Below are 55,966 nucleotides of genomic sequence, written 5' to 3' on the forward strand. Positions count from 1 at the left end.
TGCCGCCCGCCGGCTGACCGATCGCGAAAGTCGGACGATCGATATCAGTTCCGCTCTGCCGGTACCGATCCTGCAGGCACAGGCAGAGACGATCCGCTCCTTGATGCTGAAGGCGCTGTTGCCGCTACAGGACCACGCGATCGTCCCCTTTCCGGCTTTCGCCAGATCGCTGCACGACTATCGGGACTATGAAGCCACCTTCCCGGATCGCGATCTGGCGGAGGAAGAGATCGACGGCCTTGGCCTCGCCGGGCCGTCGAAATGGATAAAGTCGCTGACCGGCAGCCTCAAACTGTTGAGGTAGAAGCAAGTTCAGCCGAGGGTCAGGGATGCTGCAGCTGAACGATCCCTTCATCGCGACTGAACGTACCCTGCCATGATCTGACGCGAATATGCTCAAGGGCGGGAACTAGCAATTCGACAGGCGCTTCGGGCGGGTGCAACGACCCGGCACGGAGCTCACCGTCGATCCAGCCGGATGAAGCCACGATTCTGTCCGCTAGAATTGCGGCGATAAGCGCCTGGGCATCCCACCAGATCGGATCGACTGCCTCCCAGTAGACTGGCGGCCATTGCATGTGGAGATGCGCATAATCGAAGCTGATCGTCACTTCGTTGCCGACTTCTTCAATATCAAGGCCAAAGTCGATATCCGAGCCTTCGGGCGGTTCGATCGTCAACGCGATCCCTTGCCAACCGTCACCAATTCGCTCGACGAGAGGAAACTTCTCCCATTCCGGATATGCGGCAAGAATTACCGCTAGGAATGGGCCGATATCATTCGAAGTCACGATGATTTCTCCACACCGCAGAGCAAAGTTTCGGATCGAATTTTGCCCTGCGGGCTGCACCATCGCAAAACCCGCTTTCTACCGCAATTGCGATTGGTCGATGTTCCTAGCGGGAGTCCGCTCGCACAAGTCCTGTATGAACGGCCTTGGCATGAAATCACTTGTGTTCGTGACCGCCCGGTCCCGCCGCCTCGACCGGCAGCGTGATATCCACTTTCCCAGCTTTCTCGAAGGACAGCGTCACCGGCACCTTGCCGCCCTGCTTGAAGGGTTCCTTGACCTTGATGAACATCAGGTGCAGCCCGCCTGGCGTCAGTTCGACAGTCTTGCCCGCCGGGATGGCTATGCCGGTATCGAGCTTGCGCATTTTCATTACCTCGCCCTGCATCGCCATCTCGTGCATCTCCACGGTGCCTGCGACCGGTGACGACACCGATACAAGCATGTCGTCGGATTTGCCGTTGTTCTTGATGGTGAAATAACCGCCACCGACCGGCTGGCCGGGCAGCATCGCCTTGGTGAAGGCGCCCGTCACTTCCAGGTCGGCGAGCTTGGTGGGCGCCTCCTGAGCGGCCGTAGCTCCCGCAATAATAATGCCAGTCGCTGCGAAAATGCCGAGGAAAGCGAGTTTGGTGAAAGTCTTCATGGAATATCCCCATACGGCGACGACATCTGTACCGGTCGACCGCGATTGATCTGAGAGCGTTAAAACATTAGATCGAAATCGGCGGGGCACGAGACTTAGGCCGGGCGACGGCGGTCGTACCAAGCAGTTCGGAAAACTGGCGCAAGGGATTGGCAAGCGACGCGCGCTCTGCCGCAAGTAAGGCTTCATCCTCCGGCGGCGGCAGGATGACAGATGCCGAAAGCAGGCAGACTTCGCAGAGCGGTTTTGCCGCTGGCATCCGATGGCCGCGGTCGCCTTCGGAACAGATATCGGCAAAGGTGCCGTCCGGCAGCCGATAGGCTTCGCTGTAGGAATCGAGCGGCGCGGAAGCCTGCACGGGCTGATGGGCAAACCCCAGCAAAAGCAGCAGCATCGCGCAGAAAATGCGCGTTGAGGTCGCCGCCATGTCCAGTCTTGCCGTCATCGTTTCGCCTGTTCGAGTGATGCGGGAATAATCCAAATCACGATAAAGCGCAAAAGCCCTTTTGTCGCGTGATACAGAACCCATTTCACCCCGCATTGCATTAGATCAAATCGCGTTTGCTGCGTTGCGACAAAAATAGTGTTCGGTGCGACATGCAGGGCTTGCCAAATGGCGATCCAGGCCGATAATACCACCCAGACTCGCTGGGAGAAGCCGCTTGAATGCGGTGCCGAAGGAGCAACCGCCCCGGAAACTCTCAGGCAAAAGGACCAGCAGTCGACCGACAGGAACTCTGGAGAGAGGCCCGAAGAGGGCCCGCCGAAGGGATAACAATCTCAGGCGACAAGGACAGAGGGGGCTCATAAACCGGTGCGTCATTGCGCCTGAATCTGAGCCGGCGCTTGAAATGCGCCAACCCTGGAGGCGTCCTTGGACGATCAGACCGTTCTCAAGACCACCCCGCTTCACGCCCTCCATCTGTCGCTCGGCGCCAGGATGGTGCCTTTTGCAGGCTACGACATGCCGGTGCAATATCCGGCCGGCGTGCTGAAGGAACATCTGCAAACGCGCACCGCCGCCGGCCTTTTCGACGTTTCCCACATGGGACAGGTCGTCATCCGTGCGAAATCCGGCGCTTACGAGGATGCGGCACTTGCGCTCGAAACCCTGGTGCCGGTCGATATCCTCGGCCTGAAGCCCGGCCGCCAGCGCTACGGCTTCTTCACCGACGACAACGGCGGCATCCTCGACGACCTGATGATCACCAATCGCGGCGACCACCTGTTCGTCGTCGTCAACGCCTCCTGCAAGGAGGCCGACCTCGCCCATCTGCGGGCGCATCTTTCCAGTTGCGACGTCGAACTCCTCGAAGACCGCGCGCTCCTTGCCCTCCAGGGACCACGCGCCGAAGCGGTTCTGGCTGCTCTCTGGCCGGATGTCACCTCCATGAAGTTCATGGACGTCCGCGACGCGTCTCTGCACGATGTCGACTGTATCGTCTCCCGCTCCGGTTATTCCGGCGAGGACGGGTTCGAGATCTCGGTTCCGGCAGATCAGGCCGAACAGATTGCAAAGGCGCTGCTCGAAGACCTGCACTGCCAGCCGATCGGCCTCGGCGCCCGCGATTCGCTGCGCCTCGAAGCCGGCCTCTGCCTCTATGGCAACGACATCGACACGACCACCACCCCGATCGAGGCTGCGCTCGAATGGGCGATCCAGAAACCCCGCCGGACCGGAGGCGTCCGCGCCGGCGGTTTTCCGGGCGCCGCCCGCATCCTCGACGAGCTGGCGAACGGCACCTCCCGCCGCCGCGTCGGCCTGAAGCCGGAGGGCAAGGCGCCCATCCGCGCACATGCAAAACTTTACGCCGATGCCGAGGGCCAGACCGAACTCGGCGAAGTCACCTCCGGCACATTCGGCCCCTCGGTCGAAGGCCCCGTCGCCATGGGCTACGTGCCGACCCGCTTTGCCGAACCTGGCTGCCAGATTTTTGCGGAGGTGCGCGGCAAATATCTGCCCGTCACGGTCGCCGCCCTTCCCTTCGTCACCCCCACCTACAAACGATAATCCTCCGGAGAGAACCATGCTGAAATTCACCGCTGAACACGAATGGCTGAAGCTCGAAGACGGTATCGCGACCGTCGGCATCACCTCTCACGCCGCCGAGCAGCTTGGCGACCTCGTTTTCGTGGAACTGCCGGAAGTCGGCGCCGAACTGACCAAGGACGGCAATGCCGCGACCGTGGAGAGCGTCAAGGCCGCCTCCGACGTCTATTGTCCGCTGGACGGCGAAGTTACCGAGGTCAACCAGGCGATCGTCGACGATCCTTCGATCGTCAATTCCGATCCTCAAGGAGCAGGCTGGTTCTTCAAGCTGAAGCTCAAGACCGCCTCCGACGCCGACGCGCTGCTCGACGAGGCCGCCTACCAGGAACTGATCGCATGACCACCGACAGCACCGATTTCCATTTCACCGACTACCAGCCCTACGACTTCGCCAACCGCCGCCATATCGGCCCCTCGCCGGCCGAAATGGCCGAGATGCTGAAGGTCGTCGGCTATAAAAGCCTCGACGCGCTGATCGACGCCACCGTGCCGGCCTCGATCCGCCAGACGACCCCGCTCGCCTGGGGTCCGGCGCTGACCGAACGCGAGGCGCTCGACAAGCTGCGCGACACCGCGAACCGTAACAAGGCGCTCGTCTCGCTGATCGGCCAGGGTTATTACGGCAYGATCACCCCGCCGGTCATCCAGCGCAACATCCTCGAAAACCCCGCCTGGTACACCGCCTACACGCCCTACCAGCCGGAAATCAGCCAGGGCCGCCTCGAAGCCCTCCTCAATTTCCAGACGATGATCTGCGACCTGACCGGCCTCGACGTCGCCAACGCCTCGCTGCTCGACGAGGCGACCGCTGCTGCCGAGGCCATGGCGCTCTGCCAGCGCCAGGCCAAATCGAAGGCGACGGCCTTCTTCGTCGATGCGGCCTGCCACCCGCAGACGATCGCGCTGATCGAAACCCGCGCCGCCCCGCTCGGCTGGAGCGTTATCATCGGCGACCCGATGACCGATCTCGATCCGGTCGACGTGTTCGGCGCGATCTTCCAGTATCCAGGCACCAACGGCCATGTCCGCGATTTCACCGGCCTGATCTCTCGCCTGCACCAGACCGGCGCCGTCGCCGCCGTCGCCGCCGATCCCTTGGCGCTGACGCTTCTCAAATCCCCCGGCGAAATGGGCGCCGACATCGCCATCGGCTCCTCCCAGCGTTTCGGCGTGCCGGTCGGTTACGGCGGCCCGCACGCGGCCTATATGGCGGTCAAGGATGCCCACAAGCGCGCCATGCCCGGCCGGCTGGTCGGCGTCTCTGTCGATAGCCGCGGCAACCGCGCCTACCGCCTGTCGCTCCAGACCCGCGAGCAGCATATCCGCCGCGAAAAGGCGACCTCGAACATCTGCACCGCCCAGGTCCTGCTCGCCGTCATGGCCTCCATGTACGGGGTCTTCCACGGCCCGGACGGGCTCAAAGCGATCGCCCAGCAGGTCCACCGCAAGGCCGTGCTGATGGCCAAGGGCCTGGAAAAGCTCGGCTACACGATCGACCCCGACACCTTCTTCGACACCATCACCGTCGAGGTCGGCCACATGCAGGGCCTGATCATGCGCGCCGCGGTCGCGGAAGGCGTCAACCTGCGCAAGGTCGGCGAAACCCGCATCGGCATGTCGCTCGACGAGCGCACTCGTCCCGCAACGCTCGAAGCCGTCTGGCGGGCCTTCGGCGGCAATTTCAAGGTTTCGGATTTCGAGCCCACCTGGCGCCTGCCGACCGCGCTCTTGCGCAAATCCGATTACATGACTCACCCGATCTTCCACATGAACCGCGCCGAAAGCGAGATGACCCGCTATATCCGCCGGCTCTCGGACCGGGACCTGGCGCTCGACCGGGCGATGATCCCGCTCGGCTCCTGCACCATGAAACTGAATGCGACGGCCGAAATGCTGCCGATCACCTGGCCGGAATTTGCCGACATCCACCCCTTCGTGCCGGCGGACCAGGCGCTCGGCTACAGGGAGATGATCGACGATCTGTCGCAAAAGCTCTGCCAGATCACGGGATACGACGCCTTTTCCCTGCAGCCGAATTCCGGTGCGCAAGGCGAATATGCGGGCCTGCTCACCATCCGCAACTACCACATCGCCAATGGCGATACCCACCGCGACGTCTGCCTCATCCCGACGTCCGCGCACGGCACCAACCCGGCGTCGGCCCAGATGGTCGGCATGAAGGTGGTCGTCATCAAGGTTCGCGACAACGGCGATATCGACCTTGAAGACTTTCGCGCCAAGGCCGAACAGTATGCCGAGAACCTCTCGGCCTGCATGATCACCTACCCCTCGACCCACGGCGTCTTCGAGGAAACCGTGCGCGAGATCTGCGAGATCACGCATAAGCATGGCGGCCAGGTCTATCTCGACGGCGCCAACATGAACGCCATGGTCGGCTTGTCCCGGCCCGGTGACATCGGCTCCGACGTCTCCCACCTCAACCTTCATAAGACCTTCTGCATCCCCCATGGCGGCGGTGGCCCCGGCATGGGCCCGATCGGCGTCAAGTCGCACCTCGCCCCGCATCTCCCCGGCCACCCGGCGACGGATGGACGCGAAGGTGCCGTCTCGGCCGCCCCCTTCGGCTCGCCGTCGATCCTGCCGATCTCCTGGTCCTACTGCCTGATGATGGGCGGCGAGGGTCTCACCCAGGCGACTAAGGTGGCGATCCTCAACGCCAACTATATCGCCGCCCGCCTGAAGGGCGCCTATGACGTGCTCTACAAGTCTGAGGCAGGTCGCGTCGCCCATGAATGCATCATCGACACCCGCCCGCTCAACGTCTCGGCCGGCGTCAGCGTCGACGATGTCGCAAAACGCCTGATCGACTGCGGTTTCCACGCCCCGACCATGAGCTGGCCGGTCGCCGGCACGCTGATGATCGAGCCGACCGAGTCGGAGACGAAGGCCGAGATCGACCGGTTCTGCGAAGCGATGCTGGCAATCCGCGAAGAGGCCCGCGCCATCGAGGACGGCCGCATGGACCGGCAAAACAACCCGCTGAAGAACGCCCCGCACACGGTCGAAGACCTGGTCGGCGAATGGGACCGCCCCTACAGCCGCGAACAGGCCTGCTACCCGCCCGGCGCCTTCCGCGTCGACAAATACTGGTCCCCGGTCAACCGCGTCGACAACGTTTATGGCGACCGCAACCTTGTCTGCACCTGCCCGCCGCTGGAGACTTACCCGGAGGCGGCCGAGTAGCGCGGTTTCCCGTGCAGGGAGGGCTTTTTGCCCGGCAAAAAACCTCCCGCCTGCCGGCCGCCCTCCCCACAAGGGGAGGGTTAAGACTGCCGCACCCGCTCGCGTCCCGACGCCCTCTGGCGGCCGCAAATCGGCATACGACCGGAGCGAGGGTCAATTCGATATCAAGGCCCAAGCAGTTGGAAGTCCCCGAAGATTGACGATGCGGGTCCGTGCCCGCCCCTCACGGCTTGCCGCCGGCCGCAACCCGCATCAGACAATTCACATAGGCGCTGCGGGCAAACGACATCCTTTGGCTGGCGCAGGCAAGGCGATCCGCCTCCGTGGCTTGCTTGCGCACCTGGTCGTCGCGAAAGGCAAAAAACACCTTGCCGACCACGAGAAACACCAGCGCGGCAATCCACAGCCCCTGGCGGATCTGTTTCCAGGAAATCCGGAAAGACCGCCCCTCGTCGCCGGCCTGCGCGGAACGCTCCGAAACGCGGGCGGAAACCGGCGCTGCCGGCCCGGATGGCTGGCTGCCGGCCGCTGCGATCCCTCGTCGGCCAAATCGACGCCGCGACGCCATCACCCGCATTCTCCGCCGGTTGGAAAGCGGCGATCCTGCCCGCTCTTCCTTTCGATCCGGTCAATGCCGCCGAAGACCTGGAACGCCCGGCCGCACCCCCAAAAACCTGCCTCGCACCGTTCCGGCACATCTGTGCCGCGCCGCAATACGTTTCCCTTACCCTGCCCGTTCAGTCTTCCTTGAAGCTCTTGCCCTAAAACATCCGTCATCGGCTTTTGGGGATGTGCGGAATGGGTCTGTCGGCGGTGATGAACATTGCGGTTTCGGGCATGCAAGCCCAGGCCAGACGCCTCGCGAMCGCGGCGAACAACATCGCCAATGCCGGCACGTCCGGCTACAACCGCCTCGACACCCAGGTCTCCTCCCTCCCCAATTCCGGCGGCGTCACCACCACCGTCACCCCCTCCACCTCGGTCACCTTCCCCGACAGCTCGAATGTCGACATGGCCAGCGAAATGCTCGACGCCTTCACCTCGGCACAGGGCTTTGCCGCCAACGCCGCGGCATTCGAGACGGGCGCGGATATGTGGGACGTGCTGATGAGCATGAAGCGGGATTGAGAGGGGCGGCCGCATGTTACCGCGCACCGTGCTACCGAACGCCTAACGCCAGTACGATGCGTTCACGCCGCTTCGCTTTTGACCAAGTGGTCGCCGATCTGATCAATTGTCGTCATCGGGCGGAAGCGAATTTCTTCCTGGTCAGCTTGCCTCTCAAGCTCACGAACGCTTTCCATAATTTTATCAACCTGCCGCTGTGTTAGCTGAGGGTCATTTTCCGGTGGATGTTGGACCAGCATTTCATGGGTCCGCCCCAAGAATCCGGTACGCTCGTCATCGCGAGCAATTTTTAGATCCCACATTCTACGCTTGATCCGGTCAATTGAAGTTGCATAGCCGCTAGTAGAGAGAATGCCAAAATTCGCCACGATCTTAGAGCCCGCAAAATCAATGAACACGCTATGGGCGCTACCCCTTCGGCGGCGTGCCTGAGCTCGTATTTCTTCGCTAAACGCGTCAATCAGCCTCGGCTGCTTTTCGCCAATATAGTCGAGTAAGAGTTGGCCCAGCCGATCAGAGGCACGGTCAAACACCTGCGGTTCCTCGATATCACGTCCTGCCATTGTCAGCTTCATAAGTCCATTATTGGACACCTCCGGCACATAGAGCGATGACATTCCCGCAAGCCAAGACGATGCGATAATTTCCAGAGACACGCCTTCCGCATCATAGGATGGGCCGATGGCTACACCTGACATGGCAGCGAGGTAGTCCCCGGATGCGAGAGAAGGGTCCGCCCCCAAATCCAACGCGAGTTCCTCAAGCGCCAGTTCGATTGCCAAGATGGCTCCGGTGGCGTGCTCATTGTAAAAGCAATGCAGTCGATCAAGCCGATTGGCCCTAGCGAGATGAGCACTTCGACTATCGTATGCGATGGCCCCGACGACCAACTGCTCAATCGACCCGATAATAGGACGAAATATAACTGGAGCACGCTTTGCTCTCACAAAGCCGCGTTGAGGTTGTGGAAAAATTGTTTTGTCCAAAGCGTTCACATCAGTCGTCCTAAAGCGTCCGCCGTCAGTCGTTTCACTTCTGGAAGTCGGTCGGTCAAAAATGCCAAGAGTGCCTCGAAATCATCATTTCCGATCAATTCGGGAACTAGTCCTCGTCTGCCGACATGCCTTAGATCGACCTCTTCTACTTTTGAACATATCGCTCCGATGTCAGACATCAACCGATCTACTTCTTTTTCGGATAGGTGCGGCGTCACCCAGTCCTTCAGCCGATTGGTGAATGCTGCGGATGCAATCAGATCGGAAGGGGTCCAATCAGGTCCTGAAAAACAGTAGCCTTGGTCAATCAACCAGAACGTTCCACTTCCTGACAACAGGATATTGCCGGGGTGGCGATCAACATTAGCGCTCCATGTATCGAATTCGTAAACTCCTGCAAGATTACCGCCGAGCAGGACTTCCACGATCTTTCGAATTGAGGCCGAGGAGAAAGCCGTCTTTCTAACAATGCTGGCAACTGACGGTGAGTCGACGTTACCGCTTGCGAACAGAATGTGCCCGCCCTCAATACGTGGTGCGTGTTTTATTTCAAGATCGCCTTCAGGGATGAAAGCGAGATACGCGGGTGGAACCGGTAATCCCAAAGCCGCCGCGGCTGCGGCGCCCATGATCTCATTGGCCAATTCTCTCGCCGGTATGTCTTTTATAATCGCGAATCGAGTTTCATGATCAGTCGTATAAATCTGGCCATGATATGTTGCGTTGACATTCGCGATCCCGCTGTCCCTAAATGACGTAGCGCCAGCAAGAACGCGCGCTAACCCAATACCCAAGCCGGCGCTAGGCTGCCCACCCTCGGAATCAGACAAAATTTCCCCCGCGTACCTTCTTTGGGCTTAGTAAAATCCCGATTTAGAGTTTAGGCGAGTCTTTTCTTGAAGCACCGTTAAAGTTGAAGCCGCCAACGCCCCTGACGATATTGTTTATCCGCCGCGGGGGACACGTCGAATTCCGGCGTGCGACGGTGATTTTCCGTCACACTGTAAGGCTCTGCCGCTCCATCAATGGGGAAGTTCTCCGACATTAACCGTAAAACTTTCAGGGGATTATCCCAAATCTCGCCCTCTCTCATCCCCGTCCTCCCAGCCCGTGCCTAAAATCCCCTCGTTCCGTTGCGGATACACCGGCAGGCGTGCTGGCGAGGCGGGACCGGCGCGGACGTCAAGGGCAAGACGCAAAACCTTGGCGTTCGGGTCCGCGGAAAATGGTCTCCCTCCGGCGACGCGGGACGGATGAGAAGCTGTCGGACCGACTTCTCGTTTCGTTTTCCGTCATGGTGCGCCGGGCGTACCTGTGAGGCACACAGGGTGATGGGGCAGCGTCGCGCGGCGTCCGAGGGTTTTTAAAGAGCCCGGATTGCGCGGCGCAGGTGGAAGACGATGCCGGGCTGCAGTCATGGCCTGCGGCATCCTGGTCTGCGAGCGTGCATGACGCCCTCTTCGGAGGGGCACGCAACCGTTCCCACAAACCCCGTCATCGCAGAGGGACCGAAGTCGCGGATATTAACCGCCGAACGGGGCGCTGAGAGGCGTCACTTATTACTTACCTTACGAGGCAGCTTTCAGCGCCCCGTCCGATCCTCGGGTCTCGCTTTGCTCGCCCGAGGATGACGAAAAGAAACCGAGGATCGCCAAGGGAGGAGTGTGTCCGGTGGGAACTCGAAAATCTCCGCCCTTACCCCGCCAGTTTCTTCTCCTCGGGTTGAACCCGAGACCCGCCGTCGATGTCCACCGCCGCAAAGGCGGCCGCGATGACCTCCGGTCCGGCACCCGGCCGGGTGGCGTCGGTGGAAAGGATCTGGCGAAACCGCCGTGCGCCGGCAAAACCCTGGAACAGCCCGACCATATGCCTTGTGACGTGGTGCAGCCGCCCGCCCCGGCCGATCAGCTCCGCCGCATAGGCCATCATCGTATCACGCAGCGCCGGCCAGTCGACATCCGGGGTTTGAGCCCCTTCGGGACCGCCACCTGCCAAAAACGCATCCACGCCGGCCAGCATTCCGGTATTGTGATAGGCGGCGCGGCCGAGCATCACCCCGTCCATATGGGCGAGATGGGTCGCCGCCTGTTCGAGGTCGGCGATGCCGCCGTTGATGCCCATGAACACGTCCGGGTTTTCCCGCTTCATGGCATAGACCAGATCATAGTCGAGCGGCGGCACTTCGCGGTTTTCCTTCGGCGAAAGCCCCTGCAGCCAGGCCTTGCGGGCATGGATCCAGACCGCATCGGCCCCGGCGCCGATCACTTGGGCGAGAAAGTCCGGCAGCACGTCCGTCGGCTCCTGGTCGTCGACGCCGATCCGGCACTTGACGGTGACCGGCACGCTCGACATCCGCTTCATCGCCGAAACGAGGTCGGCCACATGCGCCGGATCGCGCATCAGGCAGGCGCCAAAAGTGCCCGACTGCACCCGGTCCGACGGGCAGCCGACATTGAGGTTGATCTCGTCGTATCCGTAATCGGCCGCGATCCGCACCGCCTCGGCAAGCTTTGCCGGATCCGAACCGCCGAGCTGCAGCGCAACCGGATGTTCGGCCGGCGAAAAAGACAAGAGCCTGTCGCGCGGCCCATGAATGATCGCGTCGGCCACCACCATCTCGGTATAGAGCAGCGCATCCTTCGACAACTGCCGATGCAGGAAACGGCAATGCCTGTCCGTCCAATCGATCATCGGCGCGACGGCGAAAACTGGAGCCTTGAGATATCTGCTTTTTTCTTGTTTTACAGGCTCTTGGAACACTCTGTTCTCCGTCTTGTTCAAGCTCATCTTCTCCCAAATCCGCCCGTTTCGGACATGGGCTTGATACATTGTACCAACTGTTATCGCCATCTACCAAACGAGGATGCGGTCACGGGCGCTACCACCCCGCGCGCGCGAAAAGATGGCAGCGTCAGCTACATGGCACGCGTGCGAGTTATGCGGGATGGCGTGACTTATCACGAGACGGAGACTTTTAACAGACAGCCGGCGGCCGCTGCGTGGATGAAGAAGCGCGAGCGGGAACTCGCGAAGCCGGGAGCTATCGGCGGCTCGCAACCAACGATTCCTGCGATTGGCGATGCGCGAGATATCGAAGCTGGCAGCAAAAACAATTATTGGTGTTGGTCTTAAAGGGCTTTGAACTGCAGCGCAATTCGGTCATGCGCTTTGTGAGCTAGACATCGTGTATGCGGAGACTGGGGCGCTGATGCCAGTTGAGGCGGACCGGATCATCGGCCGCCCTATTCCATCACCGCATCTCTCAACCAGGTGCGAAAGAACCGGAAACTCTCGGACCGAAGCTTCGGATCGGCGAACATGAATAAATAGTGCTCATGCACCATTTCGTTCTCAAACAGAGTAACGAGCTGACCGTCCGCTAGCTCCTGCTTGACCAGCTTCTGGCGGACGATGGCAATGCCGAGTCCTTCGACGGCGGCCGTCAGTTCGAGGCCAGAGCTTTCGAGATCGATGAAGCGGGTATTTGAGAATATTCTTGGCGCACGCGGTCCGAGCCAGCGCTCCCAATTGCGGGTGAATTCCGCCGATCGCAACAAGGTATGATGTTCCAGATCGTCGGGCGTCTTGAGAGGGGGTGCGCGGCGCAAATAGGCCGGGCTGCAGACCGGAGTGAGATCCGCGTCGCCCAATATCTCGCATACGAATCCTTTTTTCCCGACCGTCTCGCCCACATGGATCATGCCGTCCAGTCCTTCCACATCATGCCCGCCGGTGACGAATTTCACGACGATGTCGGGACGGCGCGCGTAAAGCGTTCCGAGCACCGGCATGATGCATTTCTGCAGAAAGACGCGCGGACTTCCGATCACCAGCGGCCGGCGATCGACGCTGACCGAGAGATCGCTTGTCACGGCGCGGATATCGCCAAGAGACGCGTGGATTCTCGCCCAATAGACTTCTCCGGCGGGCGTCAAGGCTATTCTTCGGTGCGTTCGTTCGAAGAGGTCGCAGCCCAAAAATGCTTCCAGATTCTGGATCTGCCGGCTGACCGCGCCGGGCGTCAGGCAGAGCTCGTCCGCCGCCTTGGCGATGCTCATGTGCCGCCCCGCCGATTCGAAAACAGGTAGCGAGGTCATCGGCGGCAGGTCCCTGCGCCTTCTTTGCATGATGTTTTCCTCCCTTCGCTTCTCTAGCGATCAATTGAGAAAAACTCAATCGAATTCAAAAAATTTCGATTTTTCCGCCGGCGATCCGACGATACGGTCCCCGCGGAATGAATGGGAGGGAGGACCATGAAGAACTTATCACTGGCATCTTTCGGCTTGGCGATCGCGGCTGCGACGTCACTTGCCCCTGTCGCGGCTTCGGCCGAACAATTGCGCGTGGGTCTTGCCGCGCTCGCCACGTCGGTTGATCCGCATTTCCACCGTGCGGGCTACAATTTCGATCTCCGCGAAAACATCTCGGACGCGCTCGTCTACGCCAACGGCGTCAACGGCGGCGTCGAGCCGCGCCTTGCGAAATCATGGGAGATCCAGGGCGATACCAAATGGGTCATCACCCTCGAATCGAAGGCGAAGTTCGACGACGGCAGCCCGCTCGGCGCCGACGACGTGATCTACTCGATGTGCCGGGTGCGCAATGTGCCAAACAGCCCCGGCCTGTTCAGCAGCTTCATTTCCACCATCAGCGGCATCAAGGATGCCGGCGACGGCAAGATCGAGATCGACACCAAGAAGCCCGACCCGAACCTGCTGCGCAGCCTGAGCAATATCGGCATCGTCGAGAACCCGACCGGCCGCACGCTGACCTATGACGACAAGACCTGCGGCAACGACAACTGGCTGGAAACGGCCGGTTTCAACAACGGCAAGGTTCCCCCCGGCATCGGCCACTACCGCGTCAGGAAATTCACGCCCGACGTCCAGATCGAACTCGAGCGCAACGCACAGTATTACGGCACCCCGGCCGCCTACGATTCCGTGCTGGTCAAATCCCTGCCGGACAACAGCGCCCGCATCGCAGCCCTGCTTGGGGGCGCGGTGGATGTCATCAATGCCGTACCGATCAATGCCATCGACAGCATCCAGTCGTCGGGCAAGCACCACCTGTCGTCCATGCCCTCGACGTTGCTGATCTTCCTGCTGCCCGATCAGGGCCAGGAAAAGACACCGAAGGTTTCCGGTACCAACGGAAAGAACCCCTTCCTTGACGCGCGTGTCCGCAAGGCGCTCAATCTCGCCATCAACCGCGAGCAGATCGCCGAGACCGTGATGGGGGGCATGGCGGGGCCGGCAAGTCAGATCATCGTTGATGGCGTCTTCGGTCACAATCCCGACCTGCAGCCCTCTCCCTTCGATCCGCAGGAGGCCAAGCGCCTGCTGGCCGAGGCGGGGTATCCGAACGGTTTTTCCCTGACGCTGAACGCGCCGAGCGACCGCTATGTTAACGGCGCCCAGGTCGCTCAGGCGGTGACCGCCATGCTCTCGCAGATCGGGCTCAACGTGACGCTGGAGACTTTCCCGTTTAGCATCTACTTCACCAAGGCCAGCGCCTACGAGTTCAGCCTCTATCTCGCCGGTGCCGCAGCCGATACCGGCGAGGGCCTGAGCCAGATGATCAACCTCGCCGGCACCCGCAATCCCGACCGCGGCTGGGGCGGTGCAAACCGCGGACGCTATTCCAGCAAGGTCACCGACAAGGCGCTCGAAGACGCGCAATCGACGCTCGACGACGCCAAGCGGGAAGAGCTGATCCGCTCCGCCGTGGCCCAGGTCTACAAGGACGACGGCTACGTGCCGCTCTACCACGAGTTCGGCGTCTGGGGGGTACGCAACGGCGTTCACTACGACGCCAACGCCAACCTGACCAATATCTTCTACACCGCACGTCCCGAATGACGCACGGCCGGTGGAGCCGGCATTTCACGCCGGCCCTGCCCTATTTTTATGAAAGTGCAAAGCCAGATGGGTACAGAATTCAACGACGCCCTCACGTCACAATACGACTACCGGGGACTGAGGGAGGCATTCGCACCGCCGGCCATGTACCAGTCCTTCCTGGACGTCGAAAAGGCCGTGGCGCTGGCCCAGGGAGAGCTCGGCATGATCCCGGTCGCTTCAGCGGAGGCGATCGCAGGACATTGTCGTTACGAGCTCCTGGACATGGAACGCCTGGATGCCTCCTATCGGACAACCCGCCATCCGCTGATGCCGCTCATCAATGAACTCGTCCGGCTCTGCGGCTCCGAGCACGGCGGTTATGTCCACTGGGGCATCACCACTCAAAACATCATCCAGACGGGACTGCTGTTGCTCGCCAAGCGCGCCCAGGCGGTGCTGGACGGCTTTCTCGCCAACATCCTTCAACATCTCGGCCACCATGCCCGCACCCATGCCAACACCGTTATGGCCGGACGCACGCATTATCGCCACGCGGTGCCGATCACCTTCGGTTTCAAGGTGGCTGTGTGGATCGAGGAATTCCTCCAGGCCGCGGACCGGCTCAAGGAGGCCGAGAAGCGAGCCTTCGTGGTGATGAGCGGCGGCGCGGTCGGCTGCTTCTCGGCCCTCGGCAGGCAGGGGCCGGCCTTCCAGTCGCGCGTGGCGGCTCTTCTCGGCATGGGCGAGATGGCCATTCCCTCCCGGGCGATCCGCACCCACATGTGCGAATATGTCAATGCGCTGAGCCTGATAGCCTCCATCTGCCACAAGATCGCCGAGGAGATCTACCAGAGTTCCTCCGAGGAATACGGAGAGCTGCACGAAGGTCGCATCGAGGGCACCATCGGCTCCTCTACCATGCCGCAGAAGATCAACCCGATCCTCTGCTACGGCATCATCGCCAACAGCAACAAGCTCTATTCCTGCGCCGGAATGCTGATGGCAGCCGCATACCGCCCGTTCGAATCGGACGGCAGCGCCAACCAGATGTTCGAGGACGGGCTGGCCGAGGTCATCGCCGCCATTTCCGAAATCCTCGTGCGGACCGAACTACTGGTGCGCGACCTGCATGTGGATACGGAGCGGATGCGGGCCAATTTGGACCTGTCGCATGGAGCGATCTTCGGGGAGTTTGCCATGATGCGGCTCGGCCAGACGCTCGGCAAACACAGGGGCCATGAACTGGTCCACGACGCTGCCATGGCCGCGGCCGGCGGCAAGGCCCCCTTCCTGGAGGAGTTGGCGCTGCTGCCGGGCGGCGCGGCAATCAGGGTCGAGATCGAAAAGCGGCTTGAAACCAGCCGCACCAGCGGCATATGCGCCGAATATGCGTTGCATTTCGGTTCGCTGGTCCAGGATATTGTGGCGGGGTCTATGCCGACCGCCGAGCAACGCAATATCAATGCCTACCTAAAGGCCGACCGCTGATGTTCTCCTTCGTGCTGCAGCGCCTGTTGCAAAGCGTGGTCGTGGTGCTCGTGCTGTCGATCGTCCTGTTCGTCGGCGTCTGGCTGATCGGCAACCCGGCAGATATCCTGATCTCGTCTGAAGCATCGGAGGCCGACCGGCTGGCGGCCATCACCGCGCTCGGCCTCGACAAGCCGCTCTGGCAACAGTACTTGACCTTCCTCGGCAATGCCGCGCAGGGGGATTGGGGATATTCCTTCGTCTACAAGGAGCCGGTCGTCAGCATTCTGCTGCAGCGTTTGCCCGCCAGCCTGGAACTCGGCATCGTGGCCTTTTTTATCGCCATCGCCGTCTCCGTGCCCGCAGGCCTCTATTCGGGCCTCAGGCCGGGTTCGCCGCTCGGCCGGGGCCTGATGGCCTTCTCGCTGATCGGCGTCAGCATACCGACCTTCTGGCAGGGCATGCTGCTGATCGTCGCCTTCGGTATCGTCCTGCCGATCCTGCCGGTCGGCGACCGGGGCCAGGTGGCGACCCATCTCGGCATCACCTCCAGCCTCTGGACGCTCGACGGCTGGTCGCACATCGTCATGCCTGCCTTCAGCCTGGCATTGTTGAAGATGTCGCTGCTGATGCGCGTGACGCGCGCCGCGACGATGGAAATCGTGCGCCTCGACTTCGTCAAGTTCGCCTATGCCAAGGGCGTGCGCAGCCGCAAGGTCGTCGTCGGCCATATCCTGCGCAACGCGCTGGTTCCGCTCGTCACCGTCACCGGCATCGAACTCGGCAACCTGCTTGCCTACGGGGTGATCACCGAGACGGTCTTCTCCTGGCCAGGATTGGGCAAGCTCCTGATCAACTCGATCAAGGTCTTGGATCGGCCGCTGATCGTGGCGCAGCTCACCTATACCGCGCTGCTGTTCATCGGCATCAATTTCATCGTCGATATCCTTCACATGGCGATCGATCCCCGCATCAAATCCGTGATGGGACGGCGCACAGCATGAGCACGGCCGGATTCAAGGATTACGCGCAGCACTTTGCCGAAAGCCGCGCCGCCGTCGTCAGTCTTGCGGTCAGCCTGGCCTTCGTCGCCTGTGCCATCTTCGCACCGCTGCTGTCGCCGACGGACCCATACGACCTGACGCAGCTTCAGCTCTCCGATGCGTTGAAGCCGACTGGTTCCACGCGCATGCTGCCGGGAGAAGAAGTCAGGGCCAATATCCGCATCGACGGCAGCGCGACGTCTGTCCAGCCGGCCACACCAGCCAAGACCCACGTGACGCTCGTGGCCGAGCCCTGCGGGCTGAACTGTCTCGGCGTCGGCGTTCAGCCGGAGGGAACCAGGCTCGCAAACTTGCAGATCCGCAACCTTCCGGCCGGCGCAACCGTCGAGGGTGCCAGGAAGCATCCCGTCCAGTCTTGGTGGACCGTAGATAATCCGGAGGGCGGCAAGGTTAGAATCGCATCCAACGGCCCGCTGCCAGCGACCTTCACCTTTCTCGCCATCGCCAGATCCATGGATCAGGAAACGGATTTTGTCTTTCGCCTGGGCACCGACAGCTTTGGGCGCGACATGTTCTCGGCAATTCTCTACGGCGTCAGGATCAGCGTCTTCGTCGGGCTCGTGGCGGCCGGCGCCGCGATGGTGATCGGCACCGGGCTCGGGCTCCTTTCGGCCTGGCGCGGCGGCATCACGGACGCGATCATCATGCGCGCCGTCGACTTCATGCTCGGTCTTCCGGCCTTGCTCGTCGGGCTTGCAATCCTCGCCATTCTCGGCAACGGCGTCAGTAAGGTCGTGCTCGCTATCGTCATCGTGCAATGGTCCTATTATGCCCGCACGGCCCGCTCCTTTGCGATGAGCGAGCTCGGCAAGGAATATGTCGAGGCGGCACGGTGCCTGAGGCTTTCGCCCGCGCGCATCATGCTGCGGCATGTACTGCCCAACTGCATGCCGCAGATCATCGTGCTCTTCACACTCAACATCGCCTCGGCGATCTCGCTCGAATCGTCGCTGAGCTTCCTCGGAGTCGGCCTGCCGCTGACAAGGCCGTCGCTCGGCATGCTGATCGCCAGCGGCTACGAATTCATCTTCTCGCACAAATACTGGATTAGCATCTATCCCGGCATCGTGCTGCTGGTGATGATCGTCGCCATGAACCTGCTCGGCGATCGGCTGCGTGATCTTAACAATCCGCGGCTCGACCGCTAGAGGAACCGCCCATGATGGACCCCTTCTTCCGCGTCGATAACCTCAACACCTGGTTTTTCACGCGCCAGGGCGTGATCAAATCCGTGCGAGACATTTCCTTCGAACTTTCCCGCGGCGAGGTGCTGGGCATCGTCGGCGAATCCGGCTCGGGCAAATCGGTGACGGGCATGTCGATCATGGGCCAGATCGACGAACCCGGCCGCATCGTCTCCGGCTCGATAGCTCTCGATGGAGAAGAGTTGACGACGCTCGGCTTCGAGGAGATGCGCCACTATCGCGGCAAGCGGATCGCCATGGTGTTCCAGAACCCGCTGATGACGCTGAACCCGCTGATGCGCGTGCGCGATCAGATGTACGAGGCGATCGGCGAGCACGAGAACATTTCCCACAAGGACATGCACGACCGCTGCATCGAGGCGCTGAAGGCCGTGGGGATCCCTTCGCCCGACGAGCGGCTGAATGCCTATCCGCATGAAATGTCGGGCGGCATGCGCCAGCGTGTCGTCATTGCCATCGCGCTGCTGCTCGGACCGGACATGATCATCGCCGACGAACCGACGACGGCCCTCGACGTCACGATCCAGGCCCAGATCATCTATCATATCCGACGCCTGATCGACGAGCACGGGCTCGGCATGATCTGGATCACGCACGACCTCTCGACGCTCTCCGAACTCGCCGACCGGATCATGGTCATGTATGCAGGAGCGACGATGGAAATCGGCACGACCGAGGAAATCATTGGCGCCGCACGCCATCCTTATACCCGCAAGCTCCTCGATTCCGTCCCCTCGCGCAATGTGCCGGGACGGAAGCTGAAGCAGATTCCCGGTAACATGCCGTCGCTGCTTGCGCTTGGAAAGGGCTGTCCTTTCGCCAGCCGCTGCGACCGGGCAACGGATATCTGCAGCGAGCCGGTGCCAGCCATCCAGCTATCCGCCACGCACCACATCTGGTGCTACCATCCATTCGAGGACTGACGCGTGAACGAGACGATCTTCGAGGCAAAGGACCTGTCACGCAGCTTCAGCGTCGGAAGCAGCCCGCTTCGCGATTTTGCGGACCATTTTTTGCGTGACCGCCCGCCAAAAGTGCTGCGCGCCGTCGACAATGTTTCGCTCTCTCTGCGCGAGGGGGAAACGCTTGGCATCGTCGGCGAGTCCGGATGCGGGAAATCGACGCTGGCGCGGATGATCGCCGGCATCCTGCCGGCCTCTTCGGGCGAGCGGCGTTTCCGCGATGAGCCCTACGAAAGCTTCCTTGCGCGCAACCGCGACGCGCTGAAGGTCCAGATGGTCTTCCAGGATCCGCTCTCCTCCCTCAACCCGCGCCTGCGCGTCGGCGATATAATCGGCGAGGCTGCGGTGTTGCACGGGCTGGTGCGGCGTCCACAGATCAAGGACTATGTCGCCGACATCCTCTCCCAGGTCGGCCTGCCTGCCGACAGCATGGGTCGCTATCCTCACCAGTTTTCCGGCGGCCAGCGCCAGCGCATCGGCATCGCCAGAGCGCTGGCAGTCAAGCCCGACATGCTCATCTGCGACGAAGCCGTGGCCGCGCTCGATGTTTCTGTACAGGCGCAAATCATCAACCTTTTGATGGATATCAAGCAACATAGCGGCCTTGCGATGATCTTCATAAGCCACGATCTCGGCGTCATCCGGCACCTGTGCGACCGGGTGGCAGTGATGTATCTCGGCCGCGTCGTGGAACTTACCGAGACGGAACAGCTTTTCGCATCCCCCATGCATCCCTACACGCGCATGCTGCTTGAGGGCATGCCGAAGATCTCGCTCCAGCGACGCCGGTTCATGCCGATCCAGGGAGAAATCCCCTCTCCTCTCAGCCCGCCCTCCGGCTGCCACTTCCATCCGCGTTGTCCGATGGCGACCGAACATTGCGGCCGGATACGCCCCGAACTGCGCGAAGCCTCGTCGGGGCATGTTCATGCCTGCTTGAATATCGAGCCTTGTTGAGGTGCGTTCGGGAATTCCGTCACGCCGGATGGCCCGCACCAGCGCCCGCCGATGGCAATGCCCCGGCGATCAGGGCCAGCACAGAAGATGCCGTCGATCGGAAAACAGATTTGCATAGGCTATGGAAAGCCCCGGAAGCAGGAGGTGGTATCGAAAGTATCGCCTCCAATAACCTTAGTTGACGACGATCGTGATGACCGCGACGCAGTCACCGGCCTTGACCAATCCCGGGAAGTGCCGGGCGCACAGAACACCGCTCATCTTGACACGGAGTTCATGGGGTGTGACGCCGGTTCGTCCGCTAGGGTAGATGCGGCCACAATATTGTACCAACTGTTATCGCCATCTACCAAACGAGGATGCGGTCATGGGCGCGACCACCCGCGCGCGCGAAGATGGCAGCGTCAGCTACATGGCACGCGTGCGAGTTATGCGGGATGGCGTGATTTATCGCGAGACGGAGACTTTTGACAGACGCCACCCAAGTTGCCGGCAATGATCCGCTGAAGATGACGACGCAAAAGCCCCGACCGGAACGACGGTTATACGAACCCATTTTTACGACGTCGCAAAATGGGGCTTTTGCGATTTCCGAAATCTACCCATTCTGGGGAGAGCACGAGGCTCTCAGCCCATTTCCGAGGCGAAGTCGCGATATCGGCGGAGCGGGCGGCCAAGGAGTGCCGTCAGGCGCTCGACGTCGCCGGCCTCTGGCAGCATGCCGTCGGTCAGGAAACGCTCGCCCATCAGGCGCATGTCGTAGGCCATCCAGGCAGGCACGAGCTGCTTGAGGTTCTGCTCAAAGCCCTCGGTATCGTCGCCGCCGTAGCCGATCGGGCGGGCGAGCACGTCTGACCAGATGGCGGCGATGTCCGTTCCGGTGAGCGTCTCGGGACCGACGAGGTTGATCCGGTCGAGCGCCAGCGGCTCGGCAGCCTGTTCGCGGCGCAGCAGTTCAAGAGCGGCAATTTCAGCGATGTCACGGGTGTCGATCATGGCGAGACCCTTAGCACCGACCGGCATTGTGTAGGCGCCGTAGCCGGTGATGACGTCTTTGACCATCAGATCGTTCTGCATGAAATAGGCTGGTCGCAAGATCGTCGCCTTGAAACCCATCTGCTCGATCATTCGCTCGACACCGAACTTGCCCGCGAAATGCGGCACGTTCACATAAACGTCGGCGTGGATCACCGACAGATAGACGATGCGTTCGATGCCAGCCGATCGGGCGACGTTGAGCGCGATCAAAGCCTGGGTGAATTCGTCCGGTACCACTGCGTTGAGGAGGAACAGGGTAGACACGCCCGACATGGCGTTACGCAATGAGTCGATGTCGAGGAAGTCGCCCTGCACGACGCTGACGCCCGTCGGGAAAACCGCTTTCGATGGGTCGCGGACAAGAGCACGTACATCGGCGCCGCGCTCGACGAGGTGTTCGACGACTTTGCGGCCGATATTGCCTGTAGCGCCGGTAACAAGAATGGTCATGGGATTTATCTCCGGGTTGGTATTGCTTGACACCCCGAATATGTGTGGTTCATTGATGACCCGATAGACCGGCAATTTGGACACACCGTCTCACAGGTGGAACAGCAATGGATCTCGTCGCGCTTGCCGATTTTAATCTCGTTGCCCGCCATGGCGGCTTCGGCAAAGCGGCAAGGGCCACCGGCCGGCCGAAGGCGACCCTCTCGCGGCGTGTCGCCGAGCTGGAAAGCGGTCTCGATCTGCGGCTGTTTGAACGGGGTGCGCGTAACCTGAAGCTCACCGAAGAAGGACGGGCGCTTTTCGAGCGGACGGGGGCGTTGCTCGCAGAACTGGACGAGACGGCTTCGGCGATTGCCTCGGGCGCTCAGAGACCCAAAGGGAGATTGCGGATCAGCGCACCTTTACATTTTTCGCAGACCGCAATGGGCAGGATTGCTGCTGGGTTTGCCCTTAAGTATCCGGAGGTGAGGCTTGAGGTGACGAGTGAGGACCGGCCTGTGGACATGATCGAGGAAGGCTACGATCTGGTCATCCGGGTCAATCCAAATCCGGATGAAAGCCTGGTCGGACGAGCATTTCTCCGCGACCGGCTGGTTGTGGTGGCGAGCCCGGCTCTGCCCCGCCCGAACGGAGACCACCCTGCTCCCGTCGTTGCGCGCGGCCCAAGCGAACCGCAAACATGGCAGGTGAAGACACCCGGTGGCCGCTCGACGATTAGAATCGAGCCGGTACTCACTTTGTCTACGCTCATCACGATCCGGGACGCGGTGCGAGCCGGCGTCGGTGCAGCACGTCTTCCCATTTCGTTGGTGAGCCACGACCTGGCTGACGGCACACTGGTACATTGGGGGGATATCGACGGTCCCGAGATCGCTCTATGGACTCTCTACCCGTCTCGGCGCCTGCTCAGCGCACGAGTATCGGCGTTCTTGGACTTTCTAAAACAGGTCTTTCCAAATGGGACGCCGGACGAACTGGCGGCCTATATCGGCAGGTGACGACAAAACATGCTTTTGAGAGCCGGCAAAGGCGGGCGCAGAGGACCTGCGACTGCCGGTTTAATCCCGATGCACGACGCCCGTTTCTGCATTCTTTGTCAGTGCGCGTGAGCGCCGCCCGGACGGGAGACCTTCTTCAATCCAGCTCCCGCGGCGGCGGTGTCCGCCAGGGCGGCATCACCGAGCGAGATGACCCCCGTCAGGCGTTTGTCGCGGTTGACGACGGGAAGACGGCGGACCTGAACCTTGCCCATGTTGCGCGCCACGTCGTCGACATCATCGTCTTCGAAACAGTACTTTACGTCCCGCGTCATCACTTCCCGGATCTTGGCATCGCCTCCAAGCCCGTCGGCAAGCCCCCGGATGACCAGATCCCGGTCCGTGACCGTTCCGACGAGCTTGTCGTTGTCACCGACGGGCAAAAAGCCGATCTGCCTGTCGGCCATGCACCTGGCGATTTCGGCGACGGTCTGGTGGGGACTGGCGATTTCTACATCTCGCGACATGATCTCCGACACTTTCATGATCTTTCCTCCTGCGTTTTAGTGGACGTCGAATGTTCCGGTGAGCGTGGTCTCCGAGAGGGTGTGGTGGCGCGCCTCGTTCCACATCGCCTCCACCCCAGCGGTATCCGGCACCTTGAGGTTTGGGACATCGAGTGCGGCGAGACGGAACTGATAATGGTGCAGGCCGTGGCCTTTCGGCGGCTGTGGACCGTCGTAACGGGTATTGCCGAAGTCGTTCTCCGAGAAACGCGGGCCACCGCCGGGCGCCGTATCCTCGCTCTGGCCCAGCTGTTTCCAGTCCTTGGGAATATTGAAGACACCGCAATGGCGGAAGATCCCGTTCGGTGCGTCCGGGTCCTCGACGATCAGCGCGAAGCTTTTGGCTTCCTCGGGCGCACCGCCCCATTTCAAGGGCGGCATCAGGTTTCCCCCGAGGCGGGTATACTTGTCCGGCAAGCGTTCGCCATCGGCGAAAGCCGGGCTGGTGAGGGTCATGGTCATTGGTCGATCCTCCCGAGCGTGTGACAAGCCGCCCCCACCACATGCCAGGCGAGATGCCGGTCAGCCCTGATCGGCCATCAGATCGTCCAGCCATATATGGGTGGTTGGCAGCGTCTGGTCGAAGACGATGATTCCCGAAGCACTCATGGCTTCACCTCCATGATGATGGTTCGAATCTCCCGAACCACCCAGGAAGACGGATGTTCCGGAGGCTGTCGTTAAATTGCCCGGCGCGGGTCGTTGACCTCATCAGGCATCCGATGTGGCCTCTTCCTCGACGAATATTCCCCATGCGGCGATGAAGAGGGCGGCAATTAAAGGCCCGACGACAAACCCGTTGATGCCCATGAGCGAGATGCCGCCGATGGTGGAAATCAAGACCACATAGTCCGGAAGCTTGGTCTCTCTGCCGACCAGGGGCGGCCTCAAAAGATTGTCCACAAGGCCGATGACCAGGGCGCCGACAGCAACCAGCACGATGGCCCTCAGCCAAAAGCCGGCGAGCGCCAGGTAGATGGCCGCGGGCATCCAGATCAAAGCGGCGCCGACTGCCGGCAGCAGCGACAGGAAACTCATCAGAACGCCCCACAGCAGGGCCGGCTCCACGCCGAGGAACCAGAACGCAACGCCGCCGATCGAGCCCTGGATGATGGCAATGATGATATTGCCCCGCACCGTCGCATGAATGACCGCGGTGAATTTGGAGGCGAAGCGAAGGGTATGCGCGTCGCTGAGGGGGAGCGCTTTTCTGACGGCGCGGGCAAGCAGCTGGCCGTCCCGGAACACGAAGAACAGCAGATAGAGCATCACGCCGAAGGTGACGAAGAACTGCAAGGTGTTCTGGCCAAAGCTCAAGGCGCGTCCCGCAAAGAAACCTCCGCCCTGCATCAGCGCCGGGGAGATACGATCCTGCAATGCACCGAAGCCATCCAACTCGATCCGTTCGAGCCAACTGCGGACGAACAAGGGGAGCGTCTCCTGGATCTCCTGGAAAAACCTTCGCACATCGATCTCGCCGTTGTCGATACGTTGGTAGAGGAGGTTCCCCTGTTGGACGAGCGAGCTGAGGACGACCAGTCCGGGAATGATGACGACGCAAAGGCAGATCAGCACGGAGAGCGCTGCAGCGACATTCTTCCGGTGCCCCACCAACGCCTCCACACGCAGGTGAAGAGGAAAGAAGATGATGGCGAGGACGACCGCCCATAATATCGCCGAGTAGAACGGCAGGACGACGGCGACGAACGCGATGGTCACAAGGACCAGGAGCACATAGAAACTGACGCGCTGAAGGGGCATTCGACCTTTCCGGTTCGAGACTGCATCTATGGTACCACAGATGCGACCGCCGCGCTCGGCTCCCGGTTCTTATCCTCCTGTCGAATTTCACGACCGCCGCATGAGCGGCAGCCGTCGTCTGAAGCCGTGCAATAGCCGCTATTTGTTCAAGTCCTTGGCCATCTGCAGATGATGTTCGAGCGCAGGCGTGGTCTTTGCAACCCATGCCTTCAGGTCGGCATTCTCGCCTTCCTTGCCATATCGCTTGAACAGGTCGACGGCATCTTTGTGGGCGTCTTCCTGGTCCGAATGATATTGCTTGGTGAACTTTGCGCCTTGGAGGCCCTTGAGCTTGTTGAGTGATCTCCCTTGCGCCCTGGTCATCGCGGTTGGCAGTTTGGCTTTCACCTTGCCGCCGTCGACGAGCTGTTTCAGTTCCGTCGTCGTCTTCTGGTGGTCCTGGATCATCTGCTGCGCGAACGTCTTCGTGGGCGCATCGGCCCGTTCGGCGGCCAGCTTGCTGGACTCGATCTCGAACATGTCGCTCGTAGCAGCTTCCGTCACGAAATCCTGGGTCTTCGGAGCAACGCCCACGAGCGAATTGACGCCTGATTTTTCTGCCGCCGACTGAGCGAACGCCGATGTCGTTACCATTGCCATGGCAGCCATGAGTGCGATCTTCTTCATGAAACTCTCCTTTCCATCAACAAATTCCGATTTCGCATCAACGCGAACAACCCATTCCTCCTGTTGTTCCAACACCTGCGGAAAATCTCGTTTCGATCCCGGAAAGGCTGAATGCCATGGCACAAAACGGCCTCTTGAGTGTTTGAATGCTCATTGGAGGCTGAAATGAGCACTGAAAAGCAGACGACCGGCCTGGACGACAGGCCCAAGGACGCACCGATCGGCCAGACCGCCGAAGGTTTGCCCGACGACAGCGGGCGACCTGTCGAGGTGGACGACGAAACGATCGAAAGGACGCGCCGCAAACTCTCCGACAATCCTCGCGAAAAACTTCTGAAGGAAGTGAGGGAACAGGAGGACGCTTCGCGGCTGGGGTCCGAATGAGCTCATCCCCCGCCGTCCAAATAGGCCGACCCAGGCTTATCGCCATTACCCGATGGAACATGCGCGGCGGGACAGGCGATATACGGTGGGCCTCGTTAATAGCAGCGGCCGTCGGAGTGGTGATCTCCATATCTTTCGGACTTTGGTGGGTGACGGCCGCAGTACCCCGTTTCAACGCCCATGATCCGGCGTTGAAGAGCGGGGATGCGACGCGCGGGCGGCAGGTATTCGCCGCAGGCAGCTGCGCCGCCTGCCACGCGACGCCGGGCCAGCCGGACCCGCTGAAACTCGGCGGCGGTCTGGCACTCGCCTCCCCCTTCGGAACCTTCAGGGTTCCCAATATTTCCTCCGACCCCACCGACGGGATAGGCTCATGGTCGGTTGGCGATTTGGCGAACGCGCTTGTCGCCGGCGTCTCTCCGGCAGGCCAGCACTATTATCCGGCCTTCCCTTATTCCAGCTATACGGGCATGCGTCTCGAGGATATCGAGGATCTCTATGCCTATCTCAAAACCCTGCCCGCGGTTTCGGGCCGCCCGCCGCCGCACGACCTGCCTCTCCTTTTCCGGTTCCGGCGCGGTCTGGGTCTGTGGAAGCTGTTGTTCTTCGAGGAAGGTCGGAGCAAGGCGGGGCTGAACGGCGATCCGGTCCACGACCGCGGCGCCTATCTGACGGAAACCCTGGGCCATTGCGCCGAATGCCATTCCACCCGCAATGCGCTCGGGGCGATCGAGCCCGAGACGCGGTTCGCCGGAGGTATCGACCCGGAGGGCACCGGTTTCGTTCCGAACATCACGCCAAACCGCATCGGCCAGTGGTCGGAAGCGGAGATCGCCGTGATGTTGCAGACCGGCGAGACGCCCGGACACGGCCGGGTGGGATCGTCGATGTTGGATGTCGTTGCCAATTTTTCCTTGTTGCCGCAAAGCGACCGCGATGCCGTGGCCCGTTACGTCAAGTCTCTCCCGCCTCGCCCGACGCCGCATCCCTAATGGTCACTGTTCGTAAAGATAAGCAGCCAGATGTCGCGCCTCGGCTTCGGAAATGCCGGTCGTCGGCATCGCTGTCCTTGGCGAGAACCGTTGCGGGGACACAATCCACTGGACGAGGTTGTCAGGCGTGTTGTTGATCACGCCGCCGATATAAACACGCTGCCGCAGACCGGTCAGCGGTCCCCCGACCTTGCCGTCGGCGCCGGCTATGCCGGCAATGGCATGGCACCCTGCGCATCCGTATTTGCGGAAGATCGCCGGTGCCTGCGCCGGGTCGCTGCCCGTCATGGCAACAGCCACGGCTCGGCGCTCCTCGCGGTCCTTGGTAAGATAGGTTCCGACGCCAAAGAACAATGCGATCAGCATACCGCCAATCAGCACGAGCCGGAATTCAGGAATGGACACGGCTTGCATCGAGGCCTCCCCTGTTCGAGCCGGCGATCCAGAGCGCCAACATCGCCAGTGCGGCGCCGGCATAGATGATGCCGCCCGGCACCCACATCACCAGGCCGGCCAGTTGTTGATCCTCCAACGGCGTGAGCCCCCACTCCTGCGCCATCCTGGTCTGAGAAACGTAGGCAACCTGCGGAGAAAGAGCGATCAGGGCTCCGAGAATGCTCGTATGTAGCATCGTCAGGAACAGGTGCCAGGCGGCCATGCCCCGGTCGCTTCGCCAGATCATGGCCCACCAGAACATCACCGCCGTTACGAAAAAACTCAGGTGCTGCAGCCTGTGAAGCAGGATATCGGTGACCGTCGCATCGAACAGGACGGGCGCATGCCAGGCCCATATGGCCAAGCCATGCAGGAGGGTCGCCGGAGTACCGGCGCTCAACGCGTTCCAGGTCCTCCAGACCAGGCCCGTCTTCATGACATACCGGACCAGATGCCGGAGCGGCCGAGGCAGACTCCAGAGGAACATCCCAACCGGACGTGCCAGGACGACCAGCGGTGCGGCGACCGCCATGACGAGTTCATGCTCGATCATGTGGAAGGTGAAAAGATGCTCGCCGAGAAAATGGAGGGGCGAGACCAGTGCGGAAACCAGGGACAGCCATCCGGCCCAGTAGAGAATGCCGGAGTTGATAACGGAAAACGGTCTTTGGGCCCGTTGCTGGATTTTTACCGATCCGAGGACATAGAGACCGCCGACAATGGCGATCGGGGTCACGATCCACGGATCGAAGGTCCACGGAAAAGCCGAGGCGTGCAGCTCACCGTCATGTGCCGCTGCCGGGAGCGTGCCGATCGCAAGCAGCGCGGCGGCGAGCGTCGTTCGCATCCAATGAGTGGCACAGTTTCCAGGTCGAGCGTTCATAGCCGCGGAACCCAGTAGATACAGGCATAGAGGGGAAGCCAGGTAACGACGACGAAGTTCCAGTAAAGCGCATTATCCTCGACATCGCCGTAGCGTCGCGTGTTGTCGGCGTGCCGCGAGAACATCAGGCAGGTCAGCACCAGCGTGTCGATGAGATCGGTCAGAATATGGATGGTATGGAGGCCGAGAAGGGTCCAGACGATCGAGCCATAGGCATTGTCGTCCCAGCGTATATGCAGGGAGGGAAACTCGAAGACTCGAAACACCAGCGGCGCGATGCCGCACAGCGACATCACGATGAGGCCGATCCGCACCCGTTTGAGGTTTCGCTTCTGTGCCCATCGCGATACCATTATGTTTGGCAGGACGCTTGCCACAAGCAGCGCCGTCAGCGCCGTTCCCGCCCAGAGGTCAGGCGCAGGCGCATCGACCGGCCACTGCGGCGCCAGAAACATCAGATAGAAATAGACCACGATCGCCAGGCCGAATCCCGATCCCTCGATGAGCATGAAGGCGCAGGTCCCCCACCATGTGGGGCTCGCTATGCCCATGCCATGCAGCGGCAGTCTCGACACATCCAAGACGACGCGTTCCTTCACGATTCATCCTCCGCTTCACCCTTCGGCCAAAACCACCCGATCAGCGTGATTGCGACCGGGATCGAACCCCAGACGACCGCCCAGGGCGAGAATATCGACCAGATCAGCATGACCGAGGTCGCGACCGCAGCCCAGAACGGCCAGACCGAGTCCTGGGGAGACGATTCGCGTGCCTCCGGTAGGGCTTCAACGACGCCGGTGATCAAAAGTTCGCGACGGTCGGTCCTCATTCCGGAGGTCACCGGCAGAACGTCCGGCTGCGACCAGAGCGGATTGCGATCGTCGACCACGGGGATCGATCGGAAATTGTAGGGCGGCGGCGGCGAACTGGTGGCCCATTCGAGCGTCGGGGCATTCCAGGGATTGTCGCCGGCAGGCCTGCCGGACGACCAGCTCCGGATGGCGTCGATGAAAAAGACAAGAAAGCCCAGCGACAGCATGATCGCGCTCAGGCTAACGAAGAGGTTCAGGCCCGCCCAGGGCAGGTCCGGCTGGTAGGTATAAATGCGGCGCGGCATGCCCTGCAGGCCGAGAATGTGCATCGGGAAAAAGGTCAGGTGGAAGCCGATGAAGATCAGCCAGAAGGCCAATTTTCCCAGCCTTTCGCTCATCATCCGGCCGGTCATCTTCGGGAACCAATAGTAGACAGCCGCGATCAGCGGAAAGACCGCGCCGCCGATCAGCACGTAATGGAAATGCGCCACGACGAAATAGGTGTCGTGGACCTGAGCGTCGAACGGCACCGACGCGACCATGACACCCGTCAGCCCGCCGATCATGAAGGTGATGATGAAACCGATCACGAACAGCAGCGGCGTCTTGAAGATCGGCCGCCCGGACCAGAGCGTCGCCAGCCAGCAGAAGATCTGAATGCCAGCCGGGATGGCGATGGACATGCTCGACGCCGTGAAGAAGCTTTCGCCGAGCCGCGGCAGGCCGACGACGAACATGTGATGCACCCATAATCCAAAGGCGAGGATGCCGGTGGCGATCAGCGCCATCACCAGGGGAAGATAACCGAATACCGGGCGCTGGACGAAGGTCGGAAGGATCATCGAAACCATGCCGACGGCCGGCAGGAAGATGATGTAGACTTCAGGGTGACCGAAGAACCAGAACAGGTGCTGCCAGAGCAGCGCATCGCCGCTTTCGGCGGGATTGTAGAAATGCGTGCCAACGAGGCGGTCCATGATCAGCGTCGAGCTCGCGAACATGATTGCCGGCATCGCCATGATGACGAGGAACGCCATGACCAGCATGGACCAGACCAAGAGAGGTATCCGGTCCAGCGACATGCCGGGCGCGCGCTGCTTGAAAACGGTGACGACGATTTCGACCGCTATCGCTAGCGCCGACACTTCGGTGAACGTGATCATCTGTGCCCAGATATCGGCACGCTTGCCGGCCCCATATTCCGGCCCGGCAAGGGGCACATAGGCGAACCAGCCGATATCCGGCGCGGTATCGAGGGCAAACGAGATCCAGAGCAGCAGCCCGCCGGCAAGAAACAACCAGTACGAAAAGGCGTTCAGCCGCGGAAAAGCGATGTTGCGCGTGCCGACCATCAGGGGCACGAGGTAGACAGCCATGGCTTCCATGACCGGCACGGCGAACAGGAACATCATGTTCGAACCATGCATGGTGAAGATCTGGTTGTAGCGATCTGCGTCGACGAAGCGTGCTTCCGGCTGCGACAGTTGGAGGCGCATCGCCAGTGCCAGAATGCCGCCGAGGATGAGAAACACAAAGGCGGTGACGATATAGCGTCGGGCGACGACCTTGTGATCGACCGACGCGATGGCGCCCCAGAAGCCGGGCTTGGATGTCCATGTTCGGGCAAGTTGCCGCTCGAGTTCAGCCTTGTCCAGATCGGCGTCCGTCACCATCGATGATCTCTGCCCAGCCGTCATTTGAGGCTTTCCATATAGGCGGAAAGCTGGCGCAGCTCGTCACTCGTCAAGGGAACGAGCGGCATGTTGTTTCCGGGTTTGAGGGTCTGGGGATCGGCGATCCAGGCGGCAAGAGAACCGCGGGTGTTGTCCATGAGCCCCGCCGCAATGGTGCGGCGGCGACCGACATGAGTGAGGTCAGGCCCGGTCGTGCCGGCTGCGCCGGTTCCCCGTATCGTGTGGCACGCGGAACATTGCCTTGCCATGAATACAGCCTTTCCGGCGCTCGCCTCGGCCTCGCCAGTCTGTGCGCCGGGCCGTCGCTGCGTGGCCGCCCATTGCCTGTAGCTTTCCTCTTCCTCGGCAATGACGAAAAACGCCATGTGGCTGTGCTGCAGCCCACAGAATTCGGCGCACTGGCCGCGGTAGACGCCTGGCCGCTCTGCCCGAAGGGTAAGGACATTTTCTCGGCCGGGGACGAGGTCCTGCTTGCCGGCAAGACTCGGCACCCAGAAGGAGTGGATGACATCGGCGCTTTCCAGCCGCACCCGCACCTCCTTTCCGACGGGAATATGGATTTCGTTGGCGGTCTGGAAAGATCCCGCATCGGCGTCTTCGTAGATGAACTGCCACCACCACTGCTGGGCGCGGACACGGATCGTCAGGTCCGGGCTTCCCGCCCGGTCGAGACTTCTCGTCGTCTGGAAACTTAAAATCGTCAGCCCACCGATGATCAGGACCGTTGCGGCAACCGCTCCCGACACCCAGATCCCCAGGCGTTGTTCGGAACCTCGGTCTTCTCCGGCCTGCCCGTCACGGCGGCGCGTCAGCGACCAGGCCAGCACGATCATGACCGCTATCCAGACGACCAGGCAAACGCCGACGATGAGAACGATCAGGTCCTTGAGAAGGATGGCCGAGTGGCCCTGCGCATCGAGAGCCGACTGGTTCCCGTCGCATCCCGAAAGAAACACCGAAAGCGGGAGGAAGATGAGCGCTGCTCTCAAGGCGACGGCCCCTGTTCGGGATGCACCGGGCTCGGCCCCTCGTTAAAGAGCAGCGCCGCTGGGGCGCGGTTCTCCGCCGGTCTGGTCTGCCGGTCGTCGTTTCGGCTTGGAGCGGTCGTCTTTGCGGAATAGGCACCGATGCTTTTGACATAACCCGACAGCTGCCAGATCTCATCGATCGTCATCCTGTCCCGGAACGAAGGCATGCCATGCGGCCGCCCATCACGGATGGAGGCAACGATCGACACCATTGACGGGCCGTAGAGCCACCATCCGTCGAGAAAGGATGGCCCTGCCCCGCCTTCCCCCTCGCCGTGACACGATGCACAGCCGAACCAGGAATAGAGGCGCTTGCCCTGGCTCATGTCGTAGGCCGTGTTTTCGTAAGGTTGATTGAGCGCGAAATAGACTTCCGGCGGGGCGCCGCCGATGCCGCTCGGCATGAGCCGGACTCCATCCAATGCCGCGGATACGGGTGGATCGGTGCGATATTGCCGCGGCACCCTCAGCAGTGCGATGGCAACCGCGACGGCAAGCAAGGCCGCAACGCAGCAAACCTCAAAAATCCGGGCCGTGCCTTTGCCTGAGACAGCCGGCGACATCGCTTGACCTCCCACGCGTCGTTCTCAATTGAGTGGCATATGGCTCGACCGGCTGAGACGCACCGGCAGGAGCTTGTAGGATGGTGTCTTCGATTGGGGGCTATGATGGCTGAGCGGAAACAAGGGGTTGGTTTCCGGATAATAGGCGCCGCAGCAGCCCTTGGGGATATCGTAGGCAACGATCCTGAACCCCTCAACCGTCCGCCTTGTTTCCGGGTCGATCGCGGTGATCAGGTCGACGATATCCCCGTCTGCGAAACCCAGCCTTTCGATGTCCTGCGGATTGACGAACAGGACCTGCCGGGTCCCGTCGACGCCGCGGAACCGATCGCTGTAACCGTAGACGGTGGTGTTGAACTGATCGTTCGACCGCAGGCTGGCAAGATGAAGAACGTCTTCTCCCATTGCTTCGGTGGGAAGTTCAGGAAAGAGGCGATCCGGGGTGATGAAGTTCGCCTTTCCGTTGCTGGTGACCCATTTCCGTTCCCTGGCCGGCAGAGGGCGCGGGATCCCGCCGGGCCGGAAGAGGCGCTTGTTGAAATCCTTGAACGTCTCCGGATAGGTTTTTTCGATCGCATTGCGGATTTCCGAATAGTCGTCGACCCAGCGGTCCCAGGGTACGTTGCCTCGCGTTAGCGTCGCTTTGGCAATGCCGGCGATGATGGCAGGTTCAGACAGGAGTTCGGAGCTGGCGGGCTTGGCCTTGCCCCGCGAGCCGTGGAAATGTGCCACGCTGCTTTCCATCGAAACGGCCTGCGGTCCGCTTGCCTGCTCGTCGATCTCGATGCGGCCGAGACAGGGAAGCAGGTAGGCGACCTCCCCGTGGACGACATGACTGCGGTTGAGCTTGGTGGCGATCTGCACCGTCAGGCGGAGCTTGCGCCACGCGGCTTCCATGGCAACGGTTTCCGGCGCGGCTCTGAGGAAATTACCGCCGAGGCCTATAAACGCCTTTGTTTCTCCGTCGAGGATCGACTTGCACGATTCCACAGTCGAATGGCCCTGCCAGCGCGGAGGGTCGAAATGGTAGAGTTCCGAGAGCTTGTCCAGCGGCACGAGCGCCGGCTTTTCGGTGATGCCGACGGTACGCTGGCCCTGCACGTTGGAGTGACCTCGCACAGCGCAGATATTGGCGCCCGGTTTCCCGATATTGCCGCGCAGGAGGGCGAGGTTGACGACCATATGGACGTTCTGCACGCCCATCATGTGCTGGGTCAGCCCCATGCCATAGACCATCAAAACGGCGTCGGAGCGGGCGTAGATGCGAGCCGCCTCCGTCATCTGCTCGCGGGTGAGCCCTGAAACGCGCTCCAGCTCTTCCCAGGCATAATTTCGGGCCGCCGCCGCAAATTCCTCGAACCCGGACGTATGCTGTGAAATGAAATCATGATCGAGAATGTGTTTCTTGTCGGCCGCCGCAATCGACGCCGCGAAGGCCACTGCCGCGGCATCGTTCGAATCGTCCGGCGTGCCGTCAGATCCTGAAACCTTGCTGACATGGGCCTCGTGAAGCGCATCGTCCGCCTGTATGAGCGCCTTGCAGATGCCAAACAGGGCGGCGATATCTCCACCCAGCCGGACCTGGTAATAGTTCGAGGAGATCTGTGTCTCTTTGCCCGTCAACATCTGGCTCGGAGCCTGGGGATTGACGAAGCGCTCCAGCCCCGGCTCCCGGAGCGGGTTGAAGGTCACGATCTTGACACCGCGGTCGGCGGCATCCTGAAGGTCGTGCAGCATTCGCGGCGACGAGGTTCCGACATTCTGCGCCATATAGAAGATGCAGTCGCAATTCTGGAAATCCGACAGGATCGCCGTGCCGACCGAAGCTCCGATGCTTTCCGGAAGGGCAACCGACGAGCTCTCGTGGCACATGTTGGAGGAATCGGGCAGGTTGTTGCTGCCGAAAATCCGCGCGAAAAGCTGGTAGATGTAGGAGGTCTCGAGCGAAGCTCGACCTGATGTGTAGAACTCGACTTTCTCGGGGGCGATGGCCTGCAATTCGCGGCCGATTTCCTCGAACGCGGCTGCCCATGTCACCGGCAGATATTTGTCGCTTGCCGGGTCCCATCGCATCGGATGGGTCAGTCGTCCCTGCTCTTCCAGATCGTGATCACGCCAGGTCTCCAGCTCGCTCAGCGTATGGGCGTCGAAAAAGGCCCTGTCCGCGCGCCGGCTGGTGATTTCCCAGGCGGTCGCCTTGGCCCCGTTCTCGCAGAATTCCAGCGGATGCGTCTTAGCCGGCTTGGCCCATGCGCAACTGACGCACATGTAGCCGTCCGGCTTGTTCTGATGCGCCAGAAGAGAGGGGCCGGACAAAGGAACATGTTCCCGAATGAGCACCTCACCCACCGACTTTGCCGATCCCCACCCACCAGCAGGGCCACTTGGGAAACCTAAACGAGGTGTCTTGTTCGGTTTTGATGTCATTATGGAAACGCAATGGTTGGACTGGGCTAGCTAATAACTTGGCTCCGCCGCCGTAGTTCCATGCCGCCGGAACTTAGTTCGACAACGGCCTCGGCTCCCTATCAGAGCCACTTCCGAGCCTTGCGACTGGGGGCCTAGCTGCGGCGGCCACCAAAGCGGGCTCCACCTCAACCAAACGCGATGTCTTCGGCCGAGCGTTCCATGTCCTGTCGACGATGCTTCCTGGGGCGCCCCTTCCCGGCCAGCATGAAATCAAGCTCGGCTGCGAACGGTCCGAACCGGTCGATGAGCCGCTGGGCTTCCTGGGCGCTCAAGCCATAGTTTGTTACCAGATCCTGCGGCGTATATTTCGCCCTGGCGTCGTTTTCGTGCGGGTGGGGATTTGTCGCCGTCTCCGGCAGGCGATCAGATGGCGCTTCGGAGGTCGGCGGGACAGGATTGGTTGCGGACGGCACTGCAGGATGTGAGGCGGGAACGGGTTCTTTCGGTGGCTGCTGCATCACTTTCTTCTCTTTCGAAAGTCAACAAGACAGAGCTGAGATAGTTCCAGACCAATATTCGCCGGGCTCGATCGCAGAGCGGCGTACCCATCGGCATGCGCAATGCCGATGGCGGCCGTAGATTGTCGGTACGTGACGCTGGAAGGCGGTCGAAAAGGCCGCTGTGCCTCGACTTACTTCACGCAGCCGGCGGATGCATTGTTTTGATTTGGCCTGGAATTGTCCTTGGCGGCCTGCGCGGGGTCGCACTTGTTCGGCGGCTGGCGTGTGTCGCTCTTGGTGCTGCCCGTTTGAGTCTGGTCGAGAGGTCCGCCCGTGCCGGCGGTCGGTCCGCCAGTGTCTCCCGTATTGCCCGGTCCGTCGATGGCTCCCGTGGCGCCACCTGCGGCATTGCCGGGGCTCGGTGTCGTTTGAGCGGTCGCGCTGCCGGCGGTGAAAAGAGTGACGATGATGGCTGTGGTTATGAGCTTGGTCATGTGAGGTCTCTCGGTTGCTGCTCGAACCGAACCAAGACCGTGGCTTCCGGTTCCAGCAAACAAGAGCCACATTTCCGGAAGCAGGACGGATTTAATCGATAACAAAGCCGAGGCCGGATCGCGAAAAATCGTTGACGCGATCCGGTCACGGCCGATTATTCGATCCTGATACCTTATTCGTTGATCTCAGGCTCGACGACCTTTGCAAGGTTCCGCAGCGACTCCTGCCAACCGAGATAACACGCCTCGGGCGGGATGACGTCCGGCACCCCTGCCTGGGTAATATTGACCTCGGTCCCGACCGAAACCTTCTTCAGCGTCACCGTGACTTCCATCTCGCCGGGCAAGTTGGGATCGTCGAATTTGTCGACGTAGCGGAGGCGCTCGCCGGGAACGAGTTCTAGATATTCGCCGCCGAAGGCATGGCTATTGCCCGTCGTAAAGTTCCTGAAGGACATTTTGAACGTTCCGCCGACCGTCGGTTCGAAGTGATGGACAGTGCACAGAAAGCCATTGGGCGGAAGCCATTTGGCGAGTGCGTCAGCCTCGATGAACGCCCGATAGACCTTCTCCGGGCTGGTCGCCAGAACGCGATGCAGGGTTATGGTATTCGGCATGGTCGTGATCCTTTTTGAATTGCCATGGACGACTCTAAGGACGAACGGGATTTTGCCAATCCGACATCGGATCGATTTTTTTGGTGCAGGAATTATCCGGGTGTTCCGGCTGCAGGGTTGGGCCAAGCTCGCCTGCCAGGGCAGGTTATCGACGCCACGGCAGGCTGTCACCTGAATGCTTCGAAGATCAATCCTCGCAGCCAGCGGTGAGCAGGGTCCGCGTCCATGCGCGGATGCCAGGTCTGCGCGATCGAAAAGCCAGGCGTCGCCACCGGCAGGTCGAACATCTGGGTCTGGTCTGTACCCCCCGCCCGGCAGTACGAGCGCGGCACCAACCCGACAAGATCGGATGCCGCCGCAACGGCAAGCACTGCCGGATAGCTCGGCACCACGAGGCTGATCTTTCGCGAGAGGCCCAGTTCGGCCAGCGCTTCATCGACCGGCCCCGCGAAATGTCCTCGTCTGGAGGAGATCACATGTCCGCACGCCGCATATCGCTCTGCGGTTATAGGCGTAGCTTTGAAAAGAGGGTGACCTAGCCTCGCCACGCCGACAAAGACGTCCTCAAACAGGGTTTGGCCGCGCAGCTCCGCGCCATCACCGGAAATAACGCCGATATCCAGGTCAATCGCAGCATCTCTCAGAGGCTGGATTTCCTTGTTCGGCTTCGGCACGAAGCGCAGCCGTATGCCCGGCGCGGCATCCGTTACGGCAACGCTGAGGCGAGCGGCGTTCAGGAGCACGAATGCTTCGTTGGCACGGATCGTGAAGTCGCGTCGGAATTCCCGGATGTCGATGTCCTGCTGGGGACTCAACACGGTCTGGACCGCCATCGTCAGCGACCGCACCTGCTCGGCAATCGCTTCGGCATGCGGCGTCGCGACCATTGCCCGCCCCGCCGGGACAAGAATGGGATCACGCAATGCCGTCCTCAACCTCGCCAGTGTCCGGCTCATCGCCGATGTGCTCAGCCCCAGCCTGCGTGCTGCACCCGACACGCTCCGCTCGCGAAGCAATGCATCCAGGGCCAATAGCAGGTTGAAGTCAAGATCAGGCATGACGTCGAGCCTAGCGATGTATGGCGTATGACGCAATAGTGAGTTGCATACGTTGCGTCTGGCGCAAACATGAGCCCGCGGATATCGATGAGGGAAGCTCAACGAACAGGTGTTTCCCCATGTCCGTAACCTCACCCGCAAACCTCGCCCACGATGGCTTGACGTCACCACGACGGTATCTGGCGGTCGCAGTGCTTTTGACGACGCTCGTGCTCGTCGTTCTGGACGGAGCGATCGCCAATGTCGCGCTGCCGTCGATCGCGGCCTCGCTCGGGGCCGATGCCAGCGACACCGTCTGGGTCGTATCGAGTTATCAGCTTGCCGTACTTGTCGCACTTCTGCCCTGTGGGGCATTGGGCGAAATCCATGGCCCGCGGCGCGTGTTCCTGATCGGCGTCGCTCTCTTCACGGTGGCTTCGGCAGCATGCGCCCTCGCCGGAAATCTTCCCGTTCTCGTGGCGTCTCGATTTGCGCAAGGGCTGGGTGCAGGCGCGATCATGGCCCTGGGCATGATGAACCTGCGCTTTGCCGTGCCGCACCGGCTGTTCGGAACCATTATCGGCCTCAATGCGATGATCATCGCGATTTCTTCCGCCGCAGGGCCAGGTGTTGCCGGAGCAATCCTTTCCGTCGCCAATTGGCCCTGGTTATTTGCCGTCAACGTGCCGCTGGGCCTCATCGTCCTTTTGTGCGGCGGCTTTCTGGGTCACCTGCCAGGCGTGAAGCGGCACCTGAATGCCGCCGTACTGGTCGCCAACACGCTGATGTTCATATTGTTCTTCTCCGGGGCGGAACGGATAGCCAGCGAACCGATCAGCGGCTCGATCCTGATCGTCGGTTCCATCCTTTGCCTTTGGGCGCTGCTGCGCCTTGAACGCAAGAACGAGACGCCGATCGTTCCGACCGACCTTTTGGCGACGCCAGCCTTCCGGCTTGCGATCATCGCATCGGTGTCCTGTTTTACCGGCCAGATGCTCAGCTATGTCGCGCTGCCGTTCTACCTTCAGCACACGCTACATATGACACCGGTGTTGGCGGGACTTTATATGATACCCTGGCCCGCTGCGACGATCCTCGCCGCGCCGATTTCAGGGTGGCTGGCCAATCGCGTCAAGACGGCGTGGCTTTGTGCTTCCGGTGGCGGGTTGTTGGCCGCAGGCCTCCTCATCGCCGGTCTCTCTCCTCCCGATCCAAGAGGAATTGCCTTTTTGGCCGGCACCGTCCTCGCCGGAATCGGTTTCGGCCTGTTCCAGACCCCGAATAACCGAAGCCTGCTTCTGTCCGCACCGAAAGCGCGCAGCGGTGCCGCGGGAGCCATGCAAGGCACGGCACGCCTACTTGGTCAAACCTTTGGCGGTATCTCCATGTCGATCATTTTCCAGACCATGCCCCTATCGAATGCGCCGAATATCGCGCTCGTTCTGGCCGGCATCTGCGCGATTGTCTCCGGCCTGGTCAGCCTGAGCCGCGTCCGCTTCGAGGTGGTCGAATAAGACGTCGCAGGCTTGCAAGTTCGGAAAATGGAGGCGGTGTCCTTTCAGAGGGATGCCGCCTCACGCGCCAATGACCGCAATAAACGAAGGCGGAAGATCGCCAATCAAAGGAATGCGTCGAGAACATCCGCAATTGGACGGTCCCGCGCGGCGCGAATCCCGATACGCACCGGTAGAATAGCCGGATCGGAGCCTTGAAAAAGCAACAGATCCCGGCGAGTGTATTAGCTGGCTAATATCTTGCGGCGCCAGTTCGACTTTCCATCCGGCTGATTATTCACGGAAATGCCATGCCCTTCATCATTGCGATCGTTACCCTTGCCGGACACATAGCGCTTCTTCTCTGGGGGACGCGGATGGTGCAGACGGGCATCCAGCGTGCTTTCGGGCCGAGCCTCCGGTCGTTTCTCGGTCGCGCATTGAACAATCGGATGAAAGCCTTTTTGTCCGGAATGGGCGTCACGGCAATTCTCCAGAGCAGCACGGCGACGGGGCTGATGGCATCGGGGTTCGCGGCCGAGGGGCWGGTTGCTCTTGTCCCGGCTCTTGCCGTCATGCTCGGCGCCAATGTCGGCAGCACGCTCATCGTCCAGGTTCTGTCCTTTGACGTCGCGGCCGCGTCGCCGGCCCTGATATTGCTCGGCGTCCTGATGTTCCGCCGCACGCAAAATCCGCAGGTCCATGATCTCGGCCGTGTGTTTATCGGCCTCGGCTTCATGCTGCTAGCCCTGCATCAACTGCTCGAAGTGCTGACCCAATATGCAGGCACACCGGCCTTCTCTGCGGTTCTTTCGGCCATATCGACTACCCCCCTCCTCAGCCTCCTGCTCGCGGCCGCACTGACCTGGGCAGCCCATTCGAGCGTTGCGGTGGTCCTGCTCGTCATGTCGCTTTCGGCCCAAGGGCTGATCGATCCCTATCAGGCTTTCGCGCTGACCCTCGGCGCCAATCTCGGGACGGCGATCAATCCGGTCGTTGAGGGACAGTCCGGCAACGATCTTTCGGCCAAGCGGCTTCCGATCGGCAACCTGATCATCCGGATCATGGGCGTTCTGACGGCGCTTGCACTCCTCTCCCCGATTACCTCTCTGATGATCCAGATCGAGAGCGACGGCGCTCGGTTGGTCGCCAATTTCCACACCGCCTTCAATCTCGTGGTCGCGGTCGTCTTCATGCCGCTCCTCACGCCCTTCGCAAACGCGCTCGTTCGGCTGATGCCGCAGCGGATCGACGAGAGCGATCCCGGCCAGCCGCGATATCTCGATCCATCCGCCAAGGAAACGCCGGTCGTGGCGCTGCAGGCGGCGGCGCGGGAAGTCCTGCGTCTGGTCGACGTGCTGGAGGAGATGCTGGCGGGAACGAAGTCCGCGCTGACGAGCACCGATCGCCGTGCCCTATCGCAGTTGCGAGAGAAGGACAATGTCCTCGACCGCCTGAATACCGCAGTCAAACGGTATCTCACGTCCATCGATCCCGAAGAGTTCAGCGACAGCGACCGGAGACGGCTTGACGAAATTCTGCTGTTCTCGACCGGCCTGGAACACGCGGGCGACGTCCTCGACCAGAACGTGCTTCCCCATCTTGCCAAAAGGTTGCGCCGAGGCATGACCTTCTCAAAGGAGGGGCAGCTTGAGCTCAACGGCCTGCTGGACCGTCTCTCCACCAATCTGCGCACCGCCGCCGCCCTTTTCATGTCTCAGGACGAGCGCGTCGCGCGCATGCTCGCCGATGAAAAGATCGTCTTCCGCCGGGCGGAACGCGATGGAACCAACGCTCATTTCAAGCGGCTGCGCAATGGCGATGTCGACACGGCGGAGAGCACCTCCCTGCACCTGGACCTGTTGCGGGATTTCAAGCAGATCAATTCGCATCTCGTTGCAGCCACGGCCTACCCGGTCCTGGAACGGCAAGGCGAACTGCTGCAGAGCAGGACCATCCACCAGAGCGCCGCCGACCCGGTTCAGAATTAGCCGCGATTGCGCTTCTTGCGGCCCTGCGGCTTAAATTCCACGAGCAGCGACTTCAATTCGATCTCGCGAACGCGTCGTGCCGCTTCGTCGGGGCTGACCCATTCGAGAACGCGTTGCCCCTGTTCCTTGAAGCCATTTCTGACCTCTGTGACTTCGATCTGGAACACGTCCACAATACACGGAGCCACATTGCCGTCGTCGAGTTCTTTCAGATAGGTATAGTGGCCGACCGGCTTCTTTTTCGCCACTCCGCTCACGCCCGCTTCCTCCCAGGCTTCGGTCGCCGCCGCTTCGAAGGGCTTTTTCCCCTTCATCGGCCAACCTTTCGGAATGATCCAGCGTCCGCTCTCACGCGACGTGATCACCAAGATTTCTATATCGGGCCCGTCCTTCCGATACCGAAAGCACAGAGCGCCATACTGTTGGCGAAACGCACCGGCGAACAGCCTGTCGGGAAAGATAGCAAGCTGCTTGAGCAGCGTCTGTGACTTGTCCGGCCGAGGCCTTGCGGCCTTCCTCGTAGATTTCATGTCGATCAAACTGTCGATTTTGCTTGTTGCTTCAATTGCCTGAGCGTGTTTATGACACATTTATGACAGTTAGCCGCATGGGAAGGTCGCATGGCATGATGAGTATTTTTCGTAAGCTGATGCCACGAGAAGACAAATTCTTCGAAATGTTTTCAAAGCATTCGAAGACCGTCGTCGCAGCGGCCCACGCGCTTGATCAGCTCCTCAAAGGCAATGAGGTTGAGAAAAACTGCGAACTGATCGTCACTTTGGAAAATGAGGCCGACGACATCACCCGGGACGTTCTTCTTGCTGTCCGGCGGAGCTTTATTACCCCCTTCGATCGCGGCGACATCAAGGATCTGATCCAGTCTATGGATGACGCGATCGACATGATGCACAAGACGGTCAAGACGATCCGGTTGTTCGAGCAGGCCGGCTTCGACCCGCTCATGCAGCAGATGGGTGGCGAAATCGTCAAGGCGGCAAACCTCATTTCGGAAGCGATCCCCCTTCTCGACAAGGTCGGCTCCAACGCCCAGCGTCTTGCAGCGATCGCCGAGGAGGTTACCCGCGTCGAAGGCCGGTCGGACGACCTTCATGACCAGGGTTTGAAGGACCTGTACCGACGTCACGGGGCGAGCGGCAACGCGATGTCCTACATGATCGGTAGCGAGATCTACGGCGAACTGGAAAAGGTCGTCGACCGTTTCGAGGATGTCGCCAACGAGATCAGCGGCATTGTCATCGAGAACGTTTGATGGATAGCTCTCTCGCCTTGCCACTTCTCTTCGGCCTGATCGCCGTCGCTCTGTTCTTCGATTTTCTCAATGGCCTTCATGACGCGGCCAATTCGATCGCGACGATCGTCTCGACCCGTGTCCTGCGACCGCAATATGCGGTTGCCTGGGCGGCCTTCTTCAATTTCATCGCTTTCCTTTTCTTCGGTCTGCATGTGGCGGAAACGCTCGGCACAGGCATCATCGACCCCGCGATCGTTTCGCCGCAGGTGATCTTCGCCGCCCTCATGGGAGCGATCATCTGGAATATTGTCACCTGGATATTCGGAATTCCGTCCAGTTCGTCGCATGCGCTTGTCGGCGGCCTGGTGGGAGCCGGCCTGGCAAAAGTTGGTTTCAGCTCGATTGTCTGGAGCGGTCTCGGGAAGACGGTCGGAGCGATTTTCCTATCGCCGGCCATCGGCTTCCTGCTTGCCTTGCTGCTTGTGCTCCTGATTTCCTGGCTCTTCGTCCGGCAAACGCCGTTCGCGGTGGATCGGACATTTCGCACGATGCAGTTCATCTCCGCTTCGCTTTACTCCCTCGGCCACGGCGGCAATGACGCACAGAAAACGATGGGCATCATCGCAGTGCTTCTGTTCAGCCAGGGATATCTCGGTTCCACGTTCTACGTGCCCTTCTGGGTGGTGATCTCCTGCCAGTCGGCAATGGCTCTCGGCACGCTCTTCGGGGGGTGGCGGATTGTCCACACCATGGGCTCGAAGATCACCAGGCTCAACCCGATGCAAGGTTTCTGCGCCGAGACTGGCGGAGCGCTGACACTGTTCGGAGCGACCTGGCTCGGCATTCCCGTCTCGACGACACATACGATCACCGGAGCGATCGTCGGCGTGGGCGCGGCGCGGCGGGTCTCGGCGGTACGTTGGGGGCTCGCCGGCAACATCGTGATCGCCTGGATCGTGACGATGCCGGCAACTGCAGCGATATCGGCGGCGTTCTACAGCCTCGCGAACCTGCTGCAATAATCGCACCTGGCCCGCGTTATTCGCGGGCATCCGGGATCGTTGCCCGAAGAGCCTCCGAAAGCTGCCGCAGACTGTAGGGTTTTGGCAAAATCTCCACGCCTTCCGCGGTCGCAGCGCTCTTGAGCACGTCCGCATAACCCGATGTGAGCAGGATCGGCAGTTTTGGATGCCTTTGCTTGACCTCCTTGGCGAGATCGACACCATTGATGCCGCCAGGCATCATGATGTCGGAAAACATCAAGTCCGGCTCGGCATCGGACGCGAGCACGCTCAACGCGGCGGCGGCCCCATCGACGCGGGTTACGGAATAGCCAAGTTGGTCGAGCATGTCGTTGACCAGCATAGCGACGCTGTCGTCGTCTTCCACGACCAGGATTTTTCCGGCGACGCTCCTGTCGGCGTCCCCCTGGGCTCGGGACGAATGGTTGCCGGTCGCCTCCAATGACGCTTCGATCGACCGGGGAAGCCAGAGGTCTACAGCTGTTCCGACGCCCGGTTCGCTGTTGATCTCGACCGATCCGCCGGAGGCCTCGACGAAACCATAAACTTGCGCAAGACCCAATCCCGATCCCTTGCCGATGTCCTTCGTGGTGAAAAACGGTTCGAACACCCGCTTGAGAACCTCGGGCTGCATTCCCATCCCGCTATCGGCAACGGTGATCTTCACCACGTCGCCCCTTTGACCCGACGCATCGACGACTGAGTTGGACGCGCTGATGATGATCGTCCCGCCATCTGGCATCGCATCGCGCGCATTGACGCAAAGGTTCAGGAGGACGAGCTCGAGTTCGGCCGGATCGGCCTGTACCGGCCACACCCCCGTATCGACGTCGACGTCGATACTGATGTCTCCGCTGAGGGTCCGGTCGAGAAGTTCGCGCATCTCGGAAATCTGGTGGCGAAGATCGATCGGCTGCGGTTTCAATGGCTGCCGCCGGGCAAAGGTCAGCAATTGCCTGGTGAGCGACGCTCCGCGATTGACCGCCTGTAGCATGCCGCTTTTGATGCGCTCCCGCCGCGCCGGATCGTCGCGTTTGTCGAGGACATCCAATCCACCGGAGATCACCATCAGGAGGTTGTTGAAATCATGCGCGACCCCGCCGGTGAGCTGGCCGATCACTTCCATCTTCTGGGCCTGGCGCAGCGTTTCCTGCGTTTTTCTCAACTCGTCGTCGCGTCTTCTCTGCTCGGTGACGTCACGGGCGCTGGAATAGAGCTTGTCGTCGACGATGACAGCCACCCAGGAGAGCCAGCGATGGTCACCCTCGCGGGTCCGGCATCGGTTTTCGAAGTGAAGCACGGGCATGCCGCTTTGCGCCGCCTGAAACGCAGTTTCGCTGGCGACGACGTCGTCCGGATGAAGGAGCGCCCGCAACGGCGTGCCCAGGAGCTCCTCCTCTTTCAAACCAAGGGTCTTCTCCCAGGCGGGATTGGTCTTTTCGAATAGGCCGGTCTGAAAATCGATCACCGACAGCAGCTCCGGGCTATATTTCCACGTCCGTCCCCGCTCGCGCGAATGTTCCAGAACGCGGCGCTCCAGATCCGCATTAAGCTCTTCCAGGCGCGCAGCGTTTTCCTTCAGAAGCGCCTCGCGCCGATCGCGCGACAGCCTGATAGATGCCGAAATGCGCCCGACCAGTTCTCGAGCCGAAAAGGGCTTCACAAGATAATCATCGGCACCGGCGCGCATCCCCTCCAGCCTTGCCTCTTCGCCGGCTCGGGCGGAAAGGAGGATGAGGGGCAGATCCCGGAGATCGTCGTCGGCCCGTATCCTCGACAGCAGGCCAAATCCGTCGAGCCCCGGCATCATGACGTCGGAAACGATGAGGTCCGGCCGTCTGAGGCGTGCGGCGTTAAGCGCCGCCTCGCCATCAGCCGCCGTCTCGACCGTAAAGCCGGATGTCGACAGCAGCCGCTCCACATAGGCACGCATATCGGCATTGTCGTCCGCCAGAAGGACATGCCCCGTCGGAGCGAGCGTTTCGGCCATCTCCCTGCTCGCAGCTGGCAATATCGAAGCGGCCCCCGTGGCATCGCCCGCCGCAAGCCATGACATCGCTTCGTCGACGAAAGCCTGGCGTCTACCGGTATTGCTCTCGACCGGCTGGGACATTCGCATCTGCTCCGAAGGGATGTGCGCCTTTCCGAACGGTATCGAGATCGAGAAGGACGTGCCTTCGCCAAGCCGGCTTTCGGCTCGGATTTCCCCGCCCTGGAGATGCACCAGTTCCTGCACCAGCGCGAGCCCGATGCCGGAGCCCTCGAATGACCTTCCTTTGGCGCCCTCGATGCGGTGAAAACGCTCGAACAGGCGCGGCAACTCCTCGGCCGCAATCCCCGTACCGGTGTCGCGTATTTCGATTTCGGCCCGTTCCCCGTCGTCCGACAACCTCACGCTGATGCGTATCTCGCCCTCGAACGTGAATTTGAACGCGTTGGAAAGCAGGTTCAGGACGATCTTTTCCCACAGATCCCGGTCGAGATAGACCGGCTGGGGCAAGTCCGCGACTTCGATAACCAATCTCAGCCCGGCTTGTTCGATCGCGGATCGGAAATTCGATGCCAGTTCTGCGGTCAGGCTGCCGATATCGATTGGTTCGAAGGAGGCCTGCACACGCTGCGCCTCGATCCTCGAAAAGTCCAAGAGCGTATTGACCAGTTTCAACAGCCGTTGACCATTGCGCTGGGCAACAACAATTCGCTGCCTGTCATCGACAGAAAGCCCGTCCGGCTGCTGAAGCACGTYGGCGAGCGGCCCCAGCATCAGCGTCAACGGTGTACGGAACTCATGGCTGACGTTCGAAAAGAACATGGTCTTGCTGCGATCGATTTCCGCCAGCGCTTCGGCCCGCCGCCGCTCGTCGGTACGTGCCCGCACTGCGCTGACCGCGGCGGAAATAGCGGTCGCAAGCAGTTCGTAGAAGCCCATATAGCTATCGTCGAAAGGCAGGCGTGGCGAGGCGCCGGCCACCACGAAGACCGGAGGCAGATCCAGGCCGGGGACGGCGATGGGAAGAAGGAGCGCCCGATCGGGAGGCTCATCATAAGGCCCCGCACCCTCGAAGAATTCGGAAAGACCGTTGACCCCCAGAGGGCCGCCTGTCGCCAGTGCCCTTTCCATCGGCCATGGGGCATTCGAGTGCGCGTCGATTGTGGCCATCGATGCGATACGTCGAGACGGCAGACCATACTGCGCTGCAAGCCCATAACTGCTCCCATCCGAAGACAAATGGTAGAGAAGAACAAGCGGCAGATCGAATTCGAACTGTGCAAGGACTTCAACGACGCGTCGCGACAGGTCGTCCATGTCTTCCGCCAAAGCCAGACTGGCGTTCAAATCCCGGAGTGCGCGGGTTCGCCGTTCCGACAGCATGGTCGCCGTCGTCTCCGTCACCGGATGGAACAAGCCGCCGATCTCGCCGGTCTCGTCCCGGATCGGCGAAAGCGAGAAGGTAAAGAACGTTTCCTCAAGATAGCCGTTGCGGGTCAGAAACATCCGCTGGTTTTCGAGGAATGACGTATCTCCCTGGCGCGCCTGACGAAATGGCTCGCCGATCGCCGGCCAGGCGCTTGACCAGGTGACGCTGTAATCCTCCCCGAGCGCGCGGGGATGAGCCGAGCCGCACACGGTGCGATACCCGTCGTTGTAGATCTGGGTGTTTTCGGCGCCCCAGATCACGTTGATCGGAAAATTCGAGGCGAGACAAAGACTAACGGTTGTCCTGAGGCTTTGAGGCCATCGACCGATCGGCCCCAGCGGTGTGTCGCTCCAGTCCTTTGTTCGGACGAGCTCGGCCATTTCGCCACCGCCCGCCAGGAAGTCGCCGGTGAGTATCTGCTGTGTCGACAACCAGTTAGCCCCATTCTGGCACCGGCTCGGGAACCTGACGCTCGATACAATGAGCCCCGCAGCTCAGCCGTTGTAATATCCAACTGTGTTCGTGAGGCCCGCTTGGATGCCGCGGATCCGGGGCACTATTATTGACGAGTTTGGCCGCCGAAAGACCCGGCCGGTTTATTCAACGAATCACTGAAATAATCTAGCATGAACTATCAAGGGTTGAAATTGCGCTTCACCAAACCTCCCTCCGCCGGGCGCAACCTTTTCCTGCGGTCTTGAAAAAGTGCTAGGATTAATCGGCGAATTGGGAGACAAAGGGCACCGTCTTTATCGACCCGTGCCCACAGTTTTCTCAGGATGTCTTCCATGCTCGCGACCGTGATCCCCATGCCCGAAACCGTTCTTCTGCCGGTCGAGGGAGTGGCGGAGCGCTTTCCGGTGCGCCGGGTCTATTGCGTCGGACGCAACTATGCCGACCACGCGATCGAGATGGGCGGCGACCCGACCCGCGAGCCGCCGTTCTTTTTCCAGAAGAATGCCGACAACATCTATAACGGCGAGACCTTCCCCTACCCGCCGCTCTCCTCCAGCGTCCACCACGAAGTGGAACTGGTCGTGGCGCTGTCCGGCGGCGGTGCCGATATTTCGGTCGGAGACGCGCTGTCCAACGTCTACGGGTATGCCGTCGGCATCGACTTCACCCGCCGCGACCTGCAGGATGTCGCCAAGAAGATGAGCCGTCCGTGGGAGGCCGCCAAGGCCTTCGAGAAATCGGCCCCCGTCTCCGCCCTCGTCCCGGCCGAAAAGATCGGTCATCCGCAAGCAGGCGCGGTCTGGCTCGACGTCAACGGCGCGCGAAAACAGTCCGGCGACCTCAATCAGCTGATCTGGAAACTGCCGGAGATCATCGCCGAACTGTCGAAACTGTTCGTCCTCGCCCCCGGCGACGTGATCATGACCGGCACGCCGGCGGGCGTCGGCGCCGTGGTGCGCGGCGACAGGGTTACCTGTGGCATCGACGGCGTCGGAACGCTGTCGCTGACAGTCGCCTGACAAAACCGCGACGGAAGGGAAAACCATGCCGATCTATGCACTCGGAGAATTCGAGCCGAAAACGCCCGGCCCCGACCGTTTCTGGCTGGCGCCGGATGCGACCATCATCGGCAAGGTCGAACTCGGCGAGGATGTCGGCATCTGGTTCGGCTCGGTGCTGCGCGGCGACAACGAGCCGATCATCGTCGGCAAAGGCTCGAACATTCAGGAAGGCGTGATGATCCATACCGATCCGCGCTATCCGGTAACGATCGGCGAAAACTGCACGATCGGCCACCACGCGATCATCCATGGCTGCGTGATCGGCGACAACTCATTGGTCGGCATGGGTGCTACGATCCTGAACGGCGCCAAAATCGGCAGGAACTGCCTGGTCGGTGCCAATGCGCTGGTCACCGAAGGCAAGGAGTTCCCCGACAATTCCCTGATCGTCGGCTCGCCGGCAAAGGTGATGCGGGTGCTCGATGACGAGGCGGTCGAGAAGCTGAAACAGTCGGCGGTCCGCTACGTCGCCAACTGGAAGCGGTTCGCCCGCGACCTTCGGCTTCTTTAGGCGGCGCAGGCGCCGCACAGCCCGCGGATCTCAATGGTCGTCTTGGCAGGCTTGAAGTTTTTGCTCTTTGCCCAGTCGCTTAAGCGATGATCGACCTCGTGGTCGTGAAATTCCGAGACATGGCCGCAGCTTTCGCAGATCGCAAATGCGACCGTGCCGTGCCCATGACCATGCCCCTTGCCGCAGCATTCGCTTTCCGGATGGGCGCAGGCGACGAAGGCGTTGAGGCTTTCGAGCCGATGCACCATGCCGAATTCCAAAAGCTTGTCGAGCGCCCGGTAGACCTGCAGCGGCGCACGAAACCCGTGGTCGCGCAGCCGGTCGAGGATCGTATAGGCGCTCATCGGCGCATCGGCGCGGTCGAGAACATCGAAGACGAGCGACTGGTTCTTGGTCAGCGCCGGAGCGGATGTCGGTGTCGAAACTGGTGCGTTCATTATCGCACTCCTTGGTTGCCAGCCTTTTCGGCCGTGTTTTTACCCGCTGCGGGAAGCAGGCTTACAATGAAAAGTAAGAGCGCCGCGACCACAATGGAAGGGCCGGACGGCGTATCGTAGTGCAGCGAGCCGAACAGGCCGCCGACCACGGCGAGCGCACCGATCAGCGAGGCGAGCACCGCCATCAGCTCCGGGCTTGCCGAGAACCGCCGCGCAGTTGCGGCCGGAATGATCAGAAGCGCGGTGATCAGCATGATGCCGACGATCTTCATCGCGATCGCGATCACCAGCGCCATCAAAAGCATGAAGAGCATCCGCGTCTGCGCCGGCTTCATACCCTCAGCTTCCGCCACATCCTCACTGACCGTGGACGCGATCAGCGGCCGCCAGAGCCAGACGAGCGCCGCCAGCACCAGCACGCCGCCGCCCCAGATCAGCGCGATATCTGTGCGCGTCACGGCCAGGATATCGCCGAACAGGAAGGCGATAAGGTCGATCCGCACCGAGGTCATGAACGCGACGAGCACGAGGCCGATCGCCAAAGCTGAATGAGAGAGAATGCCAAGCAGTGCATCCGCCGACAGCGACTGCCGTCGCTGCAGCGCCAGAAGCAGCAGCGACACGACGACCGCGACGCCGAAGACCGCGACCAGCAGGTTGATCTGGAAGAACAGCGACAGCGCCACGCCGAGCAGAGCCGAATGCGCCATCGTATCGCCGAAATAGGCCATCCGCCGCCAGACGACGAAACAGCCGAGCGGCCCGGCCGTCAATGCGACGCCGATGCCGGCGACGAGCGCGCGGGTGAAGAAGTCGTCAAACACGGCCCTCTCCCTTCGCCTCGGCATGATCGCCGTGATGGTGGCCGCCATGATGGTCATGGTCGGAATGGTCGTGATCATGCCCATCCTGATCATGATGCCCATCATCGGGATGGCAGTGGTCGGTGACCGAACCGTCGCCATGCATCACCCGGCCGTCCGGCAGATGGGTGTGATCGTGGTGATGGCTGTAGACCGCGAGCGAACGCGAATTGCCAAAGAGTTTCAGGTAATCGGCGCTCTGGCTCACCACTTCCGGTGTGCCGCGGCAGCAGACATGGCCGTTGAGGCAGATGACGGTGTCGGTGCCGGCCATCACCATATGCAGGTCGTGCGAGATCATCAGGATACCACAGCCGGTCGTCGTCCGGATCGAGCGGATCAGGTCGTAAAGCGCGCTCTCGCCGGCAAAATCGACGCCCTGCACCGGCTCGTCGAGCACCATCAGATCCGGCTTACGAGCGATCGCCCGGGCCAGCAGCGCCCGCTGGAATTCGCCGCCGGACAGATGCCGGACCTCGGCGTCGATGAGATGGGAGATGCCGGTCGAGGCCAGCGCCGCCAGAAGATCGGTGTCATCAAGCGGGCCGGTCAGCCGCATCAGCCGACGCACGGAAAGCGGCATCGTCCAGTCGATCGCCAGTTTCTGCGGCACATACCCGACGCGCAGGCCGGGCAATCTCGCGACCGATCCTTCGTCCGGGCGCAGCACACCGATCGCAAGTTTCGCTGTCGTCGACTTGCCGGCACCATTCGGACCGATCAGCGTGACCACCTCGCCGCGCCGGATCGAGAAATCGACGCCTCGCACCAGCCAACGGCCATCCCGGCGAATGCCGGCATTGGCAAGCGAGACGAGCTTGCTTTTTTCGGTTTTGGGCGCGCGAGGCCGATTGGACATCAGCATGTTTTTCCGGATTCCCTGTTGTCAGTGGCTATGACACACGTTATAGCATAACGCAATTGATGTAATAACATTACTATGGAATACAAGGACGCAGCATGAAACGGGCTTCGATCTCCCTCCTCTCCGCCGCGGCATTTTTCGTGGGTGCAGGCCAAGGCTTGGCGACACCGGACGTGGTGGTTTCGATCAAGCCGATCCACTCGCTCGTCGCCTCGATCATGAAGGGTGTCGGCGAGCCGAAACTGATCGTCGATGGCGCCGCCTCGCCCCATACATTCTCGCTGAAACCCTCCAATGCCGCGGCCATCGAAAGCGCCGACGTGATCTTCTGGATCGGCCCCGGTATCGAGGCCTTCCTTGAAAAGCCGCTGGATGCGCTGGCGGCCTCGGCAACGGTGATCGAGCTGGAGGATGCACCCGGATTGCAAAAGCTGCCCTTCCGCGAGAGCGGCGCCTTCGAGGCACACGATCACGGACATGAGGCCGAGGACGTACATGAACATGGCGACCACGAGCACGACGGGCATGGCGGTTTCGACACGCATCTCTGGCTCGACCCGATGAATGCCAAGGCGATGGCTGCGGAAATCGAAAAGACGCTGGTCGGCGCCGACCCGGCGAATGCCGCCACTTATCAGGCGAATGGCGCTGCGCTGATGAAGGATCTCGACACGCTTGATACCGAGCTCAAGGCCACGATCGCGCCGGTCAAGGACAAGCCCTTCATCGTCTTCCATGATGCCTATCAATATTTCGAGCATCGTTATGGGGTGAGCGTCGCGGGTTCGATCACCGTCAGCCCCGAGACGATGCCCGGCGCCGAACGCGTCGGCCAGATCCAGAAGAAGGTGAAGGAACTCGGCGCCACCTGCGTCTTCGCAGAACCCCAGTTCGAGCCGAAGCTGGTGGCAGTGGTGACGGAAGGCACGCCTGCCCGTTCAGGCACGCTCGACCCCGAAGCCGCGACGCTGAAGCCGGGTCCCGGCCTTTATTTCGAGCTGATGCGTGGGCTCGCGAGCTCCATGAAGAATTGCCTGTCGCGGGGGACGTAAGGTCGGGCCACGAAAAGTGCGACCGCCGATACGCGTAGCGGCGAACGTGCGAGGCCTGCGGGAGGGAAGGCAAATACCCCCGCAGGCCGATCTTTCTCAGCGAGCCACGATGAAACTCGAGATCACGCCGCTCGCAATGCCGACCAGCAGGAAATCGTTGTCGACCTTGACCCAGTGATAACCGCGCGGCGGAGCCGACAGGCGGTAACGGCGATAGTCGCGGATTTCCGCCATGCGGCGACGCTCGGCGGCCGTCATGCGATGGCCCCTGGACCAACGCGGCTTTACGACCACGACCTTCTTCTGAATCGTCACCGTGCGAGTCACGGTCCTGATCCGCTCCGGAGGCGAATGACGATCCTGCGCCTGGGCCGCAAGCGGAGCGGCAAGCACGGTTGCGGAAAGAAGGATTGCAAAGAACTTTTTCATTGGGTGTTTCCTCGTGTTGACCACGCTCGGAAACTAGGACCCAAACGATGAACCGTAGCTGAATTGACGCATTACGTTTTCGTAATGAAATTAATGCGTTCCGCTGACTTCCTGATATTTAGAATTTACTGAATTAGCGCCTCATAAACGAAATAGTCGAAATCCGCAGCCTTCGCCCGTCCCGACGTGTCGAAGGCGAAGAGGCCAACAAATGCGCCGGTGAAGGAGCCGTGTTCGCCGCGGCCACCCTCGTCAGAGATGACGCCGGCATCGAGCACCGGACCAAGTTCCTGCCAATCGTTGGAGCCGCCGGCGCGCCAGAAGAATTGCAGGTCGTTGTCGCGGATCTCCATGGCGAGATGTACCGGGCCGTCGGGTACGGAAACGCCGCTCCCTGCCGGAAAGCTCATGCGCCCATGCGGAAAATCACCCGGGCAGGAAAAGATCGTCACCACGCGGCCAAGCTTTTCGTGCAGGGTCACCACCAGCGAGTGGAACTTGTGGCGATTGTAATAGTGCGTCAGGCCCGCGACCTGCTGATACGTCTCGGGCGAGAAGTCGACCACCGTCTCGGTGCGGAAGGAATGGTGTTCCTGCCGGCGGGCGACGAGCGATTGTTCGAACCAGGATCCGATGCTTTCGCGGCCGAAAAGACGCAAGTGACCGGGACGCTCGGTCAGGCTGAACAACCGTTCCGGATGAGGCGTACGCAGCCACTGGAATTCCGGCGGCAGGACCTTGTCGTCGAACGAGCGCTCCATGCGGACAGGCTGTTCGATATGCGTGACGTTGCCCGGTGCCGGCACGTCGACATCCGGCACGACGCCGCCCTGGGCGAGATAGAGCCAGTCGTCCTCCCAGATGCATTTCTGGATCGCCGTTTCGCGGCCGAGCGTGCAGCGGCGTTGCGGCGCGAGCGGCCGGCCGCAGAGATGGGTATGGTACGCTTCGCCTTCCGGCGTTTCGACGTACTGGCCATGGCCGGCTCGCTGCAGAACGGCTTTCGGATGGTCTTTCGAGGTGATGAGATGCGTCTGCGGATGCATCTCATACGGCCCGTCGATCGAACGCGCGCGCGCCATGGTGACGGCATGGTCGTACCCTGTGCCACCCTCGGCAGTCGTCAGATAGTACCAGCCGTTGCGCTTGAACACATGCGGGCCCTCGACTAGGCCGAGCGGGCTGCCGGCGAATATGTTTTTGATCGGACCCTTGAGCGCCCTCGTCTCGAAATCCCACTCCTGCAGCAGGATGCCGTCAAAGGCCGGATGTTTCGGCGCGCCGCCGTAACTCTCGGTGCGGTGGTTCCATTGCATGTTGAGGAACCACTTGCGGCCGTCGTCGTCATGGAAGAGCGTCGGATCGAACCCGGAGGAGTTCACATAGACCGGATCGGACCATTCGCCCTCAATGGTTGGCGAGGTGACGATGTAGTTGTGGGCGTCCTTGAAATTGCCATCGAAGCGTTTGACGTCCGTATAGACCAGGAAAAACAGCCCGTCGGAATAGGAAAGGCAGGGCGCCCAGATGCCGCAGCTGTCGGGATTGCCGCGCATATCGAGTTGGCTTGCCCGCTCCAGCGGCCGGCGCTTGAGCGTCCAGTTCACCAGGTCGCGCGAATGATGGATCTGCACGCCCGGATACCATTCGAAGGTGGAGGTGGCGATATAGTAATCCTCGCCGACGCGGCAGATGGACGGATCAGGATTGAAGCCCGGCAGGATGGGGTTGTGGATCATGTTCTCCTCGCAAAATAGAAACTGTGTCCTTGCCCCTCGTCCGGCTGCCGCCACCTTCTCCCCGCTTGCGGGGAGAAGGACTTCGGAGCGCCGGCCGTGCCACATCTCCCTTCTCCCCATCAGAACGGGGAGAAGGTCCCGGCAGGGGGATGAGGGGCAGCTCGAAGCCGCCCTTCCCTTACCGCGCCGGCCCTGCCCGCTCGGCCGATTTGGCCCAGAGGTTAATGTCGGCATCCTTGGCATAGGTGTCGATCTCCGCAAGTTCGGCCGCCGTGAACTCCAGATTGTCGAGCGACTTGACGCAATCCTCGACCTGTTCCGGGCGGCTGGCGCCGATCAGCGCCGTGGTCACGCGGCCGCCGCGCAGGACCCATGCGAGCGCCATCTGCGCCAGCGTCTGGCCACGCTTTTCGGCGATTGCGTTGAGCGCCTTGAGGTTGGCGATGTTTCGGTCGTTCAGGAAGGCAGGCCGCAGCGACTTGCCCTGCGCGGCACGGCTGTCTTCCGGAATGCCGCCGAGATATTTCGAGGTCAGCATGCCTTGCGCCAGCGGCGAAAAGACGATCGAGCCGATGCCGAGGTCTTCCAGCGTATCGAGCAGCCCATCTTCCTCGACCCAGCGGTTGATCATCGAATAGCTCGGCTGGTGGATGAGAACAGGCGTACCGAGTTCCTTCAGGATAGCGGTTGCTTCCTGGGTGCGCTTCGAATTGTAGGAMGAGATACCGACGTAAAGCGCCCTGCCCGAGCGGACGATGTGATCGAGTGCGCCGCACGTTTCTTCGAGAGGCGTGTCCGGATCGAAGCGGTGCGAATAGAAGATGTCGACATAGTCGAGGCCCATCCGCTTCAGGCTCTGGTCGCAGGAAGAGATCAGGTATTTGCGGCTGCCCCATTCGCCATAGGGACCCGGCCACATGTTGTAGCCGGCCTTCGATGAGATGATCAGTTCGTCGCGATATCCCTTGAAATCTTCGCGCAGGATTTGGCCGAAGGCTGTCTCGGCACTGCCGGGCAGCGGGCCATAGTTGTTGGCGAGATCGAAATGGGTGATGCCGAGATCGAAGGCCTTGCGAGCGATCGCGACCTTGCGTTCGTGCGGCGTGTCGTCGCCGAAATTGTGCCACAGGCCGAGCGAGATCGCCGGGAGTTTTAGTCCCGAACGGCCGCAGCGGTTGTATTTCATGGTTTCGTAGCGGTTGGACGCTGGTTGCCAGGTCATGGTCGTTTCCTCCGAATGAAATGCGGCGCGCCCATGTCTCAAGCGGTGCGCGCCGCATTCATAGCTGATCAGCGCAGAAGCGCCAGCGCCTCGTCGATGCCGAGCGCCGCCGGCTGGGTGCAGGTGGTCGAAAGCTCGATGAACCGCCCTTCCTCGCCGGATTTCAGGATCGAGGTCATGACGTCGACACCGTGGAGCGTGCGCTCCAGCGAGCAGCGCGCATCTCGGCCTTCGATCAGCGCCATCGCCATGTCCGCGAGACCGGCTGTGCGATAGTTGGCACGCGGCCCCTGCGGATGTTCCTGGTTGTTGATTCCAAACGGATGATCCCAAGGGTCCAGCGGCTGGATATCCTTGTTGCGACCGCTCGCTTCGACAGTGCCACCGAAGAAGTTCGGATCGGGCACGAAGATCGAGCCCTCGGTGCCGTAAAGCTCCATATTGGCGTGGCGGTGCGACCAGACATCCCAGCTTGCCGACAAGGTGATCGTAGCGCCGTTGACGAATTCGAGCAGCGCATGGATGTTGGTCGGCGT

The 55,966-nt window shown here is 61.2% G+C and carries 55 protein-coding genes, 1 pseudogene and 2 riboswitches (2 of these 58 cut by a window edge); of the genes and pseudogenes, 22 read left to right on the forward strand and 34 right to left on the reverse strand.

The window, feature by feature from the left end:
- Nucleotides 1–304, forward strand: partial view of a DUF2000 domain-containing protein gene (locus AC1D3C_RS16075; protein ID WP_477483579.1) — the 3' portion only. 113 nt of this gene lie to the left of the window's left edge; only the last 304 of its 417 coding nucleotides appear in the window; its start codon lies off the left edge, out of view; the stop codon is at nucleotides 302–304.
- Between the two features lie 19 nt (nucleotides 305–323).
- On the opposite strand, the gene AC1D3C_RS16080 is transcribed toward AC1D3C_RS16075, so the two are convergent.
- From AC1D3C_RS16080 to AC1D3C_RS16090, 3 genes are all read right to left on the reverse strand, one after another.
- Nucleotides 324–791 (reverse strand): hypothetical protein, encoded by a 468-nt coding sequence (locus AC1D3C_RS16080; RefSeq protein ID WP_477483580.1) that lies wholly within the window; start codon nucleotides 789–791, stop codon nucleotides 324–326.
- 157 nt (nucleotides 792–948) lie between these two features.
- The gene (locus AC1D3C_RS16085) at nucleotides 949–1,437 is read right to left on the reverse strand and encodes a copper chaperone PCu(A)C (protein WP_477483581.1); all 489 of its coding nucleotides are present in this window, start codon (nucleotides 1,435–1,437) and stop codon (nucleotides 949–951) included.
- 67 nt (nucleotides 1,438–1,504) lie between these two features.
- The gene (locus AC1D3C_RS16090; protein WP_477483582.1) at nucleotides 1,505–1,882 is read right to left on the reverse strand and encodes a hypothetical protein; all 378 of its coding nucleotides are present in this window, start codon (nucleotides 1,880–1,882) and stop codon (nucleotides 1,505–1,507) included.
- A gap of 194 nt (nucleotides 1,883–2,076) precedes the next feature.
- Nucleotides 2,077–2,164, forward strand: a riboswitch (glycine riboswitch).
- Nucleotides 2,165–2,244, forward strand: a riboswitch (glycine riboswitch). It abuts the riboswitch before it with no gap.
- Nucleotides 2,245–2,311: 67 nt separating this feature from the next.
- Here AC1D3C_RS16090 and gcvT point away from each other — a divergent pair.
- From gcvT to gcvP, 3 genes are read left to right on the forward strand one after another with little or no spacing between them, the layout of a single operon-like run.
- A complete protein-coding gene (gene gcvT / locus AC1D3C_RS16095) occupies nucleotides 2,312–3,448 on the forward strand; it encodes a glycine cleavage system aminomethyltransferase GcvT (protein WP_477483583.1) in 1,137 nt (378 codons plus the stop codon).
- Between the two features lie 16 nt (nucleotides 3,449–3,464).
- Nucleotides 3,465–3,827 carry a glycine cleavage system protein GcvH gene (gcvH, locus tag AC1D3C_RS16100; RefSeq protein ID WP_046666948.1) on the forward strand — a complete coding sequence of 121 codons (363 nt, stop codon included), beginning with the start codon at nucleotides 3,465–3,467 and terminating at the stop codon, nucleotides 3,825–3,827.
- Complete coding sequence (gene gcvP, locus AC1D3C_RS16105) at nucleotides 3,824–6,691, forward strand: aminomethyl-transferring glycine dehydrogenase (RefSeq protein WP_477483584.1); 2,868 nt, start codon at nucleotides 3,824–3,826, stop codon at nucleotides 6,689–6,691. The genes gcvH and gcvP overlap by 4 nt, the downstream gene beginning before the upstream one ends.
- A gap of 223 nt (nucleotides 6,692–6,914) precedes the next feature.
- Here the strand turns inward: gcvP and AC1D3C_RS16110 are convergent, their stop codons facing one another.
- Entirely contained in the window at nucleotides 6,915–7,259 is a 345-nt protein-coding gene (locus AC1D3C_RS16110) for a hypothetical protein (RefSeq protein ID WP_477483585.1), read from the reverse strand.
- A 230-nt stretch (nucleotides 7,260–7,489) separates the two neighbouring features.
- Here AC1D3C_RS16110 and AC1D3C_RS16115 point away from each other — a divergent pair, with 230 nt between their 5' ends.
- Nucleotides 7,490–7,819 carry a flagellar basal body protein gene (locus AC1D3C_RS16115; RefSeq protein ID WP_477483586.1) on the forward strand — a complete coding sequence of 110 codons (330 nt, stop codon included), beginning with the start codon at nucleotides 7,490–7,492 and terminating at the stop codon, nucleotides 7,817–7,819.
- A gap of 62 nt (nucleotides 7,820–7,881) precedes the next feature.
- Here AC1D3C_RS16115 and AC1D3C_RS16120 read toward each other — a convergent pair whose 3' ends face one another.
- From AC1D3C_RS16120 to dusA, 3 genes are all read right to left on the reverse strand, one after another.
- A complete protein-coding gene (locus AC1D3C_RS16120; protein ID WP_477483587.1) occupies nucleotides 7,882–8,601 on the reverse strand; it encodes a hypothetical protein in 720 nt (239 codons plus the stop codon).
- 209 nt (nucleotides 8,602–8,810) lie between these two features.
- Nucleotides 8,811–9,644, reverse strand: a complete 834-nt coding sequence (locus AC1D3C_RS16125) for a HipA family kinase (RefSeq protein ID WP_477483588.1) — start codon at nucleotides 9,642–9,644, stop codon at nucleotides 8,811–8,813.
- An 865-nt stretch (nucleotides 9,645–10,509) separates the two neighbouring features.
- The gene (gene dusA / locus AC1D3C_RS16130; RefSeq protein ID WP_477483589.1) at nucleotides 10,510–11,505 is read right to left on the reverse strand and encodes a tRNA dihydrouridine(20/20a) synthase DusA; all 996 of its coding nucleotides are present in this window, start codon (nucleotides 11,503–11,505) and stop codon (nucleotides 10,510–10,512) included.
- Between dusA and AC1D3C_RS16135 the strand changes: the two genes are divergently transcribed.
- Nucleotides 11,482–11,946, forward strand: coding sequence for a hypothetical protein (locus AC1D3C_RS16135; protein WP_477483590.1), 465 nt, complete (start codon nucleotides 11,482–11,484; stop codon nucleotides 11,944–11,946). The genes dusA and AC1D3C_RS16135 overlap by 24 nt on opposite strands.
- Nucleotides 11,947–12,056: 110 nt before the next feature.
- Here the strand turns inward: AC1D3C_RS16135 and AC1D3C_RS16140 are convergent, their stop codons facing one another.
- Nucleotides 12,057–12,941, reverse strand: coding sequence for a LysR substrate-binding domain-containing protein (locus tag AC1D3C_RS16140; protein WP_038543170.1), 885 nt, complete (start codon nucleotides 12,939–12,941; stop codon nucleotides 12,057–12,059).
- A gap of 126 nt (nucleotides 12,942–13,067) precedes the next feature.
- Here AC1D3C_RS16140 and AC1D3C_RS16145 point away from each other — a divergent pair, with 126 nt between their 5' ends.
- The 6 genes from AC1D3C_RS16145 (at nucleotide 13,068) to AC1D3C_RS16170 (ending at nucleotide 20,312) form a co-directional block, all read left to right on the forward strand.
- Nucleotides 13,068–14,675, forward strand: coding sequence for an ABC transporter substrate-binding protein (locus tag AC1D3C_RS16145; RefSeq protein ID WP_477483591.1), 1,608 nt, complete (start codon nucleotides 13,068–13,070; stop codon nucleotides 14,673–14,675).
- Between the two features lie 66 nt (nucleotides 14,676–14,741).
- Nucleotides 14,742–16,145 carry a class-II fumarase/aspartase family protein gene (locus AC1D3C_RS16150; RefSeq protein WP_477483592.1) on the forward strand — a complete coding sequence of 468 codons (1,404 nt, stop codon included), beginning with the start codon at nucleotides 14,742–14,744 and terminating at the stop codon, nucleotides 16,143–16,145.
- Complete coding sequence (locus tag AC1D3C_RS16155; RefSeq protein ID WP_247138107.1) at nucleotides 16,145–17,128, forward strand: ABC transporter permease; 984 nt, start codon at nucleotides 16,145–16,147, stop codon at nucleotides 17,126–17,128. Before AC1D3C_RS16150 ends, AC1D3C_RS16155 begins: the two co-directional genes overlap by 1 nt.
- A complete protein-coding gene (locus AC1D3C_RS16160) occupies nucleotides 17,125–18,336 on the forward strand; it encodes an ABC transporter permease (protein WP_247138108.1) in 1,212 nt (403 codons plus the stop codon). Before AC1D3C_RS16155 ends, AC1D3C_RS16160 begins: the two co-directional genes overlap by 4 nt.
- 11 nt (nucleotides 18,337–18,347) lie before the next feature.
- Nucleotides 18,348–19,316 carry an ABC transporter ATP-binding protein gene (locus AC1D3C_RS16165; protein ID WP_477483593.1) on the forward strand — a complete coding sequence of 323 codons (969 nt, stop codon included), beginning with the start codon at nucleotides 18,348–18,350 and terminating at the stop codon, nucleotides 19,314–19,316.
- Between the two features lie 3 nt (nucleotides 19,317–19,319).
- Nucleotides 19,320–20,312 carry an ABC transporter ATP-binding protein gene (locus AC1D3C_RS16170; RefSeq protein ID WP_477483594.1) on the forward strand — a complete coding sequence of 331 codons (993 nt, stop codon included), beginning with the start codon at nucleotides 19,320–19,322 and terminating at the stop codon, nucleotides 20,310–20,312.
- 174 nt (nucleotides 20,313–20,486) lie between these two features.
- Here the strand turns inward: AC1D3C_RS16170 and AC1D3C_RS16175 are convergent.
- A pseudogene (locus tag AC1D3C_RS16175) lies at nucleotides 20,487–20,627 on the reverse strand (N-alpha-acetyl diaminobutyric acid deacetylase DoeB); the annotation flags it as partial.
- Between the two features lie 312 nt (nucleotides 20,628–20,939).
- Nucleotides 20,940–21,800 (reverse strand): SDR family oxidoreductase, encoded by an 861-nt coding sequence (locus AC1D3C_RS16180; protein ID WP_477483595.1) that lies wholly within the window; start codon nucleotides 21,798–21,800, stop codon nucleotides 20,940–20,942.
- Nucleotides 21,801–21,907: 107 nt separating this feature from the next.
- On the opposite strand from AC1D3C_RS16180, the gene AC1D3C_RS16185 reads away from it, so the two are divergent.
- Nucleotides 21,908–22,798 carry a LysR family transcriptional regulator gene (locus tag AC1D3C_RS16185; RefSeq protein WP_477483596.1) on the forward strand — a complete coding sequence of 297 codons (891 nt, stop codon included), beginning with the start codon at nucleotides 21,908–21,910 and terminating at the stop codon, nucleotides 22,796–22,798.
- Between the two features lie 98 nt (nucleotides 22,799–22,896).
- On the opposite strand, the gene AC1D3C_RS16190 is transcribed toward AC1D3C_RS16185, so the two are convergent.
- The 4 genes from AC1D3C_RS16190 to AC1D3C_RS16205 all read right to left on the reverse strand — a co-directional run bounded on the left by AC1D3C_RS16190 (nucleotide 22,897) and on the right by AC1D3C_RS16205 (nucleotide 25,770).
- Nucleotides 22,897–23,322 carry a CBS domain-containing protein gene (locus AC1D3C_RS16190; RefSeq protein ID WP_038543186.1) on the reverse strand — a complete coding sequence of 142 codons (426 nt, stop codon included), beginning with the start codon at nucleotides 23,320–23,322 and terminating at the stop codon, nucleotides 22,897–22,899.
- Between the two features lie 18 nt (nucleotides 23,323–23,340).
- Nucleotides 23,341–23,805 carry a YbhB/YbcL family Raf kinase inhibitor-like protein gene (locus AC1D3C_RS16195; RefSeq protein WP_477483597.1) on the reverse strand — a complete coding sequence of 155 codons (465 nt, stop codon included), beginning with the start codon at nucleotides 23,803–23,805 and terminating at the stop codon, nucleotides 23,341–23,343.
- 249 nt (nucleotides 23,806–24,054) lie between these two features.
- A complete protein-coding gene (locus AC1D3C_RS16200; protein WP_477483598.1) occupies nucleotides 24,055–25,104 on the reverse strand; it encodes an AI-2E family transporter in 1,050 nt (349 codons plus the stop codon).
- A gap of 138 nt (nucleotides 25,105–25,242) precedes the next feature.
- Complete coding sequence (locus AC1D3C_RS16205; RefSeq protein WP_477483599.1) at nucleotides 25,243–25,770, reverse strand: DUF4142 domain-containing protein; 528 nt, start codon at nucleotides 25,768–25,770, stop codon at nucleotides 25,243–25,245.
- A 165-nt stretch (nucleotides 25,771–25,935) separates the two neighbouring features.
- On the opposite strand from AC1D3C_RS16205, the gene AC1D3C_RS16210 reads away from it, so the two are divergent.
- Both AC1D3C_RS16210 and AC1D3C_RS16215 read left to right on the forward strand, forming a co-directional pair.
- On the forward strand, nucleotides 25,936–26,154 hold the full coding sequence (locus AC1D3C_RS16210; RefSeq protein WP_477483600.1) for a hypothetical protein: 219 nt from the start codon (nucleotides 25,936–25,938) through the stop codon (nucleotides 26,152–26,154).
- Between the two features lie 59 nt (nucleotides 26,155–26,213).
- On the forward strand, nucleotides 26,214–27,146 hold the full coding sequence (locus tag AC1D3C_RS16215; RefSeq protein ID WP_477483601.1) for a cytochrome c: 933 nt from the start codon (nucleotides 26,214–26,216) through the stop codon (nucleotides 27,144–27,146).
- Between the two features lie 3 nt (nucleotides 27,147–27,149).
- Here the strand turns inward: AC1D3C_RS16215 and AC1D3C_RS16220 are convergent, their stop codons facing one another.
- The 11 genes from AC1D3C_RS16220 to AC1D3C_RS16270 all read right to left on the reverse strand — a co-directional run bounded on the left by AC1D3C_RS16220 (nucleotide 27,150) and on the right by AC1D3C_RS16270 (nucleotide 37,639).
- Complete coding sequence (locus AC1D3C_RS16220; protein WP_477483706.1) at nucleotides 27,150–27,512, reverse strand: c-type cytochrome; 363 nt, start codon at nucleotides 27,510–27,512, stop codon at nucleotides 27,150–27,152.
- A gap of 25 nt (nucleotides 27,513–27,537) precedes the next feature.
- Nucleotides 27,538–28,428 (reverse strand): cytochrome c oxidase assembly protein, encoded by an 891-nt coding sequence (locus AC1D3C_RS16225; protein WP_477483602.1) that lies wholly within the window; start codon nucleotides 28,426–28,428, stop codon nucleotides 27,538–27,540.
- Nucleotides 28,429–28,460: 32 nt separating this feature from the next.
- On the reverse strand, nucleotides 28,461–29,063 hold the full coding sequence (locus AC1D3C_RS16230; protein WP_477483603.1) for a cytochrome c oxidase subunit 3: 603 nt from the start codon (nucleotides 29,061–29,063) through the stop codon (nucleotides 28,461–28,463).
- A complete protein-coding gene (gene ctaD, locus AC1D3C_RS16235) occupies nucleotides 29,060–30,949 on the reverse strand; it encodes a cytochrome c oxidase subunit I (protein ID WP_477483707.1) in 1,890 nt (629 codons plus the stop codon). The genes AC1D3C_RS16230 and ctaD overlap by 4 nt, the downstream gene beginning before the upstream one ends.
- Before the next feature lie 20 nt (nucleotides 30,950–30,969).
- On the reverse strand, nucleotides 30,970–31,959 hold the full coding sequence (coxB, locus tag AC1D3C_RS16240; RefSeq protein ID WP_477483604.1) for a cytochrome c oxidase subunit II: 990 nt from the start codon (nucleotides 31,957–31,959) through the stop codon (nucleotides 30,970–30,972).
- Nucleotides 31,956–32,561: a c-type cytochrome gene (locus tag AC1D3C_RS16245; protein WP_477483605.1), complete on the reverse strand. Its 606-nt coding sequence runs from the start codon at nucleotides 32,559–32,561 to the stop codon at nucleotides 31,956–31,958. Before AC1D3C_RS16245 ends, coxB begins: the two co-directional genes overlap by 4 nt.
- 24 nt (nucleotides 32,562–32,585) lie before the next feature.
- Nucleotides 32,586–34,988: an FdhF/YdeP family oxidoreductase gene (locus AC1D3C_RS16250; protein ID WP_477483606.1), complete on the reverse strand. Its 2,403-nt coding sequence runs from the start codon at nucleotides 34,986–34,988 to the stop codon at nucleotides 32,586–32,588.
- A 167-nt stretch (nucleotides 34,989–35,155) separates the two neighbouring features.
- Nucleotides 35,156–35,488, reverse strand: a complete 333-nt coding sequence (locus tag AC1D3C_RS16255; protein WP_477483607.1) for a hypothetical protein — start codon at nucleotides 35,486–35,488, stop codon at nucleotides 35,156–35,158.
- A gap of 173 nt (nucleotides 35,489–35,661) precedes the next feature.
- A complete protein-coding gene (locus tag AC1D3C_RS16260) occupies nucleotides 35,662–35,964 on the reverse strand; it encodes a hypothetical protein (protein ID WP_038543215.1) in 303 nt (100 codons plus the stop codon).
- A 173-nt stretch (nucleotides 35,965–36,137) separates the two neighbouring features.
- On the reverse strand, nucleotides 36,138–36,581 hold the full coding sequence (locus AC1D3C_RS16265) for an SRPBCC family protein (protein WP_247034538.1): 444 nt from the start codon (nucleotides 36,579–36,581) through the stop codon (nucleotides 36,138–36,140).
- Nucleotides 36,582–36,748: 167 nt separating this feature from the next.
- Nucleotides 36,749–37,639: a LysR family transcriptional regulator gene (locus AC1D3C_RS16270; protein WP_477483608.1), complete on the reverse strand. Its 891-nt coding sequence runs from the start codon at nucleotides 37,637–37,639 to the stop codon at nucleotides 36,749–36,751.
- A 191-nt stretch (nucleotides 37,640–37,830) separates the two neighbouring features.
- Between AC1D3C_RS16270 and AC1D3C_RS16275 the strand changes: the two genes are divergently transcribed.
- Nucleotides 37,831–39,132 (forward strand): MFS transporter, encoded by a 1,302-nt coding sequence (locus AC1D3C_RS16275; protein ID WP_477483708.1) that lies wholly within the window; start codon nucleotides 37,831–37,833, stop codon nucleotides 39,130–39,132.
- Nucleotides 39,133–39,422: 290 nt separating this feature from the next.
- Nucleotides 39,423–41,102, forward strand: a complete 1,680-nt coding sequence (locus AC1D3C_RS16280; RefSeq protein ID WP_477483609.1) for a Na/Pi cotransporter family protein — start codon at nucleotides 39,423–39,425, stop codon at nucleotides 41,100–41,102.
- Here AC1D3C_RS16280 and AC1D3C_RS16285 read toward each other — a convergent pair.
- Complete coding sequence (locus AC1D3C_RS16285; RefSeq protein ID WP_477483709.1) at nucleotides 41,099–41,632, reverse strand: NUDIX hydrolase; 534 nt, start codon at nucleotides 41,630–41,632, stop codon at nucleotides 41,099–41,101. The genes AC1D3C_RS16280 and AC1D3C_RS16285 overlap by 4 nt on opposite strands.
- 95 nt (nucleotides 41,633–41,727) lie before the next feature.
- Between AC1D3C_RS16285 and AC1D3C_RS16290 the strand changes: the two genes are divergently transcribed.
- Both AC1D3C_RS16290 and AC1D3C_RS16295 read left to right on the forward strand, forming a co-directional pair.
- On the forward strand, nucleotides 41,728–42,372 hold the full coding sequence (locus tag AC1D3C_RS16290; protein ID WP_477483610.1) for a DUF47 family protein: 645 nt from the start codon (nucleotides 41,728–41,730) through the stop codon (nucleotides 42,370–42,372).
- A complete protein-coding gene (locus AC1D3C_RS16295) occupies nucleotides 42,372–43,376 on the forward strand; it encodes an inorganic phosphate transporter (protein WP_247034543.1) in 1,005 nt (334 codons plus the stop codon). Before AC1D3C_RS16290 ends, AC1D3C_RS16295 begins: the two co-directional genes overlap by 1 nt.
- A gap of 16 nt (nucleotides 43,377–43,392) precedes the next feature.
- On the opposite strand, the gene AC1D3C_RS16300 is transcribed toward AC1D3C_RS16295, so the two are convergent.
- A complete protein-coding gene (locus tag AC1D3C_RS16300; RefSeq protein ID WP_477483611.1) occupies nucleotides 43,393–47,226 on the reverse strand; it encodes an ATP-binding protein in 3,834 nt (1,277 codons plus the stop codon).
- A 357-nt stretch (nucleotides 47,227–47,583) separates the two neighbouring features.
- Between AC1D3C_RS16300 and AC1D3C_RS16305 the strand changes: the two genes are divergently transcribed.
- Nucleotides 47,584–48,270, forward strand: a complete 687-nt coding sequence (locus AC1D3C_RS16305; RefSeq protein WP_038543229.1) for a fumarylacetoacetate hydrolase family protein — start codon at nucleotides 47,584–47,586, stop codon at nucleotides 48,268–48,270.
- Between the two features lie 25 nt (nucleotides 48,271–48,295).
- The gene (locus AC1D3C_RS16310; protein WP_477483612.1) at nucleotides 48,296–48,823 is read left to right on the forward strand and encodes a gamma carbonic anhydrase family protein; all 528 of its coding nucleotides are present in this window, start codon (nucleotides 48,296–48,298) and stop codon (nucleotides 48,821–48,823) included.
- Here the strand turns inward: AC1D3C_RS16310 and AC1D3C_RS16315 are convergent.
- From AC1D3C_RS16315 to AC1D3C_RS16325, 3 genes are read right to left on the reverse strand one after another with little or no spacing between them, the layout of a single operon-like run.
- Nucleotides 48,820–49,260 (reverse strand): Fur family transcriptional regulator, encoded by a 441-nt coding sequence (locus AC1D3C_RS16315; protein ID WP_038549247.1) that lies wholly within the window; start codon nucleotides 49,258–49,260, stop codon nucleotides 48,820–48,822. The two genes, AC1D3C_RS16310 and AC1D3C_RS16315, sit on opposite strands and share 4 nt — an antisense overlap.
- Entirely contained in the window at nucleotides 49,260–50,084 is an 825-nt protein-coding gene (gene znuB / locus AC1D3C_RS16320; RefSeq protein WP_477483710.1) for a zinc ABC transporter permease subunit ZnuB, read from the reverse strand. Before znuB ends, AC1D3C_RS16315 begins: the two co-directional genes overlap by 1 nt.
- Nucleotides 50,077–50,988: an ATP-binding cassette domain-containing protein gene (locus AC1D3C_RS16325; protein ID WP_477483613.1), complete on the reverse strand. Its 912-nt coding sequence runs from the start codon at nucleotides 50,986–50,988 to the stop codon at nucleotides 50,077–50,079. Before AC1D3C_RS16325 ends, znuB begins: the two co-directional genes overlap by 8 nt.
- A gap of 95 nt (nucleotides 50,989–51,083) precedes the next feature.
- Here AC1D3C_RS16325 and AC1D3C_RS16330 point away from each other — a divergent pair, with 95 nt between their 5' ends.
- Nucleotides 51,084–52,040 carry a zinc ABC transporter substrate-binding protein gene (locus AC1D3C_RS16330; RefSeq protein WP_477483614.1) on the forward strand — a complete coding sequence of 319 codons (957 nt, stop codon included), beginning with the start codon at nucleotides 51,084–51,086 and terminating at the stop codon, nucleotides 52,038–52,040.
- A 96-nt stretch (nucleotides 52,041–52,136) separates the two neighbouring features.
- On the opposite strand, the gene AC1D3C_RS16335 is transcribed toward AC1D3C_RS16330, so the two are convergent.
- The 4 genes from AC1D3C_RS16335 to AC1D3C_RS16350 all read right to left on the reverse strand — a co-directional run.
- Nucleotides 52,137–52,469: an RcnB family protein gene (locus tag AC1D3C_RS16335; protein ID WP_477483615.1), complete on the reverse strand. Its 333-nt coding sequence runs from the start codon at nucleotides 52,467–52,469 to the stop codon at nucleotides 52,137–52,139.
- Nucleotides 52,470–52,594: 125 nt separating this feature from the next.
- Nucleotides 52,595–54,208, reverse strand: a complete 1,614-nt coding sequence (locus tag AC1D3C_RS16340) for a glycoside hydrolase family 43 protein (protein WP_477483616.1) — start codon at nucleotides 54,206–54,208, stop codon at nucleotides 52,595–52,597.
- Nucleotides 54,209–54,386: 178 nt separating this feature from the next.
- Nucleotides 54,387–55,430 (reverse strand): L-glyceraldehyde 3-phosphate reductase, encoded by a 1,044-nt coding sequence (mgrA, locus tag AC1D3C_RS16345; protein WP_477483617.1) that lies wholly within the window; start codon nucleotides 55,428–55,430, stop codon nucleotides 54,387–54,389.
- Nucleotides 55,431–55,498: 68 nt separating this feature from the next.
- A protein-coding gene (locus tag AC1D3C_RS16350; protein ID WP_477483618.1) for a Gfo/Idh/MocA family protein crosses the window boundary here: on the reverse strand, nucleotides 55,499–55,966 show its end. Its footprint extends 666 nt past the window's final position; 468 of the gene's 1,134 nt are visible here — the last part of the coding sequence; its start codon lies off the right edge, out of view; the stop codon is at nucleotides 55,499–55,501.

It is taken from the genome of Neorhizobium sp. P1_A6 (assembly GCF_056406795.1).

Excerpts from the sequence above, each read along its gene's own strand:
- AC1D3C_RS16225 (WP_477483602.1), bottom strand. The coding sequence starts at position 28,428 with ATGCGAACGACGCTCGCCGCCGCGCTGCTTGCGATCGGCACGCTCCCG.
- AC1D3C_RS16245 (WP_477483605.1), bottom strand. The coding sequence starts at position 32,561 with ATGTCGCCGGCTGTCTCAGGCAAAGGCACGGCCCGGATTTTTGAGGTT.
- AC1D3C_RS16270 (WP_477483608.1), bottom strand. The coding sequence starts at position 37,639 with ATGCCTGATCTTGACTTCAACCTGCTATTGGCCCTGGATGCATTGCTT.
- AC1D3C_RS16290 (WP_477483610.1), top strand. The coding sequence starts at position 41,728 with ATGATGAGTATTTTTCGTAAGCTGATGCCACGAGAAGACAAATTCTTC.
- AC1D3C_RS16160 (WP_247138108.1), top strand. The coding sequence starts at position 17,125 with ATGAGCACGGCCGGATTCAAGGATTACGCGCAGCACTTTGCCGAAAGC.
- AC1D3C_RS16210 (WP_477483600.1), top strand. The coding sequence starts at position 25,936 with ATGAGCACTGAAAAGCAGACGACCGGCCTGGACGACAGGCCCAAGGAC.
- dusA (WP_477483589.1), bottom strand. The coding sequence starts at position 11,505 with ATGATCGATTGGACGGACAGGCATTGCCGTTTCCTGCATCGGCAGTTG.
- AC1D3C_RS16165 (WP_477483593.1), top strand. The coding sequence starts at position 18,348 with ATGATGGACCCCTTCTTCCGCGTCGATAACCTCAACACCTGGTTTTTC.
- ctaD (WP_477483707.1), bottom strand. The coding sequence starts at position 30,949 with ATGGTGACGGACGCCGATCTGGACAAGGCTGAACTCGAGCGGCAACTT.
- AC1D3C_RS16305 (WP_038543229.1), top strand. The coding sequence starts at position 47,584 with ATGCTCGCGACCGTGATCCCCATGCCCGAAACCGTTCTTCTGCCGGTC.
- AC1D3C_RS16265 (WP_247034538.1), bottom strand. The coding sequence starts at position 36,581 with ATGCCGAATACCATAACCCTGCATCGCGTTCTGGCGACCAGCCCGGAG.
- AC1D3C_RS16260 (WP_038543215.1), bottom strand. The coding sequence starts at position 35,964 with ATGACCAAGCTCATAACCACAGCCATCATCGTCACTCTTTTCACCGCC.
- AC1D3C_RS16220 (WP_477483706.1), bottom strand. The coding sequence starts at position 27,512 with ATGCTGATCGCATTGTTCTTTGGCGTCGGAACCTATCTTACCAAGGAC.
- AC1D3C_RS16140 (WP_038543170.1), bottom strand. The coding sequence starts at position 12,941 with ATGCAAAGAAGGCGCAGGGACCTGCCGCCGATGACCTCGCTACCTGTT.
- AC1D3C_RS16090 (WP_477483582.1), bottom strand. The coding sequence starts at position 1,882 with ATGACGGCAAGACTGGACATGGCGGCGACCTCAACGCGCATTTTCTGC.
- AC1D3C_RS16255 (WP_477483607.1), bottom strand. The coding sequence starts at position 35,488 with ATGCAGCAGCCACCGAAAGAACCCGTTCCCGCCTCACATCCTGCAGTG.
- AC1D3C_RS16195 (WP_477483597.1), bottom strand. The coding sequence starts at position 23,805 with ATGACCATGACCCTCACCAGCCCGGCTTTCGCCGATGGCGAACGCTTG.
- AC1D3C_RS16315 (WP_038549247.1), bottom strand. The coding sequence starts at position 49,260 with ATGAACGCACCAGTTTCGACACCGACATCCGCTCCGGCGCTGACCAAG.
- AC1D3C_RS16295 (WP_247034543.1), top strand. The coding sequence starts at position 42,372 with ATGGATAGCTCTCTCGCCTTGCCACTTCTCTTCGGCCTGATCGCCGTC.
- AC1D3C_RS16180 (WP_477483595.1), bottom strand. The coding sequence starts at position 21,800 with ATGACCATTCTTGTTACCGGCGCTACAGGCAATATCGGCCGCAAAGTC.
- AC1D3C_RS16340 (WP_477483616.1), bottom strand. The coding sequence starts at position 54,208 with ATGATCCACAACCCCATCCTGCCGGGCTTCAATCCTGATCCGTCCATC.
- AC1D3C_RS16310 (WP_477483612.1), top strand. The coding sequence starts at position 48,296 with ATGCCGATCTATGCACTCGGAGAATTCGAGCCGAAAACGCCCGGCCCC.
- AC1D3C_RS16250 (WP_477483606.1), bottom strand. The coding sequence starts at position 34,988 with ATGACATCAAAACCGAACAAGACACCTCGTTTAGGTTTCCCAAGTGGC.
- AC1D3C_RS16325 (WP_477483613.1), bottom strand. The coding sequence starts at position 50,988 with ATGCTGATGTCCAATCGGCCTCGCGCGCCCAAAACCGAAAAAAGCAAG.
- AC1D3C_RS16190 (WP_038543186.1), bottom strand. The coding sequence starts at position 23,322 with ATGAAAGTGTCGGAGATCATGTCGCGAGATGTAGAAATCGCCAGTCCC.
- AC1D3C_RS16335 (WP_477483615.1), bottom strand. The coding sequence starts at position 52,469 with ATGAAAAAGTTCTTTGCAATCCTTCTTTCCGCAACCGTGCTTGCCGCT.
- AC1D3C_RS16205 (WP_477483599.1), bottom strand. The coding sequence starts at position 25,770 with ATGAAGAAGATCGCACTCATGGCTGCCATGGCAATGGTAACGACATCG.
- AC1D3C_RS16135 (WP_477483590.1), top strand. The coding sequence starts at position 11,482 with ATGCCTGTCCGTCCAATCGATCATCGGCGCGACGGCGAAAACTGGAGC.
- AC1D3C_RS16285 (WP_477483709.1), bottom strand. The coding sequence starts at position 41,632 with ATGAAATCTACGAGGAAGGCCGCAAGGCCTCGGCCGGACAAGTCACAG.
- AC1D3C_RS16150 (WP_477483592.1), top strand. The coding sequence starts at position 14,742 with ATGGGTACAGAATTCAACGACGCCCTCACGTCACAATACGACTACCGG.
- AC1D3C_RS16330 (WP_477483614.1), top strand. The coding sequence starts at position 51,084 with ATGAAACGGGCTTCGATCTCCCTCCTCTCCGCCGCGGCATTTTTCGTG.
- AC1D3C_RS16145 (WP_477483591.1), top strand. The coding sequence starts at position 13,068 with ATGAAGAACTTATCACTGGCATCTTTCGGCTTGGCGATCGCGGCTGCG.
- AC1D3C_RS16185 (WP_477483596.1), top strand. The coding sequence starts at position 21,908 with ATGGATCTCGTCGCGCTTGCCGATTTTAATCTCGTTGCCCGCCATGGC.
- AC1D3C_RS16215 (WP_477483601.1), top strand. The coding sequence starts at position 26,214 with ATGCGCGGCGGGACAGGCGATATACGGTGGGCCTCGTTAATAGCAGCG.
- AC1D3C_RS16155 (WP_247138107.1), top strand. The coding sequence starts at position 16,145 with ATGTTCTCCTTCGTGCTGCAGCGCCTGTTGCAAAGCGTGGTCGTGGTG.
- AC1D3C_RS16085 (WP_477483581.1), bottom strand. The coding sequence starts at position 1,437 with ATGAAGACTTTCACCAAACTCGCTTTCCTCGGCATTTTCGCAGCGACT.
- gcvH (WP_046666948.1), top strand. The coding sequence starts at position 3,465 with ATGCTGAAATTCACCGCTGAACACGAATGGCTGAAGCTCGAAGACGGT.
- AC1D3C_RS16110 (WP_477483585.1), bottom strand. The coding sequence starts at position 7,259 with ATGGCGTCGCGGCGTCGATTTGGCCGACGAGGGATCGCAGCGGCCGGC.
- AC1D3C_RS16200 (WP_477483598.1), bottom strand. The coding sequence starts at position 25,104 with ATGCCCCTTCAGCGCGTCAGTTTCTATGTGCTCCTGGTCCTTGTGACC.